Source organism: Streptomyces gilvus, assembly GCF_022513565.1.
Lineage (GTDB): Bacteria > Actinomycetota > Actinomycetes > Streptomycetales > Streptomycetaceae > Streptomyces > Streptomyces gilvus.
The window spans coordinates 1-57,671 of the sequence record NZ_JAKWBE010000032.1; the positions used below are offsets into that span (position 1 = coordinate 1).

Annotated in this window: 45 protein-coding genes and 1 pseudogene (1 of these 46 running past the window's edge); 27 read left to right on the plus strand and 19 right to left on the minus strand. The window is 72.2% G+C overall.

What is annotated here, in order from left to right; translation table 11 throughout:
* Positions 1–5,752: RHS repeat domain-containing protein (locus tag MKW14_RS33940; RefSeq protein ID WP_240869565.1), on the minus strand; the 5,752-nt coding region annotated here is incomplete at its 3' end.
* Between the two features lie 211 nt (positions 5,753–5,963).
* Here MKW14_RS33940 and MKW14_RS33945 point away from each other — a divergent pair.
* A complete protein-coding gene (locus MKW14_RS33945) occupies positions 5,964–9,053 on the plus strand; it encodes a VCBS repeat-containing protein (protein ID WP_240869570.1) in 3,090 nt (1,029 codons plus the stop codon).
* Positions 9,054–9,098: 45 nt separating this feature from the next.
* Here MKW14_RS33945 and MKW14_RS33950 read toward each other — a convergent pair whose 3' ends face one another.
* Together MKW14_RS33950 and MKW14_RS33955 are read right to left on the minus strand one after the other, a co-directional pair.
* Entirely contained in the window at positions 9,099–9,749 is a 651-nt protein-coding gene (locus MKW14_RS33950) for a DUF4360 domain-containing protein (protein WP_240869572.1), read from the minus strand.
* Positions 9,750–9,967: 218 nt separating this feature from the next.
* Positions 9,968–10,426, minus strand: a complete 459-nt coding sequence (locus tag MKW14_RS33955) for an RrF2 family transcriptional regulator (protein WP_240869575.1) — start codon at positions 10,424–10,426, stop codon at positions 9,968–9,970.
* Between the two features lie 77 nt (positions 10,427–10,503).
* Between MKW14_RS33955 and MKW14_RS33960 the strand changes: the two genes are divergently transcribed.
* Positions 10,504–13,437, plus strand: a complete 2,934-nt coding sequence (locus tag MKW14_RS33960; protein WP_240869591.1) for a beta-galactosidase — start codon at positions 10,504–10,506, stop codon at positions 13,435–13,437.
* Positions 13,438–13,553: 116 nt separating this feature from the next.
* On the plus strand, positions 13,554–13,694 hold the full coding sequence (locus tag MKW14_RS33965; RefSeq protein WP_240869594.1) for a hypothetical protein: 141 nt from the start codon (positions 13,554–13,556) through the stop codon (positions 13,692–13,694).
* Between the two features lie 4 nt (positions 13,695–13,698).
* On the opposite strand, the gene arfA is transcribed toward MKW14_RS33965, so the two are convergent.
* Positions 13,699–15,216 (minus strand): arabinosylfuranosidase ArfA, encoded by a 1,518-nt coding sequence (gene arfA / locus MKW14_RS33970; protein WP_240869596.1) that lies wholly within the window; start codon positions 15,214–15,216, stop codon positions 13,699–13,701.
* Between the two features lie 264 nt (positions 15,217–15,480).
* On the opposite strand from arfA, the gene MKW14_RS33975 reads away from it, so the two are divergent.
* Together MKW14_RS33975 and MKW14_RS33980 are read left to right on the plus strand one after the other, a co-directional pair.
* Entirely contained in the window at positions 15,481–16,077 is a 597-nt protein-coding gene (locus MKW14_RS33975) for a toxin-antitoxin system, toxin component family protein (protein WP_240869598.1), read from the plus strand.
* Positions 16,074–17,309 carry a DUF6545 domain-containing protein gene (locus MKW14_RS33980; protein WP_240869600.1) on the plus strand — a complete coding sequence of 412 codons (1,236 nt, stop codon included), beginning with the start codon at positions 16,074–16,076 and terminating at the stop codon, positions 17,307–17,309. Before MKW14_RS33975 ends, MKW14_RS33980 begins: the two co-directional genes overlap by 4 nt.
* 70 nt (positions 17,310–17,379) lie before the next feature.
* On the opposite strand, the gene MKW14_RS33985 is transcribed toward MKW14_RS33980, so the two are convergent.
* Positions 17,380–18,231, minus strand: coding sequence for an SMP-30/gluconolactonase/LRE family protein (locus MKW14_RS33985; protein ID WP_240869603.1), 852 nt, complete (start codon positions 18,229–18,231; stop codon positions 17,380–17,382).
* Complete coding sequence (locus MKW14_RS33990) at positions 18,228–19,001, minus strand: IclR family transcriptional regulator (protein ID WP_240869605.1); 774 nt, start codon at positions 18,999–19,001, stop codon at positions 18,228–18,230. The genes MKW14_RS33985 and MKW14_RS33990 overlap by 4 nt, the downstream gene beginning before the upstream one ends.
* Positions 19,002–19,172: 171 nt before the next feature.
* Here MKW14_RS33990 and MKW14_RS33995 point away from each other — a divergent pair, with 171 nt between their 5' ends.
* The gene (locus MKW14_RS33995; protein WP_240869750.1) at positions 19,173–20,210 is read left to right on the plus strand and encodes an NAD-dependent epimerase/dehydratase family protein; all 1,038 of its coding nucleotides are present in this window, start codon (positions 19,173–19,175) and stop codon (positions 20,208–20,210) included.
* A gap of 1 nt (position 20,211) precedes the next feature.
* Here MKW14_RS33995 and MKW14_RS34000 read toward each other — a convergent pair whose 3' ends face one another.
* Together MKW14_RS34000 and MKW14_RS34005 are read right to left on the minus strand one after the other, a co-directional pair.
* Positions 20,212–21,453, minus strand: coding sequence for a PucR family transcriptional regulator (locus MKW14_RS34000; RefSeq protein ID WP_240869611.1), 1,242 nt, complete (start codon positions 21,451–21,453; stop codon positions 20,212–20,214).
* Between the two features lie 3 nt (positions 21,454–21,456).
* A complete protein-coding gene (locus MKW14_RS34005; RefSeq protein WP_240869613.1) occupies positions 21,457–21,609 on the minus strand; it encodes a hypothetical protein in 153 nt (50 codons plus the stop codon).
* Positions 21,610–21,774: 165 nt separating this feature from the next.
* Between MKW14_RS34005 and pgfA the strand changes: the two genes are divergently transcribed.
* The 10 genes from pgfA (at position 21,775) to MKW14_RS34055 (ending at position 34,546) form a co-directional block, all read left to right on the plus strand.
* Positions 21,775–22,752 (plus strand): cell envelope lipid trafficking protein PgfA, encoded by a 978-nt coding sequence (pgfA, locus tag MKW14_RS34010; protein ID WP_240869620.1) that lies wholly within the window; start codon positions 21,775–21,777, stop codon positions 22,750–22,752.
* A 194-nt stretch (positions 22,753–22,946) separates the two neighbouring features.
* Complete coding sequence (locus MKW14_RS34015; protein WP_240869622.1) at positions 22,947–24,095, plus strand: glycosyltransferase family 4 protein; 1,149 nt, start codon at positions 22,947–22,949, stop codon at positions 24,093–24,095.
* A gap of 86 nt (positions 24,096–24,181) precedes the next feature.
* The gene (locus MKW14_RS34020) at positions 24,182–24,907 is read left to right on the plus strand and encodes a class I SAM-dependent methyltransferase (protein WP_374116631.1); all 726 of its coding nucleotides are present in this window, start codon (positions 24,182–24,184) and stop codon (positions 24,905–24,907) included.
* Entirely contained in the window at positions 24,904–29,712 is a 4,809-nt protein-coding gene (locus tag MKW14_RS34025) for an alpha-(1->3)-arabinofuranosyltransferase domain-containing protein (RefSeq protein WP_240869625.1), read from the plus strand. The genes MKW14_RS34020 and MKW14_RS34025 overlap by 4 nt, the downstream gene beginning before the upstream one ends.
* The gene (locus MKW14_RS34030; protein WP_240869626.1) at positions 29,709–31,268 is read left to right on the plus strand and encodes a condensation protein; all 1,560 of its coding nucleotides are present in this window, start codon (positions 29,709–29,711) and stop codon (positions 31,266–31,268) included. The genes MKW14_RS34025 and MKW14_RS34030 overlap by 4 nt, the downstream gene beginning before the upstream one ends.
* Positions 31,265–32,005 (plus strand): class I SAM-dependent methyltransferase, encoded by a 741-nt coding sequence (locus MKW14_RS34035; RefSeq protein ID WP_240869628.1) that lies wholly within the window; start codon positions 31,265–31,267, stop codon positions 32,003–32,005. The genes MKW14_RS34030 and MKW14_RS34035 overlap by 4 nt, the downstream gene beginning before the upstream one ends.
* Positions 32,006–32,027: 22 nt before the next feature.
* The gene (locus MKW14_RS34040; RefSeq protein WP_240869752.1) at positions 32,028–32,933 is read left to right on the plus strand and encodes a hypothetical protein; all 906 of its coding nucleotides are present in this window, start codon (positions 32,028–32,030) and stop codon (positions 32,931–32,933) included.
* Positions 32,930–33,154, plus strand: coding sequence for a Trm112 family protein (locus MKW14_RS34045; RefSeq protein WP_240869629.1), 225 nt, complete (start codon positions 32,930–32,932; stop codon positions 33,152–33,154). Before MKW14_RS34040 ends, MKW14_RS34045 begins: the two co-directional genes overlap by 4 nt.
* Positions 33,151–33,981, plus strand: coding sequence for an FkbM family methyltransferase (locus MKW14_RS34050; protein ID WP_240869631.1), 831 nt, complete (start codon positions 33,151–33,153; stop codon positions 33,979–33,981). Before MKW14_RS34045 ends, MKW14_RS34050 begins: the two co-directional genes overlap by 4 nt.
* The gene (locus tag MKW14_RS34055; protein ID WP_240869633.1) at positions 33,956–34,546 is read left to right on the plus strand and encodes a hypothetical protein; all 591 of its coding nucleotides are present in this window, start codon (positions 33,956–33,958) and stop codon (positions 34,544–34,546) included. The genes MKW14_RS34050 and MKW14_RS34055 overlap by 26 nt, the downstream gene beginning before the upstream one ends.
* A gap of 9 nt (positions 34,547–34,555) precedes the next feature.
* On the opposite strand, the gene MKW14_RS34060 is transcribed toward MKW14_RS34055, so the two are convergent.
* On the minus strand, positions 34,556–35,428 hold the full coding sequence (locus MKW14_RS34060) for an ATP-grasp domain-containing protein (RefSeq protein ID WP_240869634.1): 873 nt from the start codon (positions 35,426–35,428) through the stop codon (positions 34,556–34,558).
* Between the two features lie 126 nt (positions 35,429–35,554).
* Here MKW14_RS34060 and MKW14_RS34065 point away from each other — a divergent pair.
* From MKW14_RS34065 to MKW14_RS34085, 5 genes and pseudogenes are all read left to right on the plus strand, one after another.
* Positions 35,555–35,779, plus strand: a pseudogene (locus MKW14_RS34065) (PP2C family protein-serine/threonine phosphatase); the annotation flags it as partial.
* A gap of 84 nt (positions 35,780–35,863) precedes the next feature.
* Complete coding sequence (locus MKW14_RS34070) at positions 35,864–37,309, plus strand: acyl-CoA synthetase (RefSeq protein WP_240869636.1); 1,446 nt, start codon at positions 35,864–35,866, stop codon at positions 37,307–37,309.
* Positions 37,302–38,711 carry a carboxyl transferase domain-containing protein gene (locus MKW14_RS34075; RefSeq protein ID WP_240869638.1) on the plus strand — a complete coding sequence of 470 codons (1,410 nt, stop codon included), beginning with the start codon at positions 37,302–37,304 and terminating at the stop codon, positions 38,709–38,711. The genes MKW14_RS34070 and MKW14_RS34075 overlap by 8 nt, the downstream gene beginning before the upstream one ends.
* 171 nt (positions 38,712–38,882) lie before the next feature.
* Entirely contained in the window at positions 38,883–39,920 is a 1,038-nt protein-coding gene (locus tag MKW14_RS34080) for a rod shape-determining protein (protein ID WP_240869640.1), read from the plus strand.
* 191 nt (positions 39,921–40,111) lie between these two features.
* Positions 40,112–40,588, plus strand: a complete 477-nt coding sequence (locus MKW14_RS34085; protein WP_374116632.1) for a hypothetical protein — start codon at positions 40,112–40,114, stop codon at positions 40,586–40,588.
* 57 nt (positions 40,589–40,645) lie between these two features.
* On the opposite strand, the gene MKW14_RS34090 is transcribed toward MKW14_RS34085, so the two are convergent.
* From MKW14_RS34090 to MKW14_RS34100, 3 genes are all read right to left on the minus strand, one after another.
* Entirely contained in the window at positions 40,646–41,563 is a 918-nt protein-coding gene (locus MKW14_RS34090; protein WP_240869644.1) for a DUF4231 domain-containing protein, read from the minus strand.
* A 115-nt stretch (positions 41,564–41,678) separates the two neighbouring features.
* Complete coding sequence (locus MKW14_RS34095; protein ID WP_240869645.1) at positions 41,679–42,620, minus strand: anti-sigma factor RsbA family regulatory protein; 942 nt, start codon at positions 42,618–42,620, stop codon at positions 41,679–41,681.
* The gene (locus MKW14_RS34100; RefSeq protein WP_240869647.1) at positions 42,617–42,970 is read right to left on the minus strand and encodes an STAS domain-containing protein; all 354 of its coding nucleotides are present in this window, start codon (positions 42,968–42,970) and stop codon (positions 42,617–42,619) included. The genes MKW14_RS34095 and MKW14_RS34100 overlap by 4 nt, the downstream gene beginning before the upstream one ends.
* Before the next feature lie 303 nt (positions 42,971–43,273).
* On the opposite strand from MKW14_RS34100, the gene MKW14_RS34105 reads away from it, so the two are divergent.
* Complete coding sequence (locus tag MKW14_RS34105; RefSeq protein WP_240869655.1) at positions 43,274–43,960, plus strand: ANTAR domain-containing response regulator; 687 nt, start codon at positions 43,274–43,276, stop codon at positions 43,958–43,960.
* 817 nt (positions 43,961–44,777) lie between these two features.
* Positions 44,778–45,260, plus strand: coding sequence for a hypothetical protein (locus tag MKW14_RS34110; protein WP_240869661.1), 483 nt, complete (start codon positions 44,778–44,780; stop codon positions 45,258–45,260).
* Here MKW14_RS34110 and MKW14_RS34115 read toward each other — a convergent pair.
* A complete protein-coding gene (locus MKW14_RS34115; protein WP_240869662.1) occupies positions 45,253–45,777 on the minus strand; it encodes a hypothetical protein in 525 nt (174 codons plus the stop codon). The genes MKW14_RS34110 and MKW14_RS34115 overlap by 8 nt on opposite strands.
* A gap of 250 nt (positions 45,778–46,027) precedes the next feature.
* Between MKW14_RS34115 and MKW14_RS34120 the strand changes: the two genes are divergently transcribed.
* Both MKW14_RS34120 and MKW14_RS34125 read left to right on the plus strand, forming a co-directional pair.
* Entirely contained in the window at positions 46,028–46,186 is a 159-nt protein-coding gene (locus MKW14_RS34120; protein WP_240869664.1) for a hypothetical protein, read from the plus strand.
* Between the two features lie 172 nt (positions 46,187–46,358).
* A complete protein-coding gene (locus MKW14_RS34125; RefSeq protein ID WP_240869666.1) occupies positions 46,359–47,225 on the plus strand; it encodes an LLM class flavin-dependent oxidoreductase in 867 nt (288 codons plus the stop codon).
* A 72-nt stretch (positions 47,226–47,297) separates the two neighbouring features.
* On the opposite strand, the gene MKW14_RS34130 is transcribed toward MKW14_RS34125, so the two are convergent.
* The 6 genes from MKW14_RS34130 to MKW14_RS34155 all read right to left on the minus strand — a co-directional run bounded on the left by MKW14_RS34130 (position 47,298) and on the right by MKW14_RS34155 (position 56,536).
* Positions 47,298–48,599, minus strand: coding sequence for an alpha/beta hydrolase (locus MKW14_RS34130; RefSeq protein WP_240869673.1), 1,302 nt, complete (start codon positions 48,597–48,599; stop codon positions 47,298–47,300).
* 182 nt (positions 48,600–48,781) lie between these two features.
* Positions 48,782–49,672 carry a polysaccharide deacetylase family protein gene (locus MKW14_RS34135; protein ID WP_240869676.1) on the minus strand — a complete coding sequence of 297 codons (891 nt, stop codon included), beginning with the start codon at positions 49,670–49,672 and terminating at the stop codon, positions 48,782–48,784.
* Positions 49,673–49,726: 54 nt separating this feature from the next.
* A complete protein-coding gene (locus MKW14_RS34140) occupies positions 49,727–51,661 on the minus strand; it encodes a glycoside hydrolase family 97 protein (RefSeq protein ID WP_240869679.1) in 1,935 nt (644 codons plus the stop codon).
* 325 nt (positions 51,662–51,986) lie between these two features.
* Positions 51,987–52,778 carry a hypothetical protein gene (locus MKW14_RS34145; protein WP_240869680.1) on the minus strand — a complete coding sequence of 264 codons (792 nt, stop codon included), beginning with the start codon at positions 52,776–52,778 and terminating at the stop codon, positions 51,987–51,989.
* A gap of 192 nt (positions 52,779–52,970) precedes the next feature.
* Complete coding sequence (locus tag MKW14_RS34150; RefSeq protein ID WP_240869681.1) at positions 52,971–54,290, minus strand: S53 family peptidase; 1,320 nt, start codon at positions 54,288–54,290, stop codon at positions 52,971–52,973.
* Positions 54,287–56,536 (minus strand): hypothetical protein, encoded by a 2,250-nt coding sequence (locus MKW14_RS34155; RefSeq protein WP_240869682.1) that lies wholly within the window; start codon positions 56,534–56,536, stop codon positions 54,287–54,289. The genes MKW14_RS34150 and MKW14_RS34155 overlap by 4 nt, the downstream gene beginning before the upstream one ends.
* Positions 56,537–56,739: 203 nt before the next feature.
* Here MKW14_RS34155 and MKW14_RS34160 point away from each other — a divergent pair, with 203 nt between their 5' ends.
* Both MKW14_RS34160 and MKW14_RS34165 read left to right on the plus strand, forming a co-directional pair.
* Entirely contained in the window at positions 56,740–57,435 is a 696-nt protein-coding gene (locus MKW14_RS34160) for a response regulator (protein WP_240869683.1), read from the plus strand.
* A protein-coding gene (locus tag MKW14_RS34165) for a sensor histidine kinase (protein WP_240869684.1) crosses the window boundary here: on the plus strand, positions 57,432–57,671 show its beginning. It continues 1,278 nt past the right edge of the window; only the first 240 of its 1,518 coding nucleotides appear in the window; its start codon is at positions 57,432–57,434; its stop codon lies beyond the right edge, outside the window. Before MKW14_RS34160 ends, MKW14_RS34165 begins: the two co-directional genes overlap by 4 nt.

Below are 57,671 nucleotides of genomic sequence, written 5' to 3' on the forward strand. Positions count from 1 at the left end.
TCCGCGCGGCCTCCCGGCGGGCCTTGGCAGCCGCGCGCTTCGCGGCCTCGATCGCCCGCTTGCGGGCCAGCGCGGCCGCCCGTCGGGCCGCCGCCTGTGCCGCCTTGCGCGCCGCGATGATCGCCGCACGCCGGGCCGCCGCACGGATCGCCGCCTGGATGGCGATACGGGCCGCGATCCCGATGAGGATCGGGAAGAACTCGCCGGACGGGTCGGAGAAGGTGGCCGGCGCGTTGTTGCTGTAGGCGTACGGGTTCATGGTCGCCGGCTGGCCGTAGTCGACCATGGGGTCGACCTGGAGGAAGCGGCCGGTCACCGGGTCGTAGTCGCGGGCGCCGAGCCGGGTCAGGCCGGTGTCCTCGTCGACCGTGCCGCCGACGAACCCGCGTTCACCCGGCCAGGCCGTGAGCTGCTGCCCGCGTGCCTCACCGAACGGCATCGACTTGCGCCGGGTGACGCCCATCGCCGCGTCGACCATGTCCACGACCGTGTGGGACGTGCCGTGGTGGTCGGCCAGCATCATCTGGCGGACGCCGCCCGTCGCCCGGACCACGGTGGCGCCGTCCGGGAGCCCGTAGAAGCGTTCCGCCCTGGCGCTGGTGTTGGCCGCGTTGACGGTGAGTTCCACCTCGCCGAGGTAGAGCGTGCGGCTGCCGTCCGCTCCGGTGCGGATCAGGCGTTCGCCGTCCGCTCCGTACAGGTACGACGTGGTTTTCGTGCCGCCACCCTCGACCGGCTCGGTCACCTTGCGCAGCTGGCCCTCGACGTCGTAGTCCAGCGTCTGCCGGCTGCCGCCGTGCTGGCGGCCGGTGGTGTTGCCTGCCTTGTCGTAGGCGAAGGTGTTGAGGCGCTCTCCCTGCGGGCCGGTCGACCTGATCTCGGCGAGCGCGTTCGGACCGCCGACGCCCGCCTTGCCGTACACATAGGAACGGGTGACGTCCTGGGCGGTGTCGCCCGCCCGGTCGTGCTCGACGAGTTCGGTGCGGTTGCCCGCGTCGTCGTACTGGTACGACTGCCAGTACGCCTCCGGGCCGCCCACGGTGTCCTTGGACGGCGTGGCCGTGCAGTCCTCCGCCTTGTTCGACGTCCAGGCGGAGGTCATCTGCCTGAGCTGGTCGTAGACGAAGCACTGCGTGTCGGTTCGGCCCGCGTCGGGGGCCGCGCTGCCGGGCACGTCGGTGATCTTCGTGACGTTGCCGGCCTCGTCGTAGCCGTAGCGGGTCTCGCTGATGCGGCCCGGGGCGACCGAGCGGTCGAAGGTGGCCGTCTGCAGGCGGCGGGTGAACTCGTCGTAGACGTAGGTGCCGTAGACCTTCTTGCCGGCGGGTCCCGCGTCGGTGCGCAGGATCTCGCCGAACGCGGAGTAGCTGACGTCCGCGAGGTAGGTCGAGGCGCCGCCCATGAAGACGGGCAGGTCGTCGGAGTTGTACCGGAAGACGACCCGCTCGTCCACCAGTCCGCCCGCGCCCGGCACTTCGACCCAGGCGAGGTTGCCGGTCGGTGTGTAGGAGTAGGTGTACTCGTAGGTCCCGGCGAGGCCGGTCTCCTCGACCGGGATCACCGTCTTCGTCGACTTCACCCGGTAGGCGTTGTCGTAGGCGGTGACCTCCTCGCGGTACTCGCGGCCGCCCTCGTAGCGGATCTGTGCGGTCGGCAGGCCCTTGGCCAGGGTGTCGTACGTCCACTCGGCGCGCTTGGGGCCGGTCTCGCTGTTCTCGCGCAGGGTGGTCGGACGGCCGGCCGCGTCATAGGTGGTGACCAGGGTCCGCTGGAGCGGGTCGATGGTGGTGACCACGTTGTCGGTGTTGTCGTAGCGCAGTTCGGTACGGCCGCCGTCGGGGTCGGTGACCGCGGTCTGGCGGCCCCGCTTGTCGTACTCGAAGGTGGTGGTGGCGCCGCCGGGGGCGGTGACCTTCCGCAGATGGTCGAGGTCGTCGTACTCGTAGACCGTGTCGCGCCACTTGGTGCGTTCGGCGTTCGTGTACTCGCGCAGTTTCTCGACGCGGCCCTCCGCGTCCTCGAAGGTCGAGGTGACCGTGTCGCCCTTCGGCGGGATCGTCGTGGAGACGTCGCCGTCGCGGACGGTGGTGGTACGGAGCTTCTCCGTGCCCCGGTTGTAGGTGATCTCGGCGGTGGGCTGGCCCTGGCCGTCGAAGGTGGTGCGGTTCTGGGACGGGACCTCGTTGTCGCCGACCTGGAGCAACTCGGCCTTGGGTTCGGCGGAGTTGTAGTAGCCGTCGTTCTCCTTCCACTTGCGGCCGGCGCTGTCGTAGAAGGTGTCGTTGACGATGCGGCCGTCGCCGATGGCCTCGTCCTGCGTCTGCCGCTCGCGCAGCAGGCCGTCGAGGATCTCGTACGACACGGCGTACTGGCCGTTGTCCTTCAGCGTGCGCGTGGTGACGATGGTCGGGCCGTCGCGGCGCACGGTGTAGTCGTAGGTCGCCGTCGGGGTCTGGGTCGCCGGGTCGCGGTCGATCTCCCACACCTTCAGGAGCCGGCCCAGCGGGTCGTACTCCATCGTGGCCTTCTTGCCGTTGGCGTCCTCCTCGGTCAGCGGCAGGCCGCGGACGTCGTCGAAGACGGTGGTCTCGGTGTGACCGAGCGGGTCGTGCGAGACCTGCCGGGTGGGCCGGGCCACGGTGGTGGGCGTGTACTCCATCCAGGTCCTGCGGTTGTCCGCGTCCCAGGTGGCCGTCTCCCGGCCGTGGATGTCGTACTCGGTCCTGTCGATGGTCAGGTAGCCGTCGCCGGTGCCGTTGAGTTCCTGCACCTCGGTGGCCAGGCCCTTGGTGGGGGCCGCGCCGAAGGCCTGGTTGTCGTAGAACGTGCGGGTGTCCTCGACGACCTCGCTGCCGGTGCTGCCGCAGGCGCCGAGCGTGGTCCTCTCCCGGGACTCCGACTCGATCAGGTAGGCGGCGGTGTTGCGGGCGTACTCGACGGTCGAGCAGCGGACCTTGCCGCCCGGGGTTCTCTCCTCGACCTGGTACGGCAGTCCGTAGCTGTCGTACTTCGTGGTCTCGGTGGAGGTGCGCCAGGTCTCGCCCTTGACCCGCTCGCGGGTACGGACGGTCTCGGGGCGGGTCATCCACGCCTCGAGCGGTGTGGTTCCGGCGCGGGTCCGGGTGGCGGTCTTCACGGCCCAGGGGGTGGTGACGGTCGCCGAGTCGATCGGGCCGCCGTCGGACTCGTGGCCGATCTGCTCCAGCAACTGGCCCTGGTACTGCGGGAGATCGTCGTACGACGTGCCCTGGCTGTCGGTGACGGCGGAACTCCGTGTGCCCGAGGGGAGTTTGTCTCCGTGCAGCCCACGGAAGTAGCGGTGCTCGGTGAGCTGCCTGACGTCGTCACCGGTGCCCTGGCGGGTGCGGACGCGTTCGTAGCCGCGGTACTGCGACCAGGTGCGGTGCTTGTTCTCGGTGAACTCGCTGTCGTCGTAGGCCCATCCGGCGCCGCCGAGGAACTCGTACGAGGTGACCTTGGCGGGGCTGTCGGTGACCAGGTCCTCCTCGCGGACCTCCGTGACGACGTATTTGTGGAACCAGTCCTTCACCGGGTTCAGGGCGCCCTTGGGCGTCCAGTACTGCGGGAAGCAGCGCATGGTGTTGGACTCGGGCGAGGCCGGCATCCGTTTCGGTTCCAGGGCCTGGCAGTCGCGCGGCGAGTAGGTCACCGCGATCCGGCCGCCGGTCTCGGTGTCGATGGCGTGGATGCGGTAGCGGGAGAAGGGCGGCAGACCCTCCACCTTGTCGACGCGGTTGTCCATCTGCAGGCCGGAGAAGCTGACCTTGGGCATGGCGGCCGTGGCGCCCGCGCCGTGACCGGTGCGCGTGATCGACTCCAGCCACAGGGCCGGGGAGGTGCCGTCGCCGGTGGCCGGGTAGGACTGCTCCAGCGTCCAGGAGTCGACGGTCTTCAGCGAACTGCCGGAGAGCACACTGGTGGTGATCTTCGTCAGGCGCTTGGTGGTCCAGAACGTCGGGGAGTACTTGTCGGTGCACTTGGCTCCGGAGGCGCACTCCTGGTCCAGCGGGGTGTCCGGCCAGTTCTTGGCGTTCGCCGTGGTGCGCTTGGCCTCGGCGCAGTCGAAGGTGCTGGTGGGGATGCAGCGTTCGGCGGTGGTGAAGGCGACGCGGCCGGCCGGCTGGACGCCGAACAGCTTGTCGGAGCGCAGGCCGTAGTCGATCCGGGCGAGCTGTGCGGAGCGGGTGTAGGAGATCTGCTGGTCGGCCTTCATGTTCTGGCCGTAGAAGTTGGTCTCCTTGGTCCACCACAGGCTCATGGCGTCGCCGAGCGGGTCGACGACGTAGTCCAGGTTCCAGCGGTAGGCCTGGGCGCAGTCGGAGTCGATGAACGCCGTCGCGTGGCAGGGCTCCCCCGGATGGTTGCCGAACACCGGCACGGTGAGCGCGGAGTTGGTGACGGTGCCGTCGGGAGCACCGGGCAGCTTGTTCAGGCCGAAGTGGTACTGCGTGCCGTCGGTGGTGGTGAGGACCCAGTGCTCACCGTCCTTGGCGCCGTTGGCGGCACCGGTTTTCCGCTGCAGGCGGGAGCCGTCGTCGTCGGCCGGGCGCCACTCGTCGGTGCCGTCCTTCTTGACGAGTTCGGTGGTGTTGCCGCCGAGCGACATCACGACGTGGTCGGAGCCCCAGCACAGGTCGCCGCTGTCGGCGGTGTTGTTGGGCTTCTTGCCGTCGACCTCGCCCTTGTCGTCCGAGCAGGAGCGGAAGCGGCGCTCGATGTAGCCGGGTTCGTAGTCCCAGCCCTCGGCGATCCAGGAGGACTGCGCGTTGGTGGAGGCTGTGCGGCCGTCCACCGCCTGGGAGGAGTAGGAGAGTTCGACCTCGGGCTGCGGGCCGCCGGGGACCTCGGGCGCCTCGATCGGGTACGCCCAGGAGAAACCGCCGGACGAGGAGCCGGCCGTCCAGGAGCCGGACGGCGAGAGCGAGGTGGCGGCGTGGTTGCCGCCCGGTCCGGAGGCCTCGGCGGCGGCCGCGAACACGGCGGGCGCGGCGGCCAGGTCGGTGGCGCCGGTGACCGTGCGGGCGGTGGCGTCATTGGTGCCGGGCAACGGGGTACGGGTGCGGCAGCGCTCGAGGCCGGGCGTGGTCAGCGCGCAGTCGGGCAGCCGGTAGAGGCGGAGCCGGGAGCCCCAGTCGCCGCCGTAGGTGTCCTTGAACGACGAGTAGTCGAGCTCCAGTTGGACCGAACCGGTGGCCGCGGGGGCCAGACCGTCCGCGTCCGGCGCGGCGGTGAACAGCAGGCCCCGCACGCCGGCCTTCCGGGCCGCGGCCGCGTCCCTGACCTCGACTTCGACGGCGGTCCCCGGGGCGGCGCCGGGACGCTTCGGCGACGGGGCGTCGGGGGCGCGCAGGGCCTTCCCGGTGGGCACGTCGAGCTGACGGGCCCTCACGAGGGCGGTCGGTACGGCGCTTGAGTCCTGGCCGGCCAGCGACGTGCGTCGCGGCGTCTTGGCGTCGCGGCCGGTGACCAGGGTCGTGAAGCTGCGGACGGGGACGGTCCCCGCGGCGGGCCTGAAGGCGCCCGTGGCCTCGTCGCGCGTCGCGGGCCGCTTCCTGCTCAGGTCCCGGCCGGGGACGGACGGATCTCGCTTGATGTCGGAGACGCGGGTGCTGCCGGACGCGGCACTGGCGTCGTCGGGTATCAGCCCGACGAAGAGCACCAGGCCCACGAACAGGGACACGGATCTGGTCCAGTGCCCGAAGTAGCGCAGCTGTCTTATCAATTGGTCCACAAAAGGACCTCCCCCTCACTCTGCGTGACCGAGTGTTGAACGCTCAGACAGTAGGCGCTGTCGATCACCCTGACAAGTAAAGGAAAAGCAATGTGACAATCCCCGCTTCATCCATGGAAAGGTAAAGAACTCCCATGGTCCGGTGTACTGTTCGGCGACGCGGCCCCGGGGAGGGGTTCGCACGGCAACGGACTCCGGGGGGAAGAAGCCCATGCCAGAAACATCCCGAAGACAGCGCCCCACCAGGCGCTTCACACGATGCGCGCTGGTCGTGGCGCTCGTCGGCGGGGCGCTCGGCTTGCTGCCGCCGGCGGCCGGCGCGGCCGGTACCGCCGACCCCGAGCGGGACGCCCTGCGACTGGCCGCCGAGACCGGCGAGCCGGTGGAGGTGTTGTCCGAGCGCACCGAGACCAGCGAGACGCACGCCCTGCCCAACGGCAACCTCCGCCAGACCCAGCACACGCTGCCGGTCCGCGTGAAACGCGAGGGCGTGTGGACCCCGGTGGACACCACACTCGCCGAGACCGCGGGCCGCGTCTCGCCCAAGGCCGCGCCCGGCCGGGTCACCTTCTCCGCGGGCGGCGACGACCGCCTGGTGACCCTCACCGACCAGGGCGGCGAACTCACCCTGACCTGGCCCGCGTCGCTCCCCGTGCCTGTTCTGGACGGACCGACGGCGACGTACCGCGAAGTCTTCCCCGGCGTCGACCTGGCGGTGAAGGCGAGCCTGGACGGCTTCAGTCAGGCGCTGATCGTGAAGACGCCCGAGGCCGCCGAGCGCCCGGAGCTGAAAGAGATCGGCTTCGGTCTGCGCACCCAAGGACTTCAGGTGCGCGAGGACGCCGGAACGGGCACCCTCAGCGCGGTCAACGCGGCCGGTCAGACGGTGTTCGCCTCCGCTACGGCCCGGATGTGGGACTCGTCCGGGACGACGGAACAGGCTGCGGCGCAGACCGTACGGCGCACGGCGAGCCTGAGCGCGGCCACGCCGGAGTCCGATCCCTCGCCGCTGACTCCCGGCACGAAGAGCAGTCCGGTGGACGTCGAAGTCACCGACGGGCACGTCGTCCTGACACCTGATCAGGATTTGCTGCAGGCGGCCGACACCGAGTTCCCGGTCTACATCGACCCGCGCATGACAGGCACCCGCGAGGCCTGGACGATCGCCTACAAGCCGCATCCGAAGGACAGTTACTGGAACGGCACGGGCTGGGACGGCGGGACGACGAGCGAGGCGCGCGTCGGCTACGAGTCCTCGACCGGGGGCACGGCCCGCTCCTTCTTCCGTGTGGGCTCGAAGTTCCTCGCCGGTGTGAAGGTGGTCGACGCGCAGTTCCAGATCACCGAGACCCACTCGTGGTCGTGCACCCCCAAGCCCGTGGAGCTGTGGCGGACCGGGACGATCAGCTCGACGACGACCTGGAGCGCTCAGCCGTCCTGGGCCGCCCGTCAGGACACCCGCAGCGTCGCCCACGGCAACGAGTCCTTCGGCTGCCCCAACGCGGCCGTCGACTTCGACGCGAACGAGGCGGCCGGCAAGGCGGCGGCCGGCAAGTGGTCCAACATCACCTTCGGCCTTCGCGCCCCGCAGAGCGCGGAGGACAACAAGGACGAGTACAGCTGGAAGAAGTTCAAGCCGGACGCCAAGCTGATCGTCGAGTTCAACCGCCCGCCGAAGGCGCCCTGGGCGCTGGACACCGTCCCCAGCACCAGGGTCGGCACCACCGAGTGCGGCAACGGCTCCTCGTACGTGACCCTCGGCAACACCGACGTGACACTGACCGCGCAGGTGTGGGACCCGGACGGGGGCGCGGTGAACGTGCAGTTCCATCTGTGGGCGACCGGGAAGCACGACACCTCGCCGGGGATCATCTTCGACAAACGCGTGAAGGTCACCGTGAAGGCGAGCGACTCCAAGGGCGCGCAGGCGCGGGTGGTCGTGGGCAAGGACCTGCTGACCAGGCACCTCGGGGCGAGCAACGGGCAGTTCTCCTGGAAGGCGCAGGCCGAGGACACCGCGGACGCGGCCTTCGCCTCCGACTGGACGCCCACCCAGGGCGCACCGGGCTGCCGCTTCGGCTTCGACCCGAACGCGCCGACGGTGATGCCGACGGTCGGCTCCCAGAACGACCTGTACCCGGAGACCAAGCCCGACAGCGAGCCCGTCGAGGGCGCCCTGGCCCGCACCGAGGGCGTGTTCGAGTTCGGCGCGAACGGCGTCTCGGACACCACCGAGTACCTGTACGGCCTGGACCGCACCCCGCCGAGCAGCTCTGCCAAGCCCGCGACGAAGGGCGGCCCCGCTCAGGCGAGGATCACCCCGCTCACTCCGGGACCGCACACGCTGTACGTGCGGCTGGTGGACGCGGGAGGCAACGCCGGGCCGGTGTACCCGTACCGCTTCTACGTCAGGAGCCCGGGCGTGACGGACGGACCGGGTGACGTCAACGGAGACGGCATTCCGGACCTCTTCGCCGTGGACGGCTCCGCGAACCTCCGGCTGTACGGCGGCACGGGGGCCGGCAAGTTGGCGACGATGGTTCCGCTCTCCACCGGCGGCGGCTGGAACGACGCGCTGCTGACCCATCGCGGCGACTGGACCGAGGACTTCTACGAGGACCTGGTGGCCCGCCGTGCCGACGGCAGGCTGTGGCTCTACCCGAACAACGGGCAGGGCGAGTTCACCGAGGACACCAAGCAGGAGGTGTACGTCTTCCCGGACGAGGAGACGGGGACGGCACTGAACCCGGCGACGATCCGGCAGATCGTCTCGGTCGGCGACATCACACCGGACGGCGAGGCGCAGCGCCCGGACTTCGTCGCGGTCGTCGGCGACCAGTTGTGGTTCCTGCCCGGATACGCCTACGGGACGGTCGAGTCGGGGTATCTGATCGGCGCCTCCGGCTGGGGCCGGATGCAGCTGGCCTCGCCGGGGGACGTCGACGGGGACGGTTTCACCGATCTGGTCGCCCGTAACACCGAGAACGGCGAGCTGTGGCTGTACCACGGCCGTTCCCCGGGTGACGCGGACGGCGACGGCGTGTCCGACGGCGGCACCGATCCGGCCTCGCTGGGCGCCGTCTCCAACCGGACGGCGTACGCGACCGGTTGGACGACCACGGCCCGTCCCCTGGTCACCGCGTCGGGCGACTCCGACGGCGACGGTGTGCCGGACCTGTGGACGACGACCGCCAACTCCTCGGCGGGACTGGAGTTCGTCCCCGGCCGCAGGAGCGGGTTCGTCGGTCCGGTGGCGATGGTGGGCACGACCGGCTGGCAGGCGATCAGAGTGCTGTCCTGACCGGACGGGGGCGGCCCGCCGTCGCGCGGGCCGCCCCCTCACGGGTCAGGACGTGGGGCACTGCTTCCACGCCATGTGGTAGATCGTGCTGATGTCCCCGTCGGTCGAGTCCATCGTCATGAAGCTGACCTTGCCCGGGTTCGCCGTGCCCGCGTTCACCCTCAGTTCGGTGTTGATGTTGAAGTTGCGCTGAACTCCGCAGGGCGCCCAGACCAGTTGGGCCCAGTCGGTGGAGTCGGTGGCCTGCCAGTCGTCGTTGTAGGTGCCGCTGAAGGGGTGGGTCTTGGGCACCGTGTTCGAGGAGCCCTGGAAGTAGTACGAGGCCTTCTGGGTCGCGGACGCCCCCGGCTGGAGCGAGAGGAAGCCCCGGTAGTCGGCGCTGGCGATCGCGTAGGTGAAGCCCTGCGGGACGTGGACGATCAGGTTGAGCTGGCAGTTCTTGCGGAAGGCCGTGGGGTCGGAGTTGCCGCCGGCCTGGGCGAGGTACTGGCTGTAGGTCACCGTGAAGGCCGTGTTGTCCGGGGAGACGGCGACGGCCGCCGTGCCCTGGGGACAGCCGGAGCCGTTCACCGTCGCCACGTCGATGACGATCTTGTCCGGGGGCGGGTTGTCGAACACGGGGGACGAGTTGTGCGCGGGCAGTGCGGTGGTGAGGAGAGCGGCTACGGCGCCGCTCAGCAGGAGTCCGCCAGGCATGGTCTCTCCGGTTCTGTGAGTGGGGGGTGGCACGCCCCCGCACCCTTGAAGAAACCGTGAGCGTTCTGTGAAGGCCGGAGGCGATCCGCATCGTAGGGACGCGAACCTGACATGGACAGGACGAACTCCGGCCATTCACAGCGGGGATTTCACAGCCGCCGAACAGTCGCCGAACAGCAGCCGGACAGGCATCGGACAGCCGCCGGATCACCTGGGCCCTATGGGTTCTCCCAGGCCGCCGGCTCCGCCGCCAGCGCGCGCACCGGTTCCGGCAGGGCGTCCGCCGCGATGTCGGCGATGGTGACGCCCTCCAGGATGCGGCGGACATTGGCGCGCAGGGCGATCCACAGCGGCAGCAGGGGCTGGGCCGAACCGGTGTACTCCAGGCCCGTGGGCCGCTCCCCGCGCACGGAGACGATCGGCCCGTCCACCGCCCGGATGACGTCCGCGACCGTGATCCCCCCGGGCTCCCGAGCCAGCCGGTAACCGCCGCCGCCCCCGCGCCGGCTGTCGACGATGCCGGCCCGCCGCAGATCGCCGAGGATCCCCTCCAGGAACTTGTGCGGGATGTCCTGCGTGGCGGCGATGGCCTCCGCCTTCACCGAACCGCCGTCCCGCCGCACGGCCAGCTCGAGAACCGCCCGTACCGCGTAATCCGCCCGCGCCGAGATCCTCATACGACCATTCTGCCGGTCCGCCCGTACACAATGATCCCGCACGCGCCCGCCGACGTACGGCACGACGGGAGGCTCCGATGGGGCTCAGCAGACGTACCTTCACCGCGCTCGCCGGCACCACCGCGTTCGGCCTGGCGCTCGGCGGCAGCGCCGCCGCGACCTGCGCCTACGCCGCGGCGACCACGCCCACGGGCCCCGCGCCCGCGCCGCCGACGGCGGACGGCGAGCACCACACCGTCGGCTTCGACCACTACTCGCTGATCGTCGACGGCCGCCGTCTGGTCCTCTGGTCCGGCGAGATGCACCCCTTCCGGCTGCCGAGCCCGTCCCTGTGGCGGGACGTCCTGCAGAAGATGCGCGCCCACGGCTACAACGCGGTCAGCGTCTACGTGTCGTGGAACTACCACTCCCCCGCCCCCGGACACTACGACTTCACCGGCGTCCGCGACCTCGACCTGTTCCTGCGCACGGCCGCCGAGACCGGCCTGTACGTCATCCTCCGCCCCGGCCCCTACATCAACGCCGAGATCGACGCGGGCGGCTTCCCCGGCTGGCTGACCGCCACCAAGGGCACGGCACGCACCGCCGACCCCACCTATCTCTCCCACGTCGACGAATGGCTGACGCACGTCGACGCCATCGCCGCCCGGCACCTCTGTACCGACGGCGGCGGAACGATCCTTCTCTACCAGATCGAGAACGAGTACGACGCCCACCCGAAGGACGCGACGGGCCGCGCCTACATGGCCCACCTCTACGAGAAGGTGCGCGCGGACGGCATCGACGTCCCCCTCTTCCACAACGACAAGGGCCGGAACGGCTACTGGATCCCCGGGTCCTTCGACACCGGCGGCGAGCAGGAGCGCTGGCTGTACGGCTTCGACGGGTACCCGCCCGCCGACCAAGTGCCGCCGGACTGGGGGCACTTCGGGACCGGCGGGCTGAAGGGCGGGGCGACGGCGAGTCCCCGGACACCCGGGTTCATGCCGGAGTTCGGCGGCGGCTGGTTCGACCCGTGGGGCGGGGTCTGGTTCGACCGGAAGGGGTACGCCGAGTCGCGGCGGCAGCGTGACGCGGCGTACGAGCGCCGCTTCTACCTCACCAACCTCGCCAACGGCATCACCCTGCACAACGTCTACATGACCTTCGGCGGCACCTCCTGGGGCTGGCTGCCCGCACCGGTCGTCTACACCTCCTACGACTACGGGGCCGCCTTCGACGAGGGCCGGCAGCCCACCGCCAAGCTCGTCCCCATGCACCAGCTCGGCCATCTCCTGCGCCACGTACCCGACTTCGCCAAACTGGACCGCGCGGCGGACGTCACGGCGGCCGGGCTGAGGGCGTACCACCTGGCCAACCCGGACACCGGCGCCGACGTGTACGTCCTGCGCAACGACGGTACGGAGCCGGTCACTTCGACCGTCCCCGGCACGGACGTCCCGGTCACCGTCCCGGCGCGGGACGCGCGGCTGCTCGCCGCAGGGATCAAGCTCGGGCGGCGGACCATGCGGTACTCCAACGCCCAGCCCATGCTCGCCCTCGACACCGGCAGCCGGGAGATCGCCGTGCTCACCGGGCGGTCCGGCGAGACCACGGTGACCGCGTTGGAGTACCCGCTGCGGCCGACCGTGCGGGTGCTCGCCGGGCGCGCGGCCCACACGTACGCGGACGGTCTGCTGCGGATCGAGGCCCGACTCGACGGGCTGACCCGGGTGTCGGTCTCCGGCGGCGGCACCGCCACCCCGCTCCTGCTGCTCCTCGCCGACGACGACACCTCGCTGCGGCTGTTCCCGTACGACACCCCGTCCGGCCCCGTGCTGGTGTACGGCCCCGCGCTGCTGCGGACGGCCGAGGTCGGCGGGAAGGCGGTACGGCTGACCGGGGACACCGTCCGGGCGGCCGGGCTGGAGGTGTGGGGGCCTCCCGGGATCGGTGAAGTGAGCTGGAACGGGACCGAGTTGACGGTGCGGTCGACGTCCTCCGGCAGTCTGCGGGGCACACGGGCGCTGCCCGGCGCCGGAACCGTGACCCTGCCCGCGCTGACCGGCTGGCGGCGCAGGACGGAGAACCCCGAGTCCGCCGCCGGCTACGACGACTCCGCCTGGCAGGTCGCCCGGAAGACGTCCTCGTGCAGCACGACACCCGTCCCGGAGGGACATCCCGTCCTCTTCGCCGACGACTACGGCTTCCACTACGGCGACGTCTGGTACCGCGGGCACTTCACGGACGCCCGGGGCGCGCGGTCGGTGTCCCTCGCCTACGGCACCGGCACCCAGGGACTGCTGATGGCCTGGCTGGACGGGCGGGCGCTGGGCACGCACCGAATGCCGGTGCCGGACAAATCCAGTGTGCGGCAAGGGAGTTGGTCGGCCACGGCGGAGTTCGCCGTACCGGAGGAGCTGCGTACGTCAGGCTCGCATGTGCTGTCCGTCCTCGTCCGGCGGATGCAGCACGACCAGGACGGCAAGGCGCGGGACACGCACAAGGCGGCCCGCGGACTGACCTCGGTGGCTTTCAACGGGGCCGCCCCAGAGGTGAGTTGGCGGCTGCGGGGCGAGGGGCCGGTCGATCCCGTGCGCGGGCCGCAGAACAACGGCGGGCTGCACGGGGAGCGGCACGGGTGGCATCTGCCGGGGTTCGTCGACGGCGGCTGGGAGCCGGTGACCCTGCCGCGGGCCGATCGCCGGCAGGGGGTGACCTGGTACCGGACGGGTTTCCAGCTCGCGGTCGCCCCCGGGACGGACGCCTCGATCGGGCTGGTCCTGGACGACGACCCGGCCCGCGCCTACCGCGTCCAGATCTTCCTCAACGGCTGGAACATGGGCCAGTACATCAACGACGTGGGCCCGCAGCACACCTTCGTCCTGCCGAACGGGATTCTGCGCACACGTGGTTCCAACACCATCGCGCTCGCCGTACTGTCCGACGGGACCACGCCGGCGGGACCGGCGAGCGTCCGGCTGACGCTGCTGGGAGCGGCGGCGGGCGGAGTGCCGGTGGCGCCGGTATGACAGGAACGCCCGGCAGGGATCGTCGACGACGGACAGGGCGGCCCGGACCGTGTCGCCGGCTGGGACTTCTGGGACCAGACCGGGCGCACTGCCTGCGCTGGGACGGCGGGAGCTGGGTGAGCGAGCGCGGGCCGACCGCCACGACGCCCGTCCTGCCCGAGGCCATCGCGTCCGTGCCCGGCACGGGCGGGTACCGGTCCGTCGGGACGACGTCCTCGTCCCCGTACCCGCCCGCTCAGGTGCACATCGAGCGGTAGCCGGTCAGGCCAGCCGGATCACGTTCCACGACAGCGGTTCCAGTACGGCGTCGAGGGTGCCGCCCTCCAGCCTGGTGCCCTCGACGCCGTGCGGGAGGACCCGCTCGGGCTCGGCGAGCGTGTTGCGCGCGTCCGGGTCGGCGTCGGACAGGGCGCTGTGCTCGACCACGGTCGTCAGGTTCAGGCCGTTGAGGGCGACTGCGAGCGGCAGCGCCTCGGTCCGGCTGCGGTTGACGGCGAAGACGGTGACGGTGCCGTCCTCGGCGCGCACGGCGGTGGCGTGCAGCAGGTCGGCCTCGCCGTACTTCTTCGTCTCGTACGTCGGGGAGTCCACCCGCACGTCCAGGACCTGGCCGCGGCCGTAGCGGGAGGCCTGGGCGAAGGGGAAGAAGGTGGTCTGGCGCCAGGCGGGGCCGCCGGGCTCGGTCATGATCGGGGCGATGACGTTGACGAGCTGCGCGAGACAGGCGACGGTGACGCGGTCCGCGTGCCGCAGCAGGGCGATGAGGAGCGAGCCGAAGACGACGGCGTCCAGGACGCTGTAGTTGTCCTCCAGCAGGCGGGGGGCCTCCGCCCAGTCCCGCGTGCCGGAGTTCTCGATCTCGTGCCACTGCGAGATGTACCAGACGTTCCACTCGTCGAAGGAGAGGTTGATCTTCTTCTTGGACTTGAGCTTGGCGCCCACGTGGTCGGCGGTGACGATCACGTTCTCGATGAAGGACTCCATGTCGACGGCGGAGGCCAGGAAGGAGTCGACGTCACCGTCCTCGGGCTGGTAGTAGGCGTGCAGGGAGATGTGGTCGACGAGGTCGTAGGTCTCCTCCAGGACCTTCGCCTCCCACGCGGCGAAGGTCGGCATGGACTGACTGGAGGAGCCGCAGGCGACGAGTTCGACGTCCGGGTCGATCTGGCGCATGGCGCGGGCCGTCTCGGCGGCGAGGCGGCCGTACTCCTCGGCGGTCTTGTGGCCGGTCTGCCAGGGGCCGTCCATCTCGTTGCCGAGGCACCACAGCCGGATGCCGAAGGGGTCCTTGTCGCCGTGGGAGACACGGAGGTCGGAGAGAGCGGTGCCGGCGGGGTGGTTGGCGTACTCCTGGAGTTCGAGGGCCTCGGCGACGCCCCGGGTGCCGAGGTTGAGGGCCATCATGGGCTCGGCCTGGGGGCCGATCTTCTTCAGGAAGGCGATGTACTCGGAGAGGCCGAAGCGGTTGGTCTCCGTGGAGCGCCAGGCGAGATCGAGACGGCGGGGGCGGTCCTCGGCGGGGCCGACGGAGTCCTCCCACTTGTAGCCGGAGACGAAGTTGCCGCCGGGGTAGCGGACGGCGGTGACGCCGAGTTCGCGGACCAGTTCGAGGACGTCCTGGCGGATGCCGTCCTCGTCGGCGGTGGGGTGGCCGGGTTCGAAGACGCCGGTGTAGACGCAACGGCCGAGGTGTTCGACGAATGAGCCGAAGACACGGGGGTCGACCGTGCCCACGGTGAAGGCGGGGTCGAGGGTGAAGCGGGCGGTGCTCTTGCTCATGGGTACCTTTCGAGAACGGGGTTACTTGACCGACCGACTCCTCCCCTGCCGACGTACCTGCCGTGGCCGGCCAGGAGCAGGTCGCCGGGCGTGTGACGCGTTCGATATACCGTCTCTCGCTCGTAACTTCGAACGAGACCGTAGATAGGAAGCGCTTGCTGGTCAATGCTTTGCACAGGACTTTCCAGCCAGTGCGGTCGTTCCGGGTTGAACGAGGGCGTGGGTGTCGGGCAGCCTGCTGTGCGGCGGCGAGAGGGGGGAGCCATGGACATCGCGGGCGGCGCGCGGAGGAAGGCGGCCCGGCTCGCCGCCGGGCTGCGACGCTCGCGACGGATCTCCGGGATGCGGGAGCTGACCGCGGAACTCCGTGCGGCGGTGCGGGCCCGGCCGCGTCCGCCGGCCGACGCGGCGGAGCTGTGCCGGGCGCTGTGCGAGGCGATGAGCCTGCGGCGCGGAGGGCGGCCGCTGGAGCTGCGCTTCGAGCGGTTCCCCGACGAACTCGAGGTCACCGGGCTGTGGGTGGAGTTCCAGGACTTCGACCTGGTGATCGTCGAGGAGCGGGCCGAGGCGGTGCAGCGACTGGTCGTGCTGGGCCACGAGTTGTGGCATCTGCACGCCGGGCACAGCCATCACCACGTCGCCGGGGCTGCCCTGGCGGGGCGGCGCGACTGGTCCGACACGGCGCTGTCGGTGGCGGCGCGCGACGGCTCCCGGGCGGCCGACGAGGCGGAGGCCGACGACTTCGGGCACCGGCTCGCGGCGGCGTTCCGGCCCTTCCTGTCCGGGCCGGCCGCCGACGCCCCGCTGGACCCCGTGCACCGGTCGCTGGGCTACCGGGGGCGCGGGAGGACGGCGCGGTGAGCGCTGCTCTCCCCCAACTGGCCTTCTCCCCGGCGGGTTTCGTCAACGAGTTCTACCCGTCCTTCTGGTGGATCCCGGCGGGCGTCCTGACGGCCGCGCTGGCGATCAAACTGCCCACGATCGTCCGGCTGTGGGGCGATCCGCTGCTGCGGGCGGTGGGCGGCGTGCTGCTGCTGGCCTGCGCGGTGTTCGTGTTCGTGGCGCCGTCGACGATCGCCCGGGTCAACCGGGTCACGGGCGTGCCGAACATCTCGGCGCCGTGGGTGTACTCGCTGCTCACCGCGTTCTGCGGTTCCTGTCTGCTGCTGATCATCGCCTGGCGCAACGGGCTGGCGGACCGCTCGGCGGCGACCGTGCGGGCGGTGCGCTGGGTGATCGCGGGCACGTTCACGGTGATCGCGGCGCTGTGGGTGCTGTTCGCGCTCGCGGACGCGCCGGTGGAGCGGCTGCGGGACCTCGACACGTACTACGCCACCACGCCGTACATGCGCGAGATGATCCTGCTCTACCTCTCCGCGCAGGCCCTGGCCACCGTGATCACCTCGGCGCTGGTCTGGAACTGGGTGCGCACGGACGGTCTGGACGCGTGGCTGCGCTGGGGGCTGCAGTTCCTCGGCGCCGGGTACGCGACCCAACTCTCCTTCTACGCCGTCAAGTTGCCCGCGGTGATCGCCCGCCTCGGCGGCCATCACCTGGACTGGCTGAGTACGGCCGTGGCCCCGCCGCTCGCCTGTCTGTCCGCGCTCCTCATAGCGGTCGGCTTCATCCTTCCGCACGCCGGCCAGTACCTCCACGACCGCTGGCGCGTCCGCCTCGCCCACCACCGTCTGCGCCCGCTGTACCTGCTGACGCGCACGGTCGACGGCACCGGAGTCGCCTTCCTCCTCCGCGCGACACCGGAGCTGCGGCTGATCCGCCGCGAGACCTTCATCCGCGACGTCCTGCTCCCGCTGGCCCGCCACATCGACGAGGACCGCCGGCGACGGATGTACGAGGCGGCGCTCGCCCTGGGCCACGATCCGGACCGGGCGAGAGCCCTCGCCTCCGCCCTGGCCATCCAGGACGCGATCGCCGGCCGCCACCACCCGCCCCACCCCACCGCCCGGTCCGCCACACCGGACACGACGGACCTCCTCCGCGAGATCGGCCCCATATCCCACGCCCTCCGACACCCGGAGGAACTGCTGGCGGTACGGGCGGGGATGGGGAAGCGGGAGGAGGCGCGGAGGTGATCCCGCGTGCGGACGTGGGAGAAGGACGGAAGCCCACGGTCGGCTCCCGTCCTTCTTCTCTGTGGGTCAGTCAGCCCGCGAAGGCCGGTTGCGGCAGGCCCTTGCCCGCGCCCGGTACCACCAGCAGGGAGCCGGAGAGCGGGAGCGGGGCGATCAGGCCGGTGCGGGCGGTGGTGATGTAGAGGTCAGTGAGGTCGGGGCCGCCGAAGGCGCAGGCCGTGGGGCGCGGCGTCGGCAGCTCGATGACGCGGTCCAGATCACCGGCGGGCGTGTAGCGCCGTACCGCTCCCCCGTCCCACAGCGCGACCCACACGCAGCCGTCCGCGTCCACCGTCAGCCCGTCCGGGAAGCCGGCGCCGTCCTCGATCTCGGCGAGCGGGCGCCGGTCGCCGACCCGCGCCTCACCGTCGTACTCGAGGACGTCGATACGACGGGTCGGCGAGTCGATGTAGTACATGAGCCGCCCGTCGGGGCTCCACCCGGTGCCGTTGCTGACGGCGACGTCGTCGAGGACGGTCTCCACGGCACCCTCGCCGGTGAAGCGGGCCAGCGTGCCGCCGCCCGGCGCCTCGTCGTAGCGCATGGTGCCGGCCCACAGCGAGCCGTCGGGCGCGACGGCGGCGTCGTTGCCGCGGCGGCCCGGGACGGGTTCGTGGTGCAGCCAGCGGAAGGCGCCGTCCGGGTCGACCAGGCCCACCCCGTCCCGGAGGTTCAGCACGAGCCCACCGCCGGCGCGCGGCTTGGCGGCGCCGACGTGCTGCTCGGTGGCACGGACCGTGCGCCGCCCCGAGCCGGGTTCATAGGTGTGCACGCGACTGCCGAGAATGTCGACCCAGATCAGCCGCCCGCCCCGCGCGTCCCAGGTGGGCCCCTCCCCCAGCTTGGCCTCGGCCCGGACCGCGACCTCGTACCGGTACGTCATACGACGCTCCGGTGTCCGAGCCGCTCCGACAGTTCGGCGGCGCCCTTGGCGGCCAGCTGCTCCAGCTCGGCGCGGCGCTCCTCGCTCCAGCGGATCATGGGGACGGAGATGGACAGCGCGGCGACGACCTGGCCCGTACGGTCCTTCACGGGCGCCGCCACACAGCTGACGTCCGGGTTGGACTCCCGGTTCTCCACCGCGAGGCCGCGCTGCCGGATCTGGGCGAGGGTCTCGCGCAGGGCGGCCGGGTCGGTGATGCTGTTGGGAGTCATCGCGACAAGCCGGGCGTCGTCCGGGATGCGCGCGGAGAGTTCCTGCTCCGGAAGGGAGGCCAGCAGCATCTTCCCGACGGACGTGCAGTGGGCGGGCAGCCGGCGGCCGGCGGCGGACACCATGCGCACCGCGTGCGTGGAGTCCACCTTGGCGATGTAGATGACGTCGGTGCCCTCCAGGATCGCCACGTGCACGGTCTCGTCGCAGGTCTCGGCGACGGACCGGGCGACCTGCTGCCCCTCGGCGGCGAGGTCCAGCTGCTCGGCGTAACGGCTGCCGAGCTGATACGGCCGTACGCCGAGCCGGTAGCGGCCGGGCTGCCCCGGGACCTGGACGATGTACGACCGGGCGGCGAGCGTGGTGACCAGCTCGTGCACGGTGGTGCGCGGCAGCTGCAGCTTGCGCACGATGTCGGGGGCGGAGAGCGTCCCGTCCCCGTCGAGGAAGAGCTCGAGAATGTCGAGAGCTCGGGTCACGGCAGGCACCAGGCGTCCCACAACCGGCCCCCTCCCTTGATTATCTGGGCGTCTGTGTTCGAAATTTCAACAGACGATCGGCATGACGAACACAGGCTAACGAGGCGCGTTTGCCCGGGCAATGGTTCTGCGCTTCCGTTTGGCCGGTCCATGCCCCAACCTGTACCGGTGGGCGAGCTGAGTGAGGGGTCGATGGACGAACCCGTGCTGGTGACCGGTGGCAGTGGGTTTGTCGGGAGTCATCTGGTGCGGCGGCTGCTGGAGCGGGGGTATCGCGTCCGGGCCACTGTTCGCGGCGTCGGCAACGCCGCCAAGGTCGCGCCGCTGCGGGCCATGCAGGACGGGCATCCCGGACGGCTCGACCTGTTCGAGGCCGATCTGCTGGTCGAGGGGGCCTTCGACGAGGCCATGAAGGGGTGTGAGGTCGTTTTCCATGTGGCCTCGCCCTTCTTCATGCCGGAGAAGATCAAGGACGGGCAGCGGGACATGGTCGAGCCCGCGCTGAGCGGCACGCGGAACGTCGTCGGGAGCGTGGAGCGGACGCCGAGTGTGCGGCGGCTGGTTTTCACGTCCACCGTCGGTGCGATCTTCGGGGACTACGCGGACGTGCTGGAGATGGAGGGGCGGGTGTTGAGGGAGGGATACGTCAACACCACCAGCACCGTGGAGAACAACCCGTACCACTACGCCAAGACCGTCGCGGAACAGGCCGCCCGGGAGGCCGAGAAGCGGCAGGACCGGTGGCGCATGGTCGCCGTCAACCCCGGTCTGGTGCTCGGGCCCTCGCTCACCCCCGCCTCCGAGTCCGGCAGCCTCTTCCTCCTGGAGGAGCTGTTCAAGGGGTACTTCTTCTACGGCGCCCCCGACTTCAGCTTCACCACGGCCGACGTACGGGACGTGGCGGACGCCCACATCGCCGCGGCCGAGACTCCGGAAGCGCGCGGCCGGTACATCGTCGCCGCCGAGGAGATGACCTCCTTCTACGACATGGCCCGGATCATCCGGGGCCGGTATCCGAAGGACCTGCGGCTGCCACGAACTCGCCTACCACACTGGCCCGTTCGCGTGCTCGGCCCCGCCTTCGGACTGACCCAGGACTACATCCGCAAGCATCTCGGCATCCGGTTCCGGGTCGACAACAGCCGCAGCGTCGGGGAGTTGGGGGTCAGCTACCGGCCCATCGAGGAGACCGTGCTGGACCACTACGAGGCGTGGCGGGCGCAGCGCTGAACTAACTCCGTCCCTTCTCCCCCAGCACTCCCCTCAACCTCTGTGCCCTCAGCACCAGTTCCAGTTCGAAGCGGCGGTCCGGGTCGTCGATCTCGTCTCCCCACAACTCGCGGATCTGCCGCAGGCGGTAGCGCACCGTCTGCGGATGGACGCCGAGGCGGGCCGCCACCTCCGGCGCCCCGCCTCGCGTCTCCAGCCACGCCAGTAACGTCTCCGCCAGCCGGCGTCCGTGCGTGGGACCGCAGTGGGCCAGGGGAGCCAGACAGCGCAGGGCCAGGTCGTCGATCAGCTCCTCGGGCTGCAGGAGCACCAGGGCCTCGGTGTGTTCCGTGCAGTACAGGACGTCCCCGGCCGGCAGCAGCCGCCGTTCCATCAGCCGTACGGCCGCCTCGGCCCAGCGCAGTGACTTCGCCGCGTCGGCCAGGGGGACGGGCGGGCCGATCGCCCCGGACCAGCCGGTCAGCGCGCGGTGCAGGAGCTCGGAGCGGCCGGCCGCGTCCGGTTCGGGCACGACCATACGGGGCTGCTCGTACTCCATGTCGAGCAGCACCCCCTGTCCGACGGCGGGGGCGACCGCCTCCCGCGCCGGGCGGAGCAGGACGCCGACGGCGACCTTGCGGGGCAGGGGCCAGCCGACGCGGGCGGCGCGCTCGGTCAGCGCGTCGGCCGTGTCGCCCCGGTGGTGCTCGTCCAACAGCAGTTCCATCAGGCGCCGTTGGAGGCGCAGACGCTCCCCGGCCTGTCGGGCGGCCGCCTCCGCGTAGCCCCGTACGGACTGGTCGACCAGTCCGTCGAGGTACTCGTAGCCCGCGTCGACGAGTTCGTACATCGCGGGCGGCGGGATCTCGACGCGCTGGCCGATCTCGGCGAAACGGCGCCAGGCGAGGCGTACGCCCATGCGGTAGATCGCCTGCAGCGAGTCGAGGCTGCGCCCGTGCAGGCCCTCGCCCCTGCCGAACTCCTGGAAGACGCCCGGGGGGACCGTCGGGCGGCCCTCCGAGGTCTCCAGGTGCTGGACGAAGACCTCGATGGCGCGGCGGATTCCGACCAGGGCCATCGGTTCGCCCGACTCGTCGAGGACGACGGGCAGATGCGGGTACTCGCGGCGGATCTCGCGCAGGATCTCCTCGGCGAGCGCGGGTGCCTCCGCCATGGCGATGGCGGCGAACCGGCGGACCTGGAGGCGGGGGACGTCGTGCCAGGCCGAGCGGGTGGTGACGGCGGGTGAGCGGGCCGGCCCCACCGGTCAACTCCCCTGCTGGGCTTGCTCGTAGGTGATCAGGGGGGTGTTGGGCTGGTGGGGCGTGGCGTCGAGCAGGGCGACGATGCCGAGGGCGGCGCCCACGGCGAGGGCCGCGGCGGCCACGACGGTCAGCGCGGCGGCGAGCAGTCTGGACATCGCAGGGTCAGCCTCTCTGTCCGAAAGGTCGTCCCCACCCGGTGGTCCCACCCCAGCCTGTCGGCCCAGTCTCGACAAGCATTGACACCCCGTCAAGAGGGGCCTACGGTTCCCGCCCCAAGAGCGGCCCGAACTCCGTCAACCTTTCGCCCCTGGAGTATCCGGATGCGCCGTACAGCCTCACCCCTCTCTCTGATTCTGCTGGGAATCGGCACGTTTCTGCTGGTCCTGGCGCCGATGCTGGTCTGGTACGTCGAGCCGCGGGCCGCCGTGAACCCGATCGACATCGACACGACCGCCGTGTACCGCGGCACCGGCAGCTACTTCGACACGGACGAGATCAAGACCGTGCACGACAAGCGGATCACCGTCACCCAGCAGGTGCGCGGCAACGTCGCGGACAGCGAGAAGAGCGGCGACGCGGTGTGGGACGTGACGACGACCGTCGACACCGACAAGTCGCTGCCGGCCGCCGACCCGCACGACGCGCTGGAGTTCTTCCTCAACCGGTGGGTGACGAACCGGCGGACCAACCAGCCCGTGCACTGCTGCAAGGAGAATCCCTACTTCGAGGGCGACGCCTATCTCAAGTTCCCCTTCGACGTGCACAAACGCTCCTACACCTGGTGGGACAACTCGCTCGGCGACACCGTGGTGCTGCACTACCGGGGTACGAAGAAGGTCCAGGGGTACACGGGTTACCGGTTCACCGGAACCGTCGCGCCCACGAAGATCGGGACGCGCCTGGTGCCGGGCACGATCGTCGGCCAGCAGAACAAACCGCAGGTCCTGGCCGAGGAGTGGTACTCCAACCACGGCATCGAGCTGGTCGTCGACCAGCGCACCGGGCGGGTGCTCTACGCCCAGGTCGGCCCGCGCCGGACCCTGCGCGCGCCCGGCTCGAAGAAGGACGCCGTGGTGCTGCTCGACAGCCGGAAACTGGGGTTCACCACGGGGACGCAGAAGGCCCAGGTGAAACTGGCGAAGAAGGAGAGCGGTCAACTGCGCATGGTGGGTGAGACGTTGCCGGTCGGTGCGGCTGTGGCCGGATTCGTACTGGCGGCGATTGGTGGTGCTCTGGTGGTACGAGGACGCAAGCGTCCCGAGTCGCCCGAATCATCCGCACCTCAGCTCACGATGTGACATGACGTCAGTTCTAATAAAGCCGGAAATTGTCACGTCGGTGAGTAGCCGTGGCGGACGGCTCGGCGAAAACTGTCCAACCCCACCCGAGCACAACCCGTCCACATCCCCCGCCCAGGAAGAGCTCAGTCCCCCCACAGCGAGTCCGGAAAGCCACCTCTGAGTTCCGCACCCTGAGACGAGTTGGAGCACCCATGCCCCAGCACGTGCCTTCCTCGCTGCACGCCGCACATCCCCCGGCGCCGCAGCACCTCCCGGCGCTCCCCCCACAGCCGCGCCGAATCGTTTTCCTCGCCCATCGGGACCTGGACAACCCGGCGGCCGGCGGCTCCGAGCTGCTGGTCGACCGGCTCGCCGAGGGGCTCACCGCCCTCGGCCACCAGGTGACCCTGATCTGCGGCGGACCCGCGTCCTACCGCGACTACCGGGTCGTCTCCGCCGGTGGCGAGTTCGCCCACTTTCTGCGCGCCCGCGGTGCCTTCGCCCGGCAGGTCGGGGAGACCGATCTGCTGGTCGAGGTCTGCAACGGCATGCCGTATCTGGCGCCCTACTGGCACCACGGGCCCACGGTGTGCCTGGTCAACCACGTGCACACCGATCTGTGGAGGATGCGGTTCGGCGGGCCCCTCACGCCGGCCGCCCGGCTCGGCCGAAGACTGGAGCAGTGGGCGCTGACCGGTGCCCAGCACCGGAGCCTGCTGGTCGCGGTCTCCCCCTCCACCGCGCACGCGCTGCGGTCGATCGGCGTCGAACGGGACCGCATCCGTGTCGTCCACAACGGTGTGGAGGAGCCGGGCCCCCGCGCCGACCGTTCGCCGGAGCCGCTGTTCGTGGCGGTGGGGCGGCTGGTGGAGTACAAGCGGATCGATCTGCTGCTCAGACTCTGGGAGCGGGTGCGGCCGGTGACCGGCGGCCGGCTGGTCATCGTCGGCGACGGACCCGAACGGGAGCGGCTTCAGCAACTCGCCGGTCCTGATGTGGAGTTCGCCGGCCATGTCTCCGATGCCGAGAAGCACCGGCTGCTGTGCGCCGCCTGGCTGCTGCTGCATCCCTCCGCCGTGGAGGGCTGGGGGCTGGTGGTCACGGAGGCGGCGGCGCGGGAGACGCCGACGGTCGCCTTCGACGTGCCGGGGCTGCGGGACTCCGTCGTGGACGGGGAGACCGGTGTCCTCGTGCAGGGCGAGTCCTCGTTCGCCGCGGCCTGGTGCACGCTCGCCCTGTCGGGCCGCCGCCGCGAGGCGATGGGCAAGGCGGCACGTGACCGGGCGGCGCGTTTCCGCTGGCACCGCACCGTCAGACAGTTCCGCGCGGTGGCCGCAGAGGCGGTTCGGGGCGGCCCATGACGCCTCATCACCGTATCGGCGAGGGTCGTACGCGACTGCGGGAGCATCGTGGCCTGTCGCGCGGTTCCCCGCGCCCCTTCGGGGCGCTGAAGGACCCCTCCTTTCGACGTTCCCTTGCCCTCCTTCGGGCCTTCCGGCACGAGCAGGACGACCCCGACGGCTGTTACGGGCTGCTCGCCCGGGACGCCGCCGACCAGGTCGAGGCCTACGGGGGGTCCGTCGCCGGGCGTACGGTCGTGGACGTCGGGGGCGGGGGCGGCTGGTTCACGGAGGAGTTCCGGCGGCGGGGCGCGCACGCGTACCTCTTCGAACCGGACGTACGGGAGCTCGGTGAGAAGCCGCCCGACGGCGCCGTGATCGCGGACGGCTATCTGCTGCCGCTCGCCGACGGGGTCGCGGACGTCACCTTCTCCTCCAACGTGCTGGAGCATGTCGCCGACCCGCAGACCTTCCTCAGCGAACTGGCGCGCGTGACCCGGCCCGGCGGCCTGATCTACGTGTCGTTCACCAACTGGCTGTCGCCCTGGGGCGGCCACGAGTGGGCGCCCTGGCACTACTTCGGCGCCGAGCGGGCCCGCGCCCGCTACCGGCGCCGTACCGGAAAGCCCGCCAAGCACACCCTCGGCGAGAACCTGTTCGCCGTCCACATCGGCACCACCCTGCGGCAGGTGCGCGCCCGCGACGACGTCACGGTCGTCTCGGCGCGCTCCCGCTACTGGCCGTTCCTCGCCGAGACCGTAGTGAAGGCCCCCGGCATCAGGGAGCTGGCCACCTGGAACCTCCTTCTCATCCTCCGGCGGTGTCCACCATGACGACGACCACGGTCCAGGCTCCCCCTCCGGCAGCCGTCCCCACCACCGCGGCCACCGCGGGTCCTCCCGAGGGACCGCGGTCGCGGCGCTGGCTGGCGGGGTTCTGGGCCGTGGTGTTCGTGCTGTTCCTGGTGGTGCACCCGGGGCGGCAGACCTTCGACACCAAGCTGGGTGTGACCATCGACCCGGGCGCGTTCTTCTCCGACCTGGGGCAGTTGTGGCACGACCAGGGGTCCTTCGGCGGGATCCAGGACCAGTACGCCGGTTATCTGTGGCCGATGCTGCCGTTCTACTGGCTGGCGCACGTGCTGCACCTGCCGGTGTGGCTGGCGGAGCGGCTGTGGCTGTCGCTGATCGTGTCGGTGGCCTTCTGGGGCGCCCTGCGGCTGGCCGAGCGGCTGCGGGTCGGCAGCGGCGGATCGCGGCTGCTCGCCGGGATCGCGTACGCGCTGTGGCCGATGTTCACGATCGTCGTCGGCTCCACCTCGGCCGCCGCGCTGCCCGGCGCCTTTCTGCCGTGGGTGCTGCTGCCGCTGACCGACGAGCGCTACAGCGCGCGGGTCGCCGCCCTGCGCTCGGCGCTCGTCGTGCCGTTCATGGGCGGTGTCAACGGCGCCTCCACGCTCGCCTCGCTGCTGCCGGTGGGGCTGTATCTGCTGTCCCGGCCGCCGGGTCCACGGCAGCGGAAGCTGATCGCGTGGTGGGTGCCGGGTGTGGTCGTGGCTACGGCCTGGTGGTGGATCCCGCTGCTGATGCTCGGCGTCTACGGCGAGAACTTCCTTCCCTACGTGGAGACTTCGCAGACCACCACGGCCACCATGTCGGCGACGGAGGCACTGCGCGGGGCCGGCAACTGGGTCGCGTATCTGCACTTCGGACAGGCGTGGCTGCCGGCCGGGTGGACGGTCGCCGCGTCCGTGATCGTCATCGTCTGCTCGGCGCTGGCGGCCGGGCTCGGCCTCGCGGGGCTGGCCAGACGGGACATACCGGAGCGGCGCTGGCTGGTGCTGACCGTGGTGTCGACCGTGCTGGTGCTGCTCGCCGGGTACGGCGGCGCGTTCGGCGCACCCTTCCACGGAGTCGTGCAGGACTGGCTGAACGGCTGGCTGGTCCCCTTCCGCAACATCTACAAGTTCCAGACGGGCCTCGCCCTGGCGCTGGTGCTGGGCCTCGCCCATCTGGTGGGCGTGGCCGCCGAACCGCGCGGCGCCCGGCCGGTACGGGGCCGCCGGTTCGCGCCGCTGATCGCTGCGGTGCTGATCCTCCCGGGTCTGCTGTGGCCGTATCTGAACGGGTCGATCCTCAACCCGGGGTCCTTCCAGGAGCTGCCCAAGTACTGGAAGACCACGGCGAGTTGGCTGGAGAAGTACTCCCCCGACTCGCGTGCCCTGGTGGTCCCGGCCACCGCGCACGGCCTCTACAGCTGGGGCTCCCCCATCGACCAGCCCCTCGACGTCCTCGCCAAGTCCCGCTGGGCGCAACGGGATTACGTCCCCTTCGGCACCCCCGGCAACCGGCGCGCGATGGACGCCGTCGAGGACGCGCTGGCCTCCGGAAGCGATGTCCCGGGGCTGGCCGACTATCTCAGCCGGGCCGGCATCTACTACGTCGTCGTCCGCAACGACCTCGACCCGAACCAGATCGGTTCGGTGCCGACCACGACCGTGAAGCGGACGCTGGAACAGTCCGGGTACGTCCGGGTGACGGGCTTCGGGCCGGTGATGACGGGCGGCGTGATCGCCCATGACGCGCCGCTCCAGGTGGAGGGACTGTACCCGCGCCGGCGCGCGGTGGAGATCTACGAACCCACCGACAAGAACGTCCCGCGCCCCGGCCAGGCGCGTCTGCTGTCCGTGGCCGACACGGCCGTCGTCTCCGGCGGCCCCGAGGCGCTGCTGCCGCTCGCCTCCCAGCTGCGCGACCGGGCGACCGTACTGACCGGCGACAACACTCCCGGTCTCGGCACCCCGTCCCTGCAGATCGTCGGCGACGGACTGCGGCGCGCGGACACCCGGTTCGGACTGGTCAGCGCCAACACGTCCTACACCTACACCAGTTCGGAACGGAACTCGCCGGACGCCACCCAGGACGCCGGCAGGAAGCCGCACCAGATCCTCCCCGTCAAGGGCCTCGACCACCAGACGGTGGCCCAGCTGCGCGGCGCCCGCACGGTGACCGCGTCCTCCAGCGGCAACTGGCTGTTCTACCTGCCCCAGTACGACCCCGTGAACGCCTTCGACGGCAACCCGGACACCGCGTGGGCGGAGGGCGCGCCCGGCTCGCCGGACGGGCAGTGGCTGCGGATCGGCTTCAGCGGGACGTACGACATGCCGTCGTCGTTCAAGGTGACCCCGCTGCCGCAGGAGAGCGTGCGGTCGGCGGCGACGAAGGTGCGGGTGGAGACGGAGAAGGGGTCCAGGACCAGTTTCCTCCAGCCGAGCGGCCAGACGCAGACCATCAAGGCGCCGGCGGGCGCGACGAGTTGGATGAAGCTCACGATCGTCGAGTCGGTGGCCCGCCGCACCGGCCTCACCGGGGCCGGCTTCTCCGAGATCGCCCTGCCCCACGTCCAGGTGACGCGGGTCCTGCGGCTGCCGACGGACGCGGACAACGCCGACGCCTCGGCCACGGAGATCTCCCTGCACCGCACCCCCGACCCCACCGGCCTCTCCGCGACCGGTACGGAGAACGGGCTGCACCGCTCCTTCACCACGCCCACGGCGGGGACGTACACGATGAAGGCCGAGGCGGTTCCGGTGACCGGTGCGGCGCTGGACAGGCTGCTCTACCGGGTCGCCCCCGACCAGCAGAACCGCATCGTCGCGACCGCCGACTCCACGGCGGCCCTCGGTGCGGGTCTGACCGCGCGCAACCTCACCGACGGCGACCTGACCACGGCGTGGATCGCGGGCGACCGGCCCACCATCCACCTCAGCTGGAGCGGCAAACAGCCCATCGGGGAGATCGTGCTCGCTCCCGCGGGCGGGCTGTCGACCCGGGCCACCCAGGTCGACATCAGCTCCCCGGACGGCGCGACGATCGCCGGCGTCGACGAGAACGGCGTGGTCCGCTTCGACCCGATCACCACCGACCGGCTGGACATCACGGTCACCCAGACCGCGCCGCTGACCCTGCACAACCCGGTCGCCGACGAGAACCTGCAACTCCCCGTCGGCTTCTCCGAGGCGTACATCCCGGCGCTGGACCAGTACCGCACCCCGCAGCCGAGCGCGAGCCGGACCTTCTCCCTGCCGTGCGGCCAGGGACCGGACGTGGCGGTGGACGGAAAGCTGTACCAGACGGCCGTCAAGGGGACGGCAAGGGACCTGACGCAGCGCCGACAGGTGGATGTGACGCTCTGTCAGCAGGGTCGGTCTGACGCCGACTTGGAGCTGACGTCGGGAACCCACCGCCTGGAGGCGGGGGACGCCGGACCGCTCACGCTCACGGACGTCACGCTGACCCGGGGCACGGTGGCGACGCAGACCACGGCCGCCGCGTCCCGTCAACTGACCGTACGGGACTGGCTGGGCGACCGCCGGGAGGTGAGCGTCGGCTCGGGCGCGGCGACGTACCTGACCACGTACGAGAACTACAACGACGGCTGGAAGGCCACGCTCAACGGCAAGGAGCTCACCCCGGTCCGTCTCGACGGCTGGCAGCAGGGCTGGCGGGTGCCGGCCGGGGCGGGCGGCACGGTCAAGCTGTCGTACGAGCCCGCGACGACGTACAAGGGCGGGCTGATCGGCGGTGCGGTGGGGCTGGCGGTGCTGATCGGCCTGGTCGTCTGGCGCCGCCGCGAAGCCAATCCCGACCAGCCGCAGCGGGTCGCCCCGTTGCCGGGTCTGTGGCTCGGCACGGTGGCTCTGACGGTGGTGGCCGTGCTGATCGCCGGCTGGTTCGCCCTGCTCGTCCCGGCCCTGGCCCTGCTCGCCCACCGCCGGCACGCACTCCTCGTCCCGGTCGCCTTCGTCGCCCTCACGGGCGCCGGCATCGCGGCGGCGACGGGCGCCGGCGAACCCCCGGGCGCGGGCCACGGGGCGTTCGGCCACCCGGCCCAACTCCTCGCGCTGATAGGCCTGTTCGCGGGAGTCGTCGCCGTACGCGAACCGGACGAGGGCCCCGGCTCCACGGCGATCCTGCCCCCGGCGACAGCGGGCAGCGCGACAGGCCTCACGACCGGAACGGCACCGGGCTCGGAGGCGCCGACACAGACCCTGCCGAGGAGACACCACCGAGAACTCGGAGAACGCGCACCGCACACAGAGCCACAACGGCAGACCGAGCCACGGACTCCGAGCGAGCGAATGCCGGAGCCCGGGCTGAGCGGCGGGCCGTGGCCCCGAGATGAGGGTGCGCATCGGGCCGCCGAGGAGGGCGGGGCGCGAGCGGAGGCCGGGCAGGGTGGCGAGCCGTGGTCCCGCAGCGGCGGAGCACATCAGGCCACCGCCGAAGGCGGGGAGGCGGTCAGCGAGACGCCGGGCTCTCCCGAACGCGGCACGCCGGGCGGCTGGGCGAGCACCGGTCGACAGCCGAGGGCAGCCGACGCGGAGGGAACCGAGTCCTCTAACGCCGCCCCGCGTTCCGGCCCCGGACTACCCCCACCGTCCGCCTCCAACGCCGCCCCGCGTCCCGGCCCCGGGCTGCTCGCACCGCCCGCCTCCGGCAACACCGTGTCCGCGCGCGGTCCCGGAGCCCTCGAGTCCGATTCGCCGACCACGCGGTTCCCGCTGCGCAAGCCGGGGCCGTCCACGCAGGGACAGGAGCCGGAGCCGGAGGACGGCAGGGGGAGCGCATCGTCATGACCGCACTGGAGCATCCCGCCCGTGCCGACGGCCCGGTGCGGCCGCCGGTCCGCATACCGTTCCCGGTCGTGGACGAGGTCGCCCGGCACTGTCTCCAGGAGGAGGAACCGGAGACGGTCCACATCGAGGTCCATCTCCCGGGCCGACTCGACCGCGACCGTCTGCGGGCGTCCTTCGCCGAGGCCCTGCGCCGCCACCCGCGCATCCTGATGCGTGAGGCGCCGGGGCGCTGGTACCGGCGCCGCTACGAGTGGGAACTGACGTCGGAACCGGACGTCGAGGTGGTCACCTTCCCGCCGGGTGGACGCGGCGCCCTGCGGGACGCCCGCACCCGCGCCCTCACGGCGGCCCCGCCCCTGACCCTGTCCCCGCCGATCCGCCTGGAGGTGGTGGAGGGCCCGGGACCGGTGGAGGGCAGCGAGGCCACGGACGCGGTCGGCGAACCCCCCGCCACCTCACGCCGTCGACCGGACGCGACCACGCCTCGTCTGGCTGACGGGACCGTGTCCCGTCAGCCAGACGGGACCGCACCCGCTCACCCCGACCCGGCCACCCCCCGTCGGCCCGACCCGGCCACCCCCCGTCGCCCCGCCGCGACCACACCCCCTCAGCCAGACGGGACCGCACCCCCTCCCCCCGACCGCACCGCCGGCAAAGGCACCGTCCTCTTTCTCACCATCAACCACACCGCCCTGGACGGCCCCGCCTGTCTCCGCGTGCTCGCCACCGCCGCCGAGATCTACGGTGGCCGGGACAACTCCCCCGCCGCTCCCCCCGTCCGCGCCCCCGAATCCCCGCCCCCCGCCGCCGAGACCCCCTCCAACTGGTCCCCGCCCGCCCGCGTGGCCCCCGGCACCCCCGAACCGTCCCCCGGCAACGGCATGCTCGTCACCGAGCTCCCCCTCCCCCACCGCCCCAAGGGCTCCCCCTACACGGTGAACGACCAGCTGATGGTCACCACCGCCCTCACCATCGCGCACTGGAACAGGGAACACGGCGCCGAACCCCGCCCGCTGCGCATCACCATGCCCGTGGACGACCGCCCCAGGGACGCGAGCATGCCCATCGGCAACGGCACCCGGTTGGTCGAAGTGCCGTTCGCCACAGAGGAGTTGATTACCCGCGGTAAAACCGACATGCCCCGCCTCCTGCAGCGCACAGCGACCCGTACCCGCGCCCTCAAGTCCCTCCCCCGCCCCCAACTCGGCCACGGGGCAGCCCTGTTGACCGCGCCGGTCACCCCGGTCGCCTGGCGTGCGGCGCTCACCCGTGGTCTGCGCAGGGCCGCCGCGCCCTGGACCTCGACCACCCTGCTCAGCAACATCGGCCGCATCCCCTACCCCCTGGACTTCGGCGAGGAGGCCGGCCGCGCGCACGCCGTGTGGTTCTCGGCCCCCGCCCGGATGCCCCGGGGCCTGACCGTCACCACCGCCTCCACCGCGGGCCGCCTGCACCTGGCCCTGCGCTGGTCGCGCGCCCTGCTCAGCCACGGCGACGGCGCCCACCTCAGGGACCTGTTCGAGCACTATCTGCACGCGACGGAGGTCACCCCGTGACGACCACCGCCCCCCGCCCCAAGGACCTCCGCGACTTCTACGAGGACCCGTCCGTCCCCGTCGCCTCCGGCACCCCCCGCAGCCTCCGCCAGGCCCGTATGCTCGCCGGCGCCCTCGGTCCGGCGACGGGCGGGGGCACCCCGCGCACCGTCCTCGACATCGGCTGCGGCGACGGCACGGCGGCCGCCACCGCGGCCCCGCTGCTCCCCGGCCACCGCATCGTCGGCGTCGACTGGTCCCAGGACGCCCTCAGACGGGCCCGCGCCCACCTGTCGTACACCGTCCGCGGCGAACTCACGGGCGGCGGGCTGCCGTTCAGGACCGGCTCGGCGGACGCCGTGCTGTTCAGCGAGGTGATCGAGCACCTCGTCGACCCCGACGCGGCCCTCGACGAGATCCGCCGCGTCCTGCGTCCCGGAGGCCATCTCATGCTCTCCACCCCCAACTTGGCGGCCTGGTACAACCGCGCCCTGCTGGCGGCGGGCGTGCAGCCGGTGTTCTCCGAGGTGAGCCTGAGAGGGATCCACGGGCGGCCGGGGAGGGAGGTCGTGGGTCATCTGCGGCTCTACACCGCCCGCGCGCTGCGGGAGTTCGTCACCGCGTCCGGTTTCGAGGTCGTACGACTGGAAGGCGCCCCCTTCCACGGCGTACCGCGTCCGCTGCGCGCCCTCGACCGGCTCGCCTGCTCCAGACCGTCGCTCGCCTCGATCCTTCTTCTGCACGCGCGAAAGACCTAGGGGGCGCGCCATGTGGTGGGGAGTGATCGCGGCCCTGATGGCGAACACCCTGTACAGCCTCGGTTTCGTCCTGGAGAAACGGGCCCTGACCTCGCTGCCCGAGGTGTCCATCCGACAGCCCGCCCGGCTGCTGCGGCTGGTGCTGGGCAGTCCGCTGTGGATCGGCGGTTCCCTGGCCCTCGCCTCCGGCTTCGGCGCGCAGCTCGTCGTCTACCGGACGCTCCCGATCGCCGCCGCCCAGGGCATCTTCGTCTCCGGCCTGGTGCTGCTGGTCCTGCTCTCCGCCCGGCTGCTGGGCGAGGAGACCACGGGCCGGGAACGGTACGCGCTCGGCGCGATCCTCGCGGCCCTGCTGATGGTCGTGCTCTCGCTGAAGGAGGGCTCGGACACGGTCAGCCGCAGCGCCCCGTACCAGCTGATCCTGCTGGTGTGCGTGCCCTCGCTGGCGGGTGGCGTGTGGCTGTACGGCGCCGCCGAGCGCCGCTCCCGGCACCGGCACCGCGCGCCGACGACCGGCGTGGAGTACGGCGTGGCGGTGGGGCTGCTGTACGGCGTCAGCTCGCTCGCGATCAAGGGCGTGTCGAGCTACCTGACCACAAGTGGGCTGGGCGGAGCCGTCGTTGGCGTACTGCGCTCTCCGTACCCGTACATCCTGATGTTCACCGGCGCGTTCGGCCTCGTCATGTCGCAGGCCGCGCTGCAGCGGTGCCGGGCCTCGCTGATCGTGCCGGTGTGCACGACGGTGACCTGTCTCTACACCGCCGTACTCGGCACGTTGTCGTTCGGTGAGGCGCTCCCCCACGACCCGCTGCGGCTCGCTCTGCGCCTCGCGGGTACCGCGCTCGCCGTCTCCGTCCTGCTGGCCATGCCCAAGCACGACACCGCACCACAACAACCCCCCGTCGGTGCCAAGGAGTTGACACCATGAACCCCGACGACCCGCTGCTGCGGATCCTGGCCTGCCCGCTGGACAAGGGCCCGCTGCACCTGCTCGCACCGGACGGGCCGGCGGCCGATGAAGCTCTCTACAACCCGCGCCTGCACCGCCGTTACCCGATCGTCGACGGCATCCCGCAGCTGCTGCCCTCCTCCGGCGAGCAGGTGTCGGAGGACGAGCACGATGCTCTGTTGAAACGGATGGTCAAGTGACCCAGACGCGCACCGTGGCCGCCCGGCTGGCCCCTCTTCTCCCCGTCCGGCTGGTCGCCGCCACCGCCCGGGCCGTCTATCCGCGCTTCGAGCCCGAGCTGGCCCGTCTCGGGGAGCTGTGTCCGGCCGGCTGCGGGACGGCCGTGGACGTCGGCGGCTGGTACGGCCCCTGGACCCGCCGTCTGGCGAGACGGGCCCGCCGGGTGGTGACCGTCGAGCCGGTCCCGCACCTGGCCCGGCTGCTGACCTCCGCCGCCCCGCCGAACGTCCGGGTCGTGCAGGCCGCCGCCTCCGACCGCCCCGGCATCGCCCGGCTGTGGCTGCCGCCGGACGACGCGGGCGACCGGGGCGTGTCCTCCCTGGTCCGCCGGGACATCCACGCTCGCGCCCTGGACGTCCCGTGCGTCACCCTCGACGAACTCGGCCTGCGGGACGTGGGTTTCATCAAGATCGACGTGGACGGCAACGAACTGGCCGTCCTGCGCGGCGCGACCGGCGTCCTGTCCCGCGACCGCCCGGCGCTGTTCGTCGAGCTGGAGTCCCGCATCCAGCCGATCGCCCCGGTGGTGACGTATCTGTCGCTGCTCGGCTACGACGGCTGGGTGCTGCCCGGCACCAGCTGGGTCCCGCTGGCCCGCTTCCCCCTGGAGGCCCATCAGGCGTCCGTCCAGCACGTCGTGGCGCAGGGCCTGCTGGGCCGCGTCCTGCCCTTCCGCAGCCACCCGCGCTACGTCAACTCCGTATTGTTCCTGCCGGACGGCCGCCGCCCCGGTGTCAGTGGCCTGAGCGACCATGGAGGACATGCCGTCCGCGAAGCGCCCCGCTAGTCCCTTCACGCCCCTCGACTTCCAGCTGGTCCTGCTGCGCCGTATGGCCGACCACAACCCGGACCTGGTGGAGGACGCCCGGCACGCGCTGGGCGTCTCCATCGCGGACATGCGGGAGGCCAACAAGCGCTGGCAGGCGATGCTGCACTCCCCGAGGGCCCGCGCCGCCGCCTCCCGCTACCGCTCGATCCTCGGCGAACCCGAGTCGGTCGTACGGCGCAGGATCGGCGACCTGGACTGCGAGGCCCTGCTGTGGCCCGTTCCCCTCTGGCCCGATCTGCGCTTCGAGGTCCTGCTCGCCCCGAACGGCGCGGTCTGGAACGAGTGGCTGATCCGCGCCCCGCACGCCCAGGGACCGGTTCTCACAACGATCGCCGACCTCACCCCCTGGTCCTGCACGGTCGACGAGACCGCCCGCGCCTTCGCCCCCGCCCGCCCCCTGGAGGGCACGGCCCCCACCCGCTGGGGCCTGGCGTTCACGGCCCCGGACGAGGAGGGGACGCGGCGGGAGGTGGTCGCGGAGTTCACCTGGGGCCTGTTGCAGCGGGTGGCCGTCGGCGGCTGAGCCCCCGGCTCACCCGCCGGCCGCCTCCAGTACCGCCGCCACCACCTTCTCCACCGACCCCGGATGCAGGAACAGGAACAGGTTCGGCTCCACCAGCTCCAGTTCCATCACCCGCGGCTCGCCGTCGTCCCCGTCGACGAGGTCCACGCGCGCGTACAGCAGCTCGGGCGCGTCCGGTACGGAGGCCAGGGCGCGTTCGGCGACGGCGAGTTCGGCCGGGGTCGGGGTCCAGGGCTCCAGGTCCGGGTGGGGCACCTTGTCGGCGTCGTAGGCGGCACCGGGTTGGAGGACGGCCCGCTTGCGGCTGGCGTGCAGCAGACGGCCGCCGAAGAACTGCAGCGCCCGCTCACCGCCGGTGTCGATGGCCCGCATGTACGGCTGCACCATCGCCGTGAACCCCTCCTCGTGCATGCGCGCGAGATGCCGTACGGCCTCCTCGCGCTGCCCGGGCGTGTACCGCGCGGCATACCGGGCGCCCGCGCCGGAGGTCGGCTTGACGACGTACTCGTGGTCCTCGGGGAGGCCGGGGGCGTCCCCGGGGGCGAGGTAGCGGGTGGGGACGACGGGCACGCCGGCCGCGGCGAGGTCTCCGACGTACCGCTTGTCGGTGTTCCAGCGCACCACCTCGGCCGGGTTGGCGAGCCGGGTGACCGTGCCGCACTTGTGCGCCCAGGCCACGAACTCGGCCGCGCGCCAGCTGTAGTCCCAGGTCGAGCGGATGACGACCAGATCGTACGCGGCCCAGTCGGCCTCGGTGTCGTCCCAGCACACGGCGTCCGCCTCGGCCCCCGCCTCGCGCAGCGCGGCCAGCAGCACGGGCAGGTCGCGGTCGCGGTTGGGCTCGGGCCGGGAATCGTAGGTGGCGAGGGCGATGCGGGGCACGGGGGACTCCGTTCGGGTGCGGGGCGGACCACCGCAGGCTAACCAGGACGGCCACGAGCACGGCAACCCGATTGACCTTCCCCCTCGGGGAAGCCCCAGCATCGGGGCGAGGAACGAAAGGGGCTCACCACCGGCACCCCGGACCTGGGGCTGCACGAGGCGCGGGCGGGCGACCGCTATTTGTTGTGCTCCGACGGCCTGCCCACGATCGTCCCCGACGCCCGGGTGCGCACCCTCCTGGCCGACGCGCGGACGCCCGCCGAGGCGGTCCACGGTCTGGTGACGGAGGCCAACGCGGCGGGCGGCCCGGACAACGTCAGCTGTGTGGTGGCGGACGTGGTGACGGCGTAGGCGACCGTACCCGGTCCGTCACTCGTGGGTAGGGTCGATCTCCGACCGGACTCAACGCTCGCGTGCACACGGACAGGAGATCGCGTGTCCCCTCTCTTCCCGGCCCTGGAGAGCCCCCACGGGCAGGTCGCCCTGCGGTTCGGCGACCGGTCGTTGACGTATGCGGAGCTGGCGGGCGCGACCGGCGCCCTGGCGGCACGGCTGCCCGCCGGCAGCAGGGTCGCGGTGTGGGCCACGCCCGCGCTGGAGACCGCCGTCGCCGTGGTCGCCGCACTGCGCGCCGGGGTGGCCGCGGTGCCGCTCAACCCGAAGTCGGGCGAGAAGGAGCTCGGGCACATCCTGTCCGACAGCGCACCGGTCCTGGTCCTGGCCGCGCCCGGCGACGAACTCCCCTCGCCGGTACGCGACTTGCCGCGCCTGGACGTCGAGGTCACCGGCTCCGGGAGCACCCTTCCCTCCCCCGCCGTCGCCGACGAGGACCCCGCCCTCGTCGTCTACACCTCCGGCACCACCGGGCCGCCCAAGGGCGCCGTCATCCCCCGCCGGGCGATCGCGCACACCCTGGACGCGCTCGCCGACGCCTGGCAGTGGACCGGCGACGACGTCCTCGTGCACGGGCTGCCGCTGTTCCATGTGCACGGCCTGGTGCTGGGCGTCCTCGGCCCGCTCCGGCGCGGCGGCTCGGTCCGCCACCTCGGCCGCTTCACCACCGAGGGCGTGGCGCACGAGCTCGACAACGGCGCCACCATGCTGTTCGGCGTACCGACGATGTACCACCGCATCGCCCAGACGCTCCCGGACGATCCGGAGTTGGGCCGGGCGCTGGGCCGGGCCCGGCTGCTCGTCTCCGGTTCCGCGGCCCTCCCCGTGCACGACCACGAGCGCATCACGGCGGCGACCGGACAGCGGGTCGTGGAGCGCTACGGCATGACGGAGACGCTGATGAACACCAGCGTCCGGGCCGACGGCGAGCCGCGCCCCGGCACCGTCGGTCTGCCGCTGCCGGGCGTGGACCTGCGGCTCGTGGAGGAGGACGGAACGCCGATCACGGCGTACGACGGCGAGAGCGTGGGCGAGATCCAGGTGCGCGGCCCGAACCTCTTCACCGGCTACCTCAACCGGCCCGACGCCACCGCCGGCGCCTTCACCGCCGACGGCTGGTTCCGCACCGGCGACATGGCGGTGCGCGACGCCGACGGCTACGTCCGGATCGTCGGCCGCAAGGCCACCGACCTGATCAAGAGCGGGGGTTACAAGATCGGGGCGGGGGAGATCGAGAACGCGCTGCTGGAACATCCGGGGGTACGGGAGGCGGCGGTGACCGGGGAGCCGGACGCGGACCTGGGCGAGCGGATCGTGGCCTGGGTGGTCCCGGAGGACCCCCAGTCGCCCCCGTCCGACGGCGAGTTGGCGGACCATGTCGCGCGCCGCCTCGCCCCCCACAAGCGCCCCCGGGTCGTGCGCTTCCTCTCCTCCCTCCCCCGCAACGACATGGGCAAGATCATGAAGCGGGCCCTGACCCGTGACTGACACCGAACGCCTCTCGGCCCGAGAGGTCCTCGCACTCGTCACGGACCCCGCCACCTTCACCGAACTCCCCTCCCCCATACGGGAGTCACAGGAGTCGGCCCCCGACGGCCCCCTCACCTGGCAGGGTTACGACGCCTCGCGCGCCCGCGCCGTCGAGCGCACCGGCGAGTCGGAGTCCGTGGTCTGCGGCACCGCGAGCGTTCTGGGCACCCGGGCCGTGCTGATCGCCTTCGAGTTCGGCTTCCTCGGCGGCTCGCTGGGCGAACGCACCGGCGACCGGCTGGAGGCGGCGTACGGCCACGCCCGCGAACAGGGGCTGCCGGTCGTCCCGCTGGTCGCCACCGGCGGCAGCCGTATGCAGGAGGGCATGCTCGCCCTGACCCAACTCCAGCGCGTGGCACGGCAGTCGGCGCTCACCCGCGAGGCCGGTCTCCCCCAGATCGCCGTCCTGCGCGACCCGACGACGGGCGGCGGCTGGGCCACCCTGGGCGCCGGCGCCGACATCGTCCTCGCCCTGCCCCGTGCCCAGGTCGGCTTCGCCGGCTCCCGGGTGCGCCCACCCGACGCGGACCCGTCGGCGTACACGGCGGAGGCCCAGGTCGCGAACGGCGCGGCGGACGCGGTCGTACCGGCTACGGACCTGCGCGAAACACTGGGCCTGTGGCTGCGGTTGCTGACGGACGGCGGGAAGCGGCGGGGCACGGGCGGTGACACACCGGACGCCCGGTCCGGCACCGAGCCCGCCCCCGTGCCCCACGCCCTGGGCGCCGGTGACCTCCCGCGCACCGGCTGGGAGGCCGTGCAACGGGCTCGTTCGCCTCGACGCCCGCGCGCCGAGGCCTACTTGGACGCCTACTTCACCCGTCGCCTCGCGCTCAGCGGTGACCGGTGCGGTGGCACCGATGCCGGGATGCTCTGCGGGTTCGGTGAGCGGGACGGCCGTACCGTCGCCTTCGCCGCACAGGCCGGCACCGCGACCCGGCCCGCCGGCTACCGCACCGCCGCCCGGCTGATCCGACTCGCGGACCGGCTCGGGATCCCCGTCCTGACCCTGGTGGACACCCCGGGCGCCGCGAACGACGCGGAGGCCGAGCGGCGGGGCGCGGGGGCGGCGATCGCGGAGCTGTTCGGCGCGGTGGCCGCCGCCCGCACCCCGATCACGACCCTGGTCATCGGCGAGGGCGGCTCCGGCGGCGCGCTGGCCCTGGCGGCGCCCGGCACCACGTACGCCACCCCGGACAGCTACTTCTCCGTCATCGCACCGGAACTCGCGGCCGCGATCCTGAAACGCCCCCCGGAACAGGCGGAACCGACCGCCGACCAACTCCGCATCCGGCCCCAGGACCTGGTGGACCTGGGTGTCATCCGCGGTATCGCGGGGCCGCCGCCGAACCGGTCATAGGCCATATGCCGTAAGCCCCCCATTCAGCCGCACCCCACCCGGCCCCCTCCAAGCGGCGCCCCCGACCCCGCCCCCGCACGATTCCAGTGAGGCCCGCCGCTCGGCGGGCCGAGGAACGAGGTCCGCCCACCCCGGCGGTCCCCACGGTCTGCGCTCTCGGGAGGACCCGCCATGACCGCCAGTCTGGAGCAGCTGCGCCGCTGCCATTTCGCCGTCGACCTGGGGGCGGCCCGGACCCGCGTCTATGTGAAGGGCGCCGGACTCGTCGTCGACCAGCCCTCCGCCGCCGCCGTGAACACCAGGACCGGCGCCCTGATCGCCGTGGGCGAGTTCGCGGAGAGGATGACGGGCCGCACCCCGCACTACATCCGCGTCGTCCGCCCCGTCTCCGGCGGTACCGTCGTCGACATCGAGATGGCGCAGCGCATGCTCCGGCACCTGCTCGGCGACAAGATCCGCCGCACCCTGCGCCGCAAGCCCTTCCTGCGCGCGGCGGCCTGCACCCCGCACGACGCCGATCCGCTCGCCCAGCGGGCCGCCATCGAGACGCTCGTGGGGCTCGGCGCCCGGCGCGTGGAACTGGTGGACACCCTCATCGCCGCCGCCGTGGGCTGCGGGCTGCCCGTGGAGCGCCCGGAAGCCACCATGATCATGATGTGCGGGGCCGCGGCCACCCAGGTGGCCGTGCTGTCACTGGGATCCATCGTGACCGCCGAGCGCATCCCCGTGGGCGGTGAGGCCGTGGACCACGCCATCGTCCAACACCTGCGCCACGAACACGAGTTGATGCTGCCCAGCCAGTCGGTACGGCCCCTGCAGCTCGCCCTCGCCGGCAACGGCCTCACCCTTCAGGGGCCCGCCTCCACCGAGATCCACGGACGGGACGTCGCCACCGGCCTCGCCCGTTCCGTGCGGGTCGACACCGCCGCCGTGCGGGACGCCATCGAGACGCCCCTGACCGCGGTGCTCGACGGCATCGGACGCGTCCTGCGCGACTGCCCGCCCGACCTGGTGGCCGACCTCGCCGACCGCGGGATCACGATGGTGGGCGGCTCGGCCCTGCTCCCCGGCCTCGACCAGATGCTCCGCGCGGCCACCGGCATGCCCGTGCACATCGCCGAAGAGCCGGGCGTGTGCGCCGTACAGGGCCTGGGGTACATGCTGGAGGGCAAGATCGAGCCGCTGGTCCTCGACCCGCTGGCCCCCTGAGCCTCGAGGACACGGGGCGACGACGGGCCACCAGGGCCCGGAGGTCACGGATATGAGCCGGTGCGCCCCGTGCGCGCCATGTCGCCCTGGGTTAGGGTGGATTCACCGATGGTGACGGGAGGGGACGCTCCGTGACAGTCCATACCACTCAGTTCCTCGACGCGGCGGCAGCGGCCCCCCGCCTCAGCGTCATCCGCATCGGCGTGACCGGACACCGCTCGATCCCGCTGTCCGTCCTGCCGTACGTCCGGTCCGCCCTGCGGCGCGAATTCAGCCGCGAGGGCGTCGAGTTGGAGGCCATCAGCAGTCTGGCGGCCGGCGCCGACCAGCTGTTCGCGGACATCGCGCTGGCCCACGGCGTCCCGGTGACGGCCGTGATACCGGGCATGGACTACGAGGCCCATCTGGGCGACGCCGAGACCCGCGACACCTACCGCAGGCTCCTGGGCTCCTGCGCGACCCGCGTCGACCTGCCCCTCCAACCGACGCACGAGGAGGCGTACTTCGCGGCGGGCCGCTGGATCGTGGACCACTCAGACCGGCTGATCGCCGTCTGGGACGGCCGCCCGGCCCGCGGCCCGGGCGGCACGGGCGACATCGTGGCGTACGCACGGCGCACCCGGGTGCCGGTGACGGTGCTGTGGCGGGACGGCGTGCACCGCGACTGACACGCACCGGCCGCCCACTGCCCCCCTCACTCGCACCAGCCGCCGACTGACACCGCGTCAACTGCCAAAGCGCACCAGCCACTCCGTGTGCGCCGGTGACATCAGACGCTCCGCCTCCCCCACCGCGTCGGCCCATCCCGCCTCCGTCACGGTCGTCGACATCGCGATCCGGGCCGTCTCCAGGTCCTGTTCGATGAGGGAGTGGGCGTGGGTCAGCGGTCCGTGCCGCCGTACCTCCTGCCAGGCGACGCCCGCCGCGGCGGCCGCGCTCAGCAGGCCCGCGAGGTCCGCGCCGGCGAGCAGGCCGACGGTCCGCAGCATCGCGGCGGTCAGCGCCAGCAGGGTCAGGACCGCGGTGACGGCCGACCAGCGGGCGGCTGCGCGGTGCGCCCGCGAGGCCCGGTTCTTGTACCAGACGGTCTGCTCCAGGAGCCGGTCGCGCAGATAGATGTCCCGGCGCGCGGCGAACGACTTGGCCCGTACGGCCCGCATCTGCGGCGTGATCTGCCCCTCGCCCCGCTCCCACGGCCCGCCCCGGGAGTCCTCCCAGCCGCAACTGCGCAACTCCCGCAGCCGCTCCTCCAGCCGCGCCGCGAACAGGCCGTCCGGGTCGGCGACCCGGGAGTGGAACGGGCCGCCGTGCACCATGTACTGCCAGGCCAGCGACTTCAGCAGTTCGGCGGCCGCCCGGTGCGCCTGCCAGCGGGCCCGGGAGCGGCGGCGCGAGGTGCGCAGCCCGAGGACGATCGTCAGCGCGTACAGCACGGCGGCGAACACCGTCCACACATGCCCGGAGACCCGCTCGGTCAGCACGGCGGCGGTGGTGGCCAGGAGGAGCACGAGGAGGTGGGTGCGGACGGCCTTGAAGGACTCGCTCTGATGCCGCAGCGCCCACTGGTCACTCACCCGGAACAGCGGTGGCAGGTCCTCGGCGCCCAGTGTCGTGCTCGGTACCGGCGATGTCGCGGCTCCCATGAAGCCCCCCTGAGTCCACTGCGCGCCCCCGAGTCTCCGCGCGCCCCCGGCTTCCAGCGTAAAAAGTGAACGCGTGGGGAAGCCAGTCCCGCGCGAGCGAGGTTCGCGGCGGCCGTCAGCGGACGAACCAACAGCGCACCGTGGTCCCCTCGTCGCCGCTGTGCAGCCGCACCAGGTCGGCGACCAGGTTGACCAACAGCAGGCCGCGGCCGCCGCGTTGGTCGCGGGAGGCGGGGCGGCGGCCGGCCAGGGGGTCGACGAGGCGGCCCCTGTCCCGTACCTCGCACACCACCGAGTCGTCCTCGGCCCACACCCGCAGCGAGCCCGAACCGCCGCCGTGCACCACGCTGTTGGTGGCCAGTTCGGCGGCGACCAGGGCCAGGTCCTCGAGCCGCGCGGACGGCAGGCCCAGCCGGGCGGCCTCGGCCACGGCCAGGTGGCGCACCTCGCTGAGGGAGGCGGCCTCGAAGGCGAACACCGGGGCGTCCGGGACCGGCGGCAGGGGTTCGTTGTAGCGGGCGACGATCTCGGCGGGGGCGTACGCGCTGCTGTCCTCCGTCACCCCGGACGCGCCGCGCACGAGGGTGGGGTGGGTGGCGTAGGCGTCGGCGATGACCTCGGGGGCCAGCCGCCGGGTGTCGTACGGGCACAGGATGGTCGCCGTACGGCCCTGGAACGCGGCGTTGATCAGCGCCTCGTGCTGGACACAGGCGGGGTACTCGGTGGCGCTGCGGCCGGCCCAGATGGGCTCGCCGATGATGTGGACGCGGGTGCCGGACGGCTGGGCGTCGGAGAAGGCCCGCAGCACGCCGGGGATGATCCGGCCGGGGTTGCGGCCGGCCTCCCGCATGTCCAGGAACCGTACGGCGTCGGCGTCGGCCCCGAGGCCGTCGCGGATCAGCCGGAGGTTCTCGGTCGGCACGGCGACAGCGACCGGTTCACCGGCCTTGAGGGCCGCCCGCACGAAGGGGACGGTGCCCTGCAGGTACTCCCGCTCGTCGGCGTAGAAGAGCGCGGGGTGGACGAAGGGGTCGTGGGGCTCGGTCGTGACGGTCATGGCGTGTGCACCTCGATCGCCGGCAGCCCGGGCCAGAACATGTCCAGCAGGCGGCGCAGGGTGGGTGGCGGTTGCTGCAGCACGATCCTCCTGCCCTCCTCGAGGGTCTGCGCGGCGGCCGCCAGCGCGCCCGCTCCCGCTACGTCGACGAAGGTCACGGCCGACAGCTCCAGCCGGTACACCCGCCCACCCTCGCGCACGGCCCGCTCCAGGGCCCTCTCCCAGTCTGCGCGCGTAGCCAGGCCCACCTCGCCCGCCACGCGCAGCCCATGACACTCCGGCAGCGGGGACACCGTCAGCCACGGCGACGCACCCTCGGTCGGAAGGGGAATCTGGCTCCGGACACCCACGCGGTCTCCTCTCCCACCACGGGCTTCCGCACCCTACCCTCCATCTCCTGGATGGCGGGGTACCCGCGACGCGAGCGGGTCATTCCCCGCCCGCTCCTGCGCTCCTTCCCGCCCGTCCCCCGATCATTCCGTTCCCGCCCGTCCCAGCTCATTCCCCGTCGCGGGGTATACACCGGCGCGCTACGGGCAGGCGTCCGTCAGCACCGCCGGGTCCCCGCGGATCTCCGATACGGTCTCGCGGCCACACCCGGTGGCGATCGGTGACTCAACGTCGAGACGACTGTCGGGAGCAGCGAGGCGGACATGACCTCTGCGGCACACACACCTCTCGGAGGGCGGTTGAACACCCTGGTCATCGACGGCCGTGTGGTGGAGGGGCACGCCGTGCTCACTCCGCGCGGCGAGCTCGTCAGGGGCTGTGCGGACACCCTGGCCAGGAAACTGGAGGAACTCCCCGACCGGGTCAGCGGGGTCGATCTGGACATGACCGGCGTCGTCTTCATGGACACGGCGGGACTGCAGTTCCTCGACCAGCTCGACGCCTACGGCCGCCGGCACCGCGTCCCGGTGCGGGCCACGCGCTGGAGCGGGCAGCCGCGCCGGATCCTGGAGCTGATCGGGCTGGACGCCGAGGACCCGCTGCGGCACGCGTCCGACCGGACGGCGGGGCCGCGCACCACCTCCGCGGTCGCCCTGGAGCGCGCGGAGCAGCTGGACGAACTGCGGGTGGAGATCGAGCAGTTGCGTCAGGCGATCGTCTCCCGCCCGGTCATCGACCAGGCGCGCGGCGTGCTGATGGCCACGCACGGCTGCACCTCGCAGCAGGCCTGGGACATCCTGCGGGAGGCCTCCCAGCACTCCAACACCAAGCTGCGCGCGGTCGCCGCCGCGGTCGTGGCCGTGGCGGAGTCCCAGGGCCCGCCGCCCCCGGAGGACGTGCGCCGGGCCCTTCGTACGGCGATCTCGCGCCGTCCGCTCGGCAGTTCATGACGGCCGTCAGTACGGCAGGATCCGGCCCGACGGTGTCCTGCGGTCGATGGTCGTGTCGCGGGGCGTGCTGGGGCGGCGGTTGACGCGGACGCGGATCTGGCGGTTCATGACGCCTCCTCGGGCCTGGGAAGTCCCTCCGGCTGACGTGAACCAGCCTGGTCCCCGCGCCTTCCCGGCACATCGTGCCCACGAAGTCACCTGTCCTAACTCCCCGGCAGGAGACGGCCCCTGACCCCCTACTCCCCGCGGAGGAGGCCGCCCCCGAGACACCCCCCGCCCCGTCACTCCGACGACCACCCCGAACCGACCGCCCACACCCGCGCACCAAGAACCCCAACACCTACTGCCCCCGCCCCCGACCCCGACCCCGACCAACCCCGAGGGCCCCGGCCGCTCCCGGCCCCCACCCCGACCGCCCCCAAGAGCCCCGACACCCTTCGACCCCCACCCGACCGACCCCGAGAACCCCGCCCCCTTCCGGCCCCCACCCCGACCAACCCCGAGAGCCCCGACACCCTCCGACCCCCACCCGACCGAAACCGAGGGCTCCGCCGTCTTCCAGCCCCCGCCCCGACCGACCCCGAGGACTCCGACGTCTTCCGGCCCCCGCCCCGAAAGACCCCGAGGACTCCGACAGCTCCGCCTGCCTGCTCCGGCCCCCGCCCCGAAAGGCCCCGAGTTCTCCGACACGTTCCGCCCCCACCCCGAGGCCCAGAGGCCTCCGCCCCCTTGCGGCCCCCACCCCGAAAGCCCCCCGCCGCGCCATCCCCCACCCCGCCCCCGAAGGCGCACACTGGAGGCCCATCCGGAGGGCGCCATGTGCACACCCCGTCTGTCGCTGCGGCTCCCGCGCCTCCTGCAGTTCCGCCGCCGTCCCGGTCCGTCCCGGGCGCCGCGCCCGGCTCAGCTTCGGGCCCTGGTCGCCGTGCTGGACGAGGCGGTGGCCGCGCAGTCGCCGGCCGACGCCGCGGTGGCCGCCTGCGGCGAGCCGGGCCCCGTCTCCTGTCTCACGGCCCGCGCCTGCGGCCGCCAGAGCATCGCGCTGTACCGTCTGCGCACCCGCCTGCAGGACCTCCGCCTCACCGACCCGGACCTCGCCCTGGCCCAGGACCGGGCCGCGCGTCTGCTCGCCTACGACCTGTGGATGCTGCGCGAGTCCCTGAACCTGGCCTTCACGGTCCACCCCGACCCCCGTACCGAGGCCGCCCGGCTGCGCCTGAACGGCCTCGGCCGTCACGCCGACGACCTGCGTCGCCTGCGTGACGGCCTGCGTGATGGCCTGCGCGCCGAGGTCAGCTGAGGCCGAGCGAGGACAACGCGGTGGTCCAGTCGCTCGCGATGGCCGCACGGGCGTCGTCGAGACCCACCGTGCCGTTGCACACGGCCTTCTTCAGCTTGGTCTCCACGGAGTCCTTGCTCGCCGCGGTCTCGGAGCCGTACCGCGGCTCGGGCCAGAGGTTCTGCTCGCTCTTGGGCGCGCCGCCGAGTTCGAGCGGCACGAGGTGGTCCTCCTCGTAGTCGGACGTACTGGTGTCGTCGTAGCCGTACTCGGCTATCTGCTTGACCTTGAGCGCGTTGGTGTACGAGGTCGACGGCCGTACGGTGGCGGTCCAGCCGGACACGCAGATCGTGGAGTCGATGGTGGACTGGGTGACGTCGGGGTTGTAGGCGCCGGGCTGGCAGGTCGGGTCGGGCAGCGGCAGGTAGTCCTGCGAGCAGTCGGCGGCGTGGGCGGCCGAGCCGGTGCTGAGGATCAGTCCGGCGACGCCGAGGCTGAGGGACGTGGTCGTGGCGGTGAGGCGGCGCGTGGCACGCATGGGGGTCTCCCACGATCGGCCCGGGGTGTCCGGGCAGTCGTGGGCATGACAGCACCGCTAGGGTCTATGCGGGTAGAACCGTTGGCCAAAGAATCAACTACCTCGCCCAAGCCTTACCGCGCCATGGCCTTCGGTTGCCCAACGCCTGGCAACTCCTTGGCCGTTGGGCAACCCACCGGCAACCCGGGCCCCCAGGACGGCGTACGCACGGCCCGGCGGGGAACCGCCCCCCTACGGAGAGGTGTTCAGCGTGCTCGGCGCGCCCGCGGGCGGCGTGCTGGAGGTCGACGTGACCGGCGCCGGCGGCGAGGCCTCACCGGAGTCGGCCTGGGCCACGACGACTCCGATCACCGCCGCGGTCACGGCCGCCAGCGTGATCAACCACCACATCCCGATCGGTTTCGCGTGAGCGGCCATGGCACCCTCCTCCGACGCGAGCGTAGGCGCGTCGGCGAGCTCCGGCCCGCCTTTTCCCAACACTCGACAACCGCACCACCCCACCGCCGCCCGGCCCCCGCCCCCCCCACCAGGGCCGGATACGCCGTTGATCGACATGTCACCAGCGCCTAGGTTCCAACGTCATGACGAACGTACGCATCGGTGTGATGTACGACCGCGACTGGGCCCCGGAGGACCTGCCCGGCTTCGCCCGGCGGGCCGAGGAACTCGGCGTGGACGACCTGTGGGTGGTGGAGGACCTCGGCTGGAACGGCGGGGTGTCGGCGGCGGCCGTGGCACTCGCGGCGACGGAACGCGTCCGGGTGGGCATCGGCATCGCCCCCGCTCCCCTGCGCAGCCCGGCGCTGCTGGCCATGGAACTGGCCACCCTGGCCCGGGTGTTCCCCGGCCGGCTGGTGGCGGGGATCGGCCACGGCGTCCAGGAGTGGATGGCCCAGGCGGGCGTGGCCCCCCGTTCCCCCCTGGCCCTGCTGGAGGAGACCATCACCTCGGTACGGACCCTGCTGCGAGGCGAGCGCCTGAATCTGGCGGGCCGGGAACTCTCCTTGAACGAGATCCAGTTGGTCCATCCGCCGGCCGAGGTCCCGCCGGTCGTCGCCGGCGTCGTACGCCCCCGCTCCCTGGAACTCTCCGGCCGGGTCGCGGACGGCACGGTGATCACCGAGGGCCACGGCCCCGCCGACCTGACGAACGCCCGCGCGCTCGTCTCGAAGGGCGGCGCGTCAGCCGACCACACCCTGACGGTCCTCGCCTTCGCGGCCGTCGGTGACGACCCCGACGAGGTGGCCCGCGCCCTGCGTCCCCACGTCGAGGGCCACGCCGCCTGGCTCGGCCGCCCACAGGAGGAGGTCTTCACGGTCTCGGGCCCGGCTGCCCGGGCCGCGTCCCGCGTCCACGACCTCGCGGCGGCCGGCGCGAACACGGTCGTCCTGCGCATCGCGGGCGCGGAGCCCCTGCGGCAGCTGGAAGCGCTGCTGGCCCACCGCTGACCGGACCCACCGCTCCACGGCGAAGGGGGCCGGAGCTCTCGCTCCGGCCCCCTTTTCATGCCGTCGTGTCCGCTACTTGCGCGTCGCCGCCGTGGGCCTGGGCTCCGTGCCCTCCGCGCGGAGGGGGCTGCGGTCCGGGCGGGGCTTGGGGGTGCCGCCCTGGGCCCCGGTCGTCTTCTTCTTCGGCTGGGGTGTGACGTCCTGCGGGAAGGTCAGCTGGTCGTTCATCCAGGTCAGGGCGGCGGGCATCTCCCGTACCCAGGTGGGGAAGTTGTGGCTGCCGCTGTTCGGGAGGATCGAGGCCACCCGCATGGGCGCCTTGACGGCCTTGATGAAGGCCTCGGTCTGCGGGTAGCCCTTCTCACCGTGCTTGCTGGTGGCGACCAGGACCGAGACCTGGGGCGCCGGCAGGTGCTGCAGGCGCCACATCAGGTCGTGGCCGTCGACCCGGGCCTGGCGGCCCAGGCCGCTGCCGAAGAGGTTGCCGGTGGTGGGGTCGTCCTTGACCTTGTAGTCGGGCGACAGGGCCGCGGCCGTGGTGTAGACGTGCGGATCGCGCATCGTGAGCTGGAGGGCGCAACTGGCGCCCGAGGAGTAGCCCATGACGCCCCAGGCGCTGGCGTAGTGACCCGCCCGGTAGACGGACTTGATGGCCTCGGGAAGGTCCTTGGCCAGGAACGTCTCGGTCTGCGGTCCGCCGGGGACGTTCACGCACTCGGTGTCGCGGGGCGGGGCGATGGTGGGCCGGATCATCACCACGATCGTCGGCTGCATCTGGCCCTTGCTCTGCAGGTCGGCGGCGGTCTGCGGGACCCGCAGGTGCTGCGCGAGGTTGAAGATGGACCCCGGGTAGCCGCTGAGCGCGACGATCACCGGGAAGCGCTGGCGGTGGTACGCCTTCTGGAAGTACTGCGGCGGCAGATAGACGAACGCCGGGTCGACCACGCCGGTGCGCTTGCCGATGATCTTGACCGACTCCACCCGCCCGACGGACGCGGCCGGCCCGTTGGGCAGTCCGCTGACCCGGCTGAGCTGGTCGTTGCTCGCGGGCTGCACGAGCGAGCCGTGGACGCTGCTTATGCCGTTCACCGCCCCGTCGCCGTTCTGGTCGGCCGCCTGCGTCACACCGACGGGAGCGGTGTCGACGTGGCCGAACAGCTCGCCCCAGGAGCCGAAGAACTGGTACGACGAGTTCACCGCGCAGGCGAACGCCGCGACGATGGTCACCTGCGTCACCCCGATGGCGCCCAGCCGGCCCAGCACATGCCACAGTCCCGGCTTCGCGAACCGTGGCCACAGCCAGACCAGCAGCGCCACACAGAGGGCGGCCAGCGCCACCATCGCGTATACGGTCGTTTGACTGGTCAAACCCATGTCACTCAGTCCCTGACTTCCTGCCCGTGCACAGTTCCTACGCACAGAAGGAGGGCAGAAGAGCCTTCCGCGTTCCGTAACGAGAGTTTTAGGCGTAAGACATGGCCTGTTCCGCTATGTCATGCAGGGATTCCGGCCCCCAGGAGTGACGAAGGTCATGTGCGGACGCGACCGTGCGCCGCTCAGTGCCACGCCTCCGACAGGCGTACGAAGGTGTGGCCCGAGGCCAGCAGGCGGGGTACGGCGGCTGCGATGCCGCGGGCCGTGCCGCCCTCCGGGTGGTTCATGTGGCAGATGACGACGGAGCCGGCCGGGGCCGCGCCGACGGTCGTGCCGACCTGCTCCGGGCTGAAGGTGGCGCCCGCGTCGCCGTTGACGGAGAAGCCGGCGAACCGTTCGCCCAGCGCGGTGACGATGCCGGCCGCGACGTCGTCGCAGTACGCGGTGCCGGAGCGGAAGAAACGCGGTGGGCTGCCCAGCAGCCGGGTCAGCTTCGCCCGGTTGCCGGCGACCTCGTCGTAGACCTCGGCGGCGCTGCGGGTGCCGGGGATGCCGTAGGCGGAGCGGCCGGTCACGGAAAGGGGGAGGTGACGGGTGCCGTGGTTGGCGATCTCGAAGAGCGGCTCGGCGGCGAGGCGGCGGAAGACGGCCGGGTTGGCGTCGATCCAGCGGGAGTTGAGGAACAGCGTCGCCGGTATCTCGCGCCTGCGCAGGAAGTCGATCAGGGCGCGGTCGTAGCCGCTGCCGCCCCGGCCGCCGCAGGCGTCGAAGGTCAGCGCGACGGCCTTCTGACCGGCGGGGAGCCGACGCAGTACGCCCGGTGCGTCGAAGCCCCAGGTGCGGGGCACGGCGTGACCGTACCGCGCGACGATCTCGGCCCGGGTGACGGCGGGAAGGCGAGCCGGTCTGACCGTCATGGTGGGCGAGGGGGCGGCGGAGGAGACCGCGGGGGAGGGAGAGGGGGTGGAGGGCTGCGTCGCCGCCGCCGGTCCGGTGGACCTCTCCGGCGCCCCGCAGGCGGTCAACGCTCCCCCGGCCAAGGCCGCCAGCATCATGCGCCGCGTCGTGCTCATCCACTCCCCCACCCGCCCGGACCTACGGCGGCATGCTACGTGCCGCGGAGTCCGTCAGTTCGGTCGCAGTATCACCGCCTGGCCGCCGGACGGGGCCATGGGGACCGTGAGCGTGGTCGACGAGGTGACCGTGCTGGTGTTCGTGACGACGGGGGTCTGGTAGGCGGACGTGCCGGGGGTGCCATCGGCGTAGACCGTGGCCGTCCAGTCGCCGCCGCCGAGGAAGGAGAGCGGGAGCGACAGCGTGCGGGCCGACTCGTTCGTCATGGCGCCCAGGTACCAGGTGGTGCCCTTGCGGCGGGCCACCGCGATGTACTCGCCGATCGCCCCGTCGAGGGTGCGGCTCTCGTCCCACGTGGTGGGGACGGCGTCGAACCAGGGCAGGCCGGGCCAGTTGGCGGTGGTGGCGTACTTGGACGGGGAGTCGTACCAGTAGAGGAAGTTGAGCGGCTGGTAGTAGACCGCGGCCATCGCCATCTGGTGGACGTTGGTGGTCTGGTCGCGGGACTGGCCGTAGCAGATCGTGTAGTCCATCGGCCCGCCGATGTTCCGGGCGAACGGCAGGGTGACGTTGTGCGAGGCGGTCGGGAAGTGCTCGTTGCCCCGGACGCCCTCCAGGCTGACCCAGTTGGGGTAGGTCCGCTCGTAGCCGAACGGCCGTACGTCGTCGTGCATGTCGATCAGCAGGTTGTGCGCGGCCGCCGTTCTGGCCCAGCCCGTGATCTGGTTGGTCATGGCCTGGGTGCCGTCGTTGATGAAGCCGAGCTTCACGCCCGCGACTCCCCAGCCCCGGTAGAGGGCGAAGAGGCTGTCGGGGTCGGTCAGGGCGATGCGGTTGACGTAGAGGATGACCCCGATGCCCTTGCCGGTGGCGTAGGAGATGACGGACGGCAGGTCGATGGCGTCGATGGGCTGGGTGGCGTCGGTGGTGCTGCCCTCCGGGCCGTACCAGCCGGCGTCGTACTCGATGTACTGGAGCCCGCGGGCGGCCGCGAAGTCCACTCCGGCGGTGCCGGCCGCGGTGGTCAGGTTGCAGCGGAAGACCTTGCCGGGCTTGATCCAGGAGGTGTCGGCGAGCGCGTTCGCGGGGGCGAGGTTGAGCACCAGCTCGGCGTTGTCGACGAGTTCGGCGTGGGTGGAGCCGGTCACCACCGCGCGCCAGGGGGTGGCGAACGGGGTGGTGACGGTGGAGGTCGTCTGGACGGTCCCGCTTCCCCGGGCGGTGTACTCCATCAGGTGGGCGGCGAGTGTGTTGGGCTGTCCGGACACCGAACTCAGCATCAGACGGGGGTAGTTGACACGGGAGGACTCGCAGAAGCAGGCGATCGTGCCGCCGCTCGCGTACGTCGCGGTCAGCGGCAGGTCGGTCAGGGGGCCGGTGTCGGTGGTGGAGGTGCCGGTGGACGGGATGGAGCCGGGAGCGACCGGGTTGTACGCGTCCTCGTCCCGGGCGCTGTAGACGAGCGTGCCGTCGGGGAGGACGAACGTCGTCAGCTCGTCGGCGATGGTGGCGGTGCCCTTGTCGAGCAGCACGTACCGGAAGGCGACACCACTGGGGTAGGCGCGGATCTGGACGCTGAAGTCGATCTGGGTGGCGGTGTCCCGGAGGTTCCAGCGCATCTCCTGGTACCGGTCGCGGACAGTGGCGTTGCGGCCGTAGACCGGGGTCCAGGTGGTGTCGACGGTCCAGTGCTGGTAGTTGGTGACGACCGTGCCGCCGCGGCCCAGTTGCGTCCCGTCGGCGAGTTGCAGGCCGAGGGCCGAGGTGTCGACGACGGTCACGCCCCTGCGGGCGGCCGACCAGGTCAGGGCGCCGCCGGTGAGGGACATCGTGATGGTGGTGCTGCCGTCGGGGGCGGTCGCGGTGACCGAGGCGTCCGCGGCCGCGGCCGTGCCCGTCGTACCGATCCCGACGGCGACGGCGCCGGCGGCGACCGCCGCCCCCTTGAACAGCCCCCGGCGCGAGACCGGGCGTGCTGGAACCTCCATGGCGGTGCACCTCTCCACTGAGCGAGCCGAACACAAACGAACAGCACCGACAGCCGAAAGGTCAACAGTTCCGCACGGTAAAAACGCCAACACGGCATACCCGCCCGCCCATTCCTTCATGAACAAACAAAGTCAACCGCACGCTTCTTGACGCTCCGGCAGACAACCGGCTCTCATTGCCGACTGAAGTCCCGACGGCGTGACGTCGGGACCCCGACGGAGAGGCGGAACCATGCCGGACCGAGCCGCGGGCGCCGGCGTCGTCCAGCTGACCGGCACCGGTGCCACCAGTCAGCGGTGGACGCTGTGACCGGCCGTCGGCGCGTCACCTGACGTCGACGAAGTCCCCCGCCATCTTCGCCGGTCCGGTCGTGGCCGTGCCGGCGAAGACGAAGCGGAAGTAGCCGTCCGTCCTGGCCTTGGTGGTGGTTTTCAGCGAACCGCCGCTGCCGCTGGTGACGGTCTTGAGGGTGGTGTAGGTGTCGCTGCCCTTCTCGCGGAACTGCAGCAGCACCGGCCGCCCCCGGTAGCCGGTGTACACCCCGCTCCCCCAGTCGGCGCGGGTCAGCCTGCCGGTGACGGTGATGGTCCTGCCCTTCCGCACCGGCTCGGGCGAGGCGTTGACCTTCAGCGTGGCGTACCGCTTGAACTGCGCCGTGCCGGCGACGTCGACGTCCGTCCAGTCGTCGGTGGAGTCCTGTGCCTCGGCGAGCACCTTCCAGGTGCCGGCGAGACCGTTGTGGTGGAAGTCCCGCTTCGCGTCCACCCCGAAGCTCACGGTGCAGGTGGAGGTGGTGGGGTCGGTGGCCGAGACCGTGCAGGTGCCCGGCGGCGGATACAGGGGCAGGTGGCCGTCGGCGTCGTCGGTGTTGGGGCCGTGCCACAGGTAGGCCCAGGTCTTCGCGACGCCGTCCGGGTCCGTGGCTCTCCAGGTGATGGTGACGGTCCGCTGGGTGGTCAGGCCGAGCACGATGTCCTTGCCGCCGTTGACGACGACGTCCGAGAACGTGGTGTCGCCGGTGGCGGCCCGGTCCGCCGCGTGGGCGGCTGCGGGAACCGCCGACGCGGACAGGGCGGTGGCGAGGGACACGGCGGCGAGGGCCGGGCGGATGCGCATGGCTTTCCCCTTCGGGATCGGAGGACTCGCCCGTCTCCCCACGGCGAGACCTGATGATGCGTCACGCGTGTTGGACACTCGGGGGCCGGTGGTGGTTGTCCCGTGGCTGCCGGCAGTCGTTCGGGAGAACGACGGTGTCCGCGTACGCGCCCGTCGGGCTCGGCGTACGCGGACACCTCCATGGCGGTTCGGTCAGAAGGCCGCCAGTCCGTTCGGGGTTCCGTTGCCGGTGGGGGCGTCGTAGCCGGGAACCGCCGTGCAGAGGTAGTCGCCCTCGCAGTTGCCGTTCGAGCCGTCGGTGACGTCGTTGAGGCTCGCCGCCGGCGCGGAGTAGAGGCGGGAGGCGTCGGCGTAGGCGCCGGGGTGGCCCGCGAGCGCGATCACGCCGGCCACGTACGGCGCCGAGGCGCTGGTGCCGCCGACGATCGTCCAGCCGCCGCTGCCGCGCGGCACGGAGGTGACGTAGACCGCGAGTCCGGTGTCGGGGTCGGCGACGGCGGAGACGTCCGCGATGGTGCGGCCGGGGCAGTCGGTGTCCTGCTGCCAGGCCGGCTTGTCCACCCAGGCCGAGCAGCCGCTGCCCGACCCGGACCAGGCGGTCTCCTGCCAGCCCCGGTCGTTGTCGGCGCGGTTGAGCGAGGTGCCGCCCACCGCGACGACACCGGAGTACGCCGCCGGGAAGCTCGGGACGGTGTAGCCGGAGTCGCCGGAGGAGGCGACCACCGCCACGCCGGGGTGGCTGTAGTCCTTCGCGAAGGCGGTCGTGCCGTGGTTCTCGGTGCCGCCATAGCTGTTGGACACCTCGGTGGCGCCCAGGGCGACGGAGGTGTCCACCGCTGCGGCCAGGTCGCCCATGGTGGGTTCGTCGGCCTCGACCAGCAGGATGCGGCACTGGGGGCAGGCGGCGGAGGCCATCTCCAGGTCGAGCGCCGTCTCGGTGGCCCAGCCGCTGACCGCGCCGGACGCGGGCAGGGGCGCGGTGTCACCGCGCTGGTTGACCTTGCGGAAGCAGCCGTTGTCCGTGGTGCACGGGGGCAGTCCGTAGGTCGCGCGGTAGACGGCGAGGTCGGCCTCCGCGGTCGGGTCGTCGTAGGCGTCGACCAGGGCGATGGTCTGGTCCGCGCCGCCGGTCGCGGGCAGCCGGTAGGCGGCGCGCAGGTCGGCCGGGCCGTAGCCGTCGGGGAGTCGGGTGTCCGCGGTGCTCGCGCCGGCGCGGAGCTTGGCGGCCGCGGCCGGTCCGCGTACGCCCAGGCCGCCGTGGACGTCGGTGCGGACCAGGGCGAGGCACCGGGCCTGTCCGGCGGGGGCGGCGGCGCAGGCGTGCTCGACGGCCGGCGTCGCGGTCGCGGTGCCGGCCGCGTGGGCGGTGCCGGCGGCGGGCAGGGCGAGGGCGAGGAGCAGGGCGGTCACGGCGGGCCGTATCAGGCGGGTGACGCGTCTGCGGCGGGCTTGGCGGGCTGTCATCCGGGGCTCGTTCTCCTGGTTCTCCCGGTCGGGGACGGTGGTCGTCATGAGGTGGTGGCCGCGACGGAGTAGGCGTGGGTGATGGTCTCGGTGAGGCCGTTGCCGTCTGCGTCGGCGGCGGTGACGCGGAGCGCCGGGCTGGTGCCGCGCGCGGAGGCCGGGTTGGTCCAGCGGGCCCGGTAGTGGCCCTTGGACCCGTGCAGGGCGGTCTTCTGCCAGGTCTTGCCGCCGTCGAAGGAGACCTCGACGGCGGCGGAGGTGATCGCCGCCCGCGAACCGGCCCCGCCGAAGGTGACGTGGGAGATGTCCAGGCCCATGCTCTGCGTGGTCCGGTGACTGGTGTTCAGGTCGTCCGCGGCCAGGTCGAGGCGCGCGGTGAGCAGCGGCAGGACCCGGCAGGGCGTGGCCGCCGACTGCCCTTCACAGGTGAACGGGTCGGGCAGCAGGGAGTCGGTGTCGCTCGCCGAGGGCAGCCCGAAGGTCAGCTCGGTGCGGGCGGTGGTGGACTGGCTGAGGGTGGCGTCGCCGCTGAAGTCCTGGTCGGCGACCAGGCGGTAGTGGGCGTCGGGCGCCGTCTGGCCGTCGGCGAAGACGCCCGAGTCGTTGGTCCGGTCGTCGATCAGCGTGCCGTCCCGGTAGAGCTGGGCGCCGAAGGCGGCGGGCTGCTCGTCGTAGACGCTGGGGCCGCCCGCGTGGTCGGCCTCGCTGTCGGTCGTGGCGAGGAAGGCCAGCAGGTTGCCGTCCGCCACGCAGGCGGAACACTCCGAGCCGCCGTACGGGCCGTTCGTGTACTGGCCCAGTCCCAGGCCTACCGGGCCGCGGGCCCAGTCCTGGGTGTAGGTGCGGCCGGCGGTGAAGGGGCGGTCGCCCGAGGTGAAGGCGAGGCTTTTGCCGGGGAAGGACTGCTGGATCCAGACGCCGCCGTTGTTGCCGCTCAGGTAGTCGGTCACCCGGGCCGGCATGGTCTGCGGCACGGCCGCCGAGAAGGCGGCCGGGAGTCCGGGGCCGAGTTCACCGCTGGTGATGATGCCGTCCGGGGAGGCCGCGGGGTCGCGGGCGTAGCGTTCCCGTACGGTGGCGAGCTGCTTGCCGGTGACCTTGATCCGCTGGTCGGCCGCCACCTCGTCGGTCAGGCGCCCGGCGAGGTCGTAGCGGTAGGGGTCGCCGGTGGCGGGGCCGTGGCCGGACCACTGGGTGTAGTAGGCGACCTTGCCGGTGGTGGCGGCCGGCTGGGGGTTGACGTAGACGGGGGTGGTGTCGGTGGAGACCGCCGAGGCGGTGGGGGCCCAGTCGATCGAGCCGTTGGCGACGTCGGTACGGCCCCAGGTGGCGGCGGCGTAGTCGGCCGTGGCGGGGCGCGGTGTGGCGGCGGTGACCTGTGCCGTGGCCGTACGGGCGTCCAGGTCCGTGCTGGTCGCGCCGGTCACGTCGAGGTCGGTCAGGGTGACCAGGGACTGCGCGGTGACGTTGCCGGAGGCGTCGAAGTCCACCACCGGCGCGGCCAGGCTGTAGTGACCGGAGGGCACGGCGACCTTCTCGATGCCGTCGTCCACGGGGAGGACCGCGGTCATCATGGTGGCGTCGTCGGTGTTGGTCACCAGGACCTGCCCGTTGACCCCGGCGCCGGACCGGTCCTCCGCGGTGATCCGGAGGATGTTCAGCTTGTACTTGGCCGAGGCGCCGCTTCCGGCCGTCGCGCTCTCGGTGCCCGCGCCGGTGCGGCCCAGGGAGGCGACTCCCGGGAACAGCGGGGTGCTGCCCGGCTGGTGACCGGCCTTGACGTCGGCGGCGATCCGCTGCTTCAGCAGCCGCGCCAGCTTCCTGCCGGAGGCGGCCGTGGTGTACCCGCGGGCCGAAGCTCCGCTTGTGGACGTCAGCGTCAGCCCGGTCGGGGTGCTCGGCTTGGCGCCCCGGGCGTAGGACACGGTCACCGGGACGCGGCCGGCTTGCGTCCCCTTGGCCAGCGCGGTGACGTCGAACAGCGAGAGGTCCAACTGCCTGCCGACGTACGGCTGGGCCGCGGCCGGGATCACATAGCGGTCCCCGGAACCGTCCTGGAAGGAGAGGAACGCGCCGTTTCCGGCGGTGCGCGAGGCGGGGCGCACGGCGAGGACGCTCGGCTTGCCGGACCTCGTGGTGACCGTGACCTGGTCGCCCGTCACCAACGTGACGGTACGGGTGTCGGAGACCTCCAAGCCGGCCCTGCCCGGCGGGGCTTCCTGGGCGGCGAGGGCCGGGGCGCCGAGGGTCGCCGTGGCGGTCACCAGGACGCCCAGGGCCAGGGCTCCGGTCACGGACAGTCTGCCGGCGGACAGGGGTGATCTGGGGCGGGTTGATCGGGGGCGGGGCCCCGTCGAAGTGGTCATGGACGCCCAGGCTGGACCGGCCATGTGATCGCGACCCGGTCCGGAATATGACCGGACCGCAACAGCCCGGCTATGTGATCATCGTGTAACAGCGCCGCGACCGGGGTCCGGGCGGCGCCGATACTGGGCGCATGCCTCGTGTGCTCCTCGTCGAAGACGATCCCGGCGTCCGCGAAGGGGCCCGGCTGGCCCTGCGCCGCCAGGGGCACGACGTCGCCGCGGCCGCCACCGGGGAGGAGGGGCTGGAGCACCTCCGGGCGTTCCGGCCGGACGTCGTGGTGCTCGATCTGATGCTGCCGGGGATGACCGGGCTGGAGGTGTGCCGGCGGATCCGCGCCGACAGCCAGGTGCCGATCATCATGGTGACGGCCATGGGCGACGACGTGGACATCGTGGTCGGACTCGAGACCGGTGCGGACGACTACGTCGTCAAACCCGTCCAGGCCCGGGTGCTCGAGGCCAGGATCCGCGCCGTGCTGCGCCGCCTCGACACGGGGCCGTCCCCCGACGCCGGCGGCCCGGCGGCCGAGGCGTACGGCGAGCTCCGCATCGACCGGGCCGGGCTCAGCGTCACCCGCGCGGGCGCCGAAGTCCCGCTGGCGCCCTCCGAGTTACGGCTGCTGCTGTCCCTGTCCGCCTCCCCCGGCCGCGTGTTCAGTCGCCAGCAACTCCTGGAGGCCGTCTGGGAACACGGCTACCACGGCGACGTCCGGCTGGTGGACGCCTGCGTCAAACGGCTGCGGACCAAGCTGGGCGAACCCCCGCGGCAACCGCGTTACGTCCAGACCGTCCGGGGGTTCGGCTACCGATTCAACAGCCAGCGGTGACAGAGCAGTTGCCCGCGCGCAAGTCCCTCTGCCGCCGACGGCCGCGCGGCCTGCGCCTCCGTCTCGTCGTGGCCTTCGGGCTGGTGGCCGCCGTCTCCACGCTGTCGACCGGGGCCCTGACGTTCCGGGAGGCGCGCACCGGCATCCTCCAGCAGAGCCAGGACACGGTCATCCGGCTGCTGCGCGGCCGTGTCGGCACGCTCGCACCCGACCTGGCCTTCCCACCCGGTCGAAGC

Coding starts and splice junctions, on each gene's coding strand:
- MKW14_RS34130 (WP_240869673.1), bottom strand. CDS start 48,599: ATGGGTTTGACCAGTCAAACGACCGTATACGCGATGGTGGCGCTGGCC.
- MKW14_RS34140 (WP_240869679.1), bottom strand. CDS start 51,661: ATGGAGGTTCCAGCACGCCCGGTCTCGCGCCGGGGGCTGTTCAAGGGG.
- MKW14_RS34110 (WP_240869661.1), top strand. CDS start 44,778: ATGTGCACACCCCGTCTGTCGCTGCGGCTCCCGCGCCTCCTGCAGTTC.
- MKW14_RS34025 (WP_240869625.1), top strand. CDS start 24,904: ATGACGACGACCACGGTCCAGGCTCCCCCTCCGGCAGCCGTCCCCACC.
- MKW14_RS33960 (WP_240869591.1), top strand. CDS start 10,504: ATGGGGCTCAGCAGACGTACCTTCACCGCGCTCGCCGGCACCACCGCG.
- MKW14_RS34045 (WP_240869629.1), top strand. CDS start 32,930: ATGAACCCCGACGACCCGCTGCTGCGGATCCTGGCCTGCCCGCTGGAC.
- MKW14_RS34125 (WP_240869666.1), top strand. CDS start 46,359: ATGACGAACGTACGCATCGGTGTGATGTACGACCGCGACTGGGCCCCG.
- MKW14_RS34055 (WP_240869633.1), top strand. CDS start 33,956: ATGCCGTCCGCGAAGCGCCCCGCTAGTCCCTTCACGCCCCTCGACTTC.
- MKW14_RS33945 (WP_240869570.1), top strand. CDS start 5,964: ATGCCAGAAACATCCCGAAGACAGCGCCCCACCAGGCGCTTCACACGA.
- MKW14_RS33955 (WP_240869575.1), bottom strand. CDS start 10,426: ATGAGGATCTCGGCGCGGGCGGATTACGCGGTACGGGCGGTTCTCGAG.
- MKW14_RS34005 (WP_240869613.1), bottom strand. CDS start 21,609: ATGTCCAGACTGCTCGCCGCCGCGCTGACCGTCGTGGCCGCCGCGGCC.
- arfA (WP_240869596.1), bottom strand. CDS start 15,216: ATGAGCAAGAGCACCGCCCGCTTCACCCTCGACCCCGCCTTCACCGTG.
- MKW14_RS34145 (WP_240869680.1), bottom strand. CDS start 52,778: ATGCGCATCCGCCCGGCCCTCGCCGCCGTGTCCCTCGCCACCGCCCTG.
- MKW14_RS34095 (WP_240869645.1), bottom strand. CDS start 42,620: ATGACCGTCACGACCGAGCCCCACGACCCCTTCGTCCACCCCGCGCTC.
- MKW14_RS34160 (WP_240869683.1), top strand. CDS start 56,740: ATGCCTCGTGTGCTCCTCGTCGAAGACGATCCCGGCGTCCGCGAAGGG.
- MKW14_RS34090 (WP_240869644.1), bottom strand. CDS start 41,563: ATGGGAGCCGCGACATCGCCGGTACCGAGCACGACACTGGGCGCCGAG.
- MKW14_RS34030 (WP_240869626.1), top strand. CDS start 29,709: ATGACCGCACTGGAGCATCCCGCCCGTGCCGACGGCCCGGTGCGGCCG.
- MKW14_RS33985 (WP_240869603.1), bottom strand. CDS start 18,231: ATGACGTACCGGTACGAGGTCGCGGTCCGGGCCGAGGCCAAGCTGGGG.
- MKW14_RS34105 (WP_240869655.1), top strand. CDS start 43,274: ATGACCTCTGCGGCACACACACCTCTCGGAGGGCGGTTGAACACCCTG.
- MKW14_RS34150 (WP_240869681.1), bottom strand. CDS start 54,290: ATGACGACCACCGTCCCCGACCGGGAGAACCAGGAGAACGAGCCCCGG.
- pgfA (WP_240869620.1), top strand. CDS start 21,775: ATGCGCCGTACAGCCTCACCCCTCTCTCTGATTCTGCTGGGAATCGGC.
- MKW14_RS34135 (WP_240869676.1), bottom strand. CDS start 49,672: ATGAGCACGACGCGGCGCATGATGCTGGCGGCCTTGGCCGGGGGAGCG.
- MKW14_RS34080 (WP_240869640.1), top strand. CDS start 38,883: ATGACCGCCAGTCTGGAGCAGCTGCGCCGCTGCCATTTCGCCGTCGAC.
- MKW14_RS33995 (WP_240869750.1), top strand. CDS start 19,173: ATGGACGAACCCGTGCTGGTGACCGGTGGCAGTGGGTTTGTCGGGAGT.
- MKW14_RS34115 (WP_240869662.1), bottom strand. CDS start 45,777: ATGCGTGCCACGCGCCGCCTCACCGCCACGACCACGTCCCTCAGCCTC.
- MKW14_RS34015 (WP_240869622.1), top strand. CDS start 22,947: ATGCCCCAGCACGTGCCTTCCTCGCTGCACGCCGCACATCCCCCGGCG.
- MKW14_RS33975 (WP_240869598.1), top strand. CDS start 15,481: ATGGACATCGCGGGCGGCGCGCGGAGGAAGGCGGCCCGGCTCGCCGCC.
- MKW14_RS33950 (WP_240869572.1), bottom strand. CDS start 9,749: ATGCCTGGCGGACTCCTGCTGAGCGGCGCCGTAGCCGCTCTCCTCACC.